Source organism: Kitasatospora sp. NPDC056184 (genome assembly GCF_042268405.1).
GTDB lineage: Bacteria > Actinomycetota > Actinomycetes > Streptomycetales > Streptomycetaceae > Kitasatospora.
Window position 1 is genome coordinate 1 of sequence record NZ_JBHJUI010000020.1, and the last position, 57,671, is coordinate 57,671.

The 57,671-nt window shown below is 72.3% G+C and carries 45 protein-coding genes and 1 pseudogene; 16 read left to right on the forward strand and 30 right to left on the reverse strand.

All coding sequences use genetic code 11. The features are described 5' to 3' along the window. Window positions 1-352 precede the first annotated feature (352 nt). Window positions 353-2,506 (reverse strand): prolyl oligopeptidase family serine peptidase, encoded by a 2,154-nt coding sequence (locus ACFC0B_RS30485; RefSeq protein ID WP_376092952.1) that lies wholly within the window; start codon window positions 2,504-2,506, stop codon window positions 353-355. Between the two features lie 226 nt (window positions 2,507-2,732). On the opposite strand from ACFC0B_RS30485, the gene ACFC0B_RS30490 reads away from it, so the two are divergent. From ACFC0B_RS30490 to ACFC0B_RS30510, 5 genes are all read left to right on the forward strand, one after another. Next, the gene (locus tag ACFC0B_RS30490) at window positions 2,733-2,927 is read left to right on the forward strand and encodes a DUF2304 family protein (RefSeq protein ID WP_344344199.1); all 195 of its coding nucleotides are present in this window, start codon (window positions 2,733-2,735) and stop codon (window positions 2,925-2,927) included. A gap of 50 nt (window positions 2,928-2,977) precedes the next feature. Further along, a complete protein-coding gene (mshB, locus tag ACFC0B_RS30495) occupies window positions 2,978-3,907 on the forward strand; it encodes an N-acetyl-1-D-myo-inositol-2-amino-2-deoxy-alpha-D-glucopyranoside deacetylase (RefSeq protein WP_376092956.1) in 930 nt (309 codons plus the stop codon). Continuing rightward, complete coding sequence (locus tag ACFC0B_RS30500) at window positions 3,904-4,365, forward strand: DUF6113 family protein (RefSeq protein WP_376092959.1); 462 nt, start codon at window positions 3,904-3,906, stop codon at window positions 4,363-4,365. Before mshB ends, ACFC0B_RS30500 begins: the two co-directional genes overlap by 4 nt. Before the next feature lie 237 nt (window positions 4,366-4,602). Next, window positions 4,603-6,765 carry a peptidoglycan binding domain-containing protein gene (locus tag ACFC0B_RS30505; protein WP_376092962.1) on the forward strand — a complete coding sequence of 721 codons (2,163 nt, stop codon included), beginning with the start codon at window positions 4,603-4,605 and terminating at the stop codon, window positions 6,763-6,765. A 114-nt stretch (window positions 6,766-6,879) separates the two neighbouring features. Beyond that, the gene (locus tag ACFC0B_RS30510; protein WP_376092965.1) at window positions 6,880-8,595 is read left to right on the forward strand and encodes an ABC transporter family substrate-binding protein; all 1,716 of its coding nucleotides are present in this window, start codon (window positions 6,880-6,882) and stop codon (window positions 8,593-8,595) included. 53 nt (window positions 8,596-8,648) lie between these two features. Here the strand turns inward: ACFC0B_RS30510 and ACFC0B_RS30515 are convergent, their stop codons facing one another. From ACFC0B_RS30515 to typA, 16 genes are all read right to left on the reverse strand, one after another. Continuing rightward, window positions 8,649-9,668, reverse strand: coding sequence for an ABC transporter ATP-binding protein (locus ACFC0B_RS30515; RefSeq protein ID WP_376092968.1), 1,020 nt, complete (start codon window positions 9,666-9,668; stop codon window positions 8,649-8,651). Continuing rightward, entirely contained in the window at window positions 9,661-10,755 is a 1,095-nt protein-coding gene (locus tag ACFC0B_RS30520; RefSeq protein WP_376092971.1) for an ABC transporter ATP-binding protein, read from the reverse strand. Before ACFC0B_RS30520 ends, ACFC0B_RS30515 begins: the two co-directional genes overlap by 8 nt. A gap of 15 nt (window positions 10,756-10,770) precedes the next feature. Beyond that, window positions 10,771-11,766 carry an ABC transporter permease gene (locus ACFC0B_RS30525; RefSeq protein ID WP_376092974.1) on the reverse strand — a complete coding sequence of 332 codons (996 nt, stop codon included), beginning with the start codon at window positions 11,764-11,766 and terminating at the stop codon, window positions 10,771-10,773. Further along, entirely contained in the window at window positions 11,759-12,703 is a 945-nt protein-coding gene (locus ACFC0B_RS30530; protein ID WP_376092977.1) for an ABC transporter permease, read from the reverse strand. Before ACFC0B_RS30530 ends, ACFC0B_RS30525 begins: the two co-directional genes overlap by 8 nt. 93 nt (window positions 12,704-12,796) lie before the next feature. After that, a complete protein-coding gene (locus ACFC0B_RS30535) occupies window positions 12,797-14,443 on the reverse strand; it encodes an ABC transporter substrate-binding protein (RefSeq protein ID WP_376092980.1) in 1,647 nt (548 codons plus the stop codon). 430 nt (window positions 14,444-14,873) lie between these two features. Continuing rightward, a complete protein-coding gene (locus ACFC0B_RS30540) occupies window positions 14,874-15,986 on the reverse strand; it encodes an ABC transporter ATP-binding protein (protein ID WP_376092983.1) in 1,113 nt (370 codons plus the stop codon). Next, window positions 15,976-17,028, reverse strand: coding sequence for an ABC transporter ATP-binding protein (locus ACFC0B_RS30545; RefSeq protein ID WP_376092986.1), 1,053 nt, complete (start codon window positions 17,026-17,028; stop codon window positions 15,976-15,978). Before ACFC0B_RS30545 ends, ACFC0B_RS30540 begins: the two co-directional genes overlap by 11 nt. Before the next feature lie 15 nt (window positions 17,029-17,043). After that, window positions 17,044-17,958: an ABC transporter permease gene (locus ACFC0B_RS30550; protein WP_376093281.1), complete on the reverse strand. Its 915-nt coding sequence runs from the start codon at window positions 17,956-17,958 to the stop codon at window positions 17,044-17,046. A 76-nt stretch (window positions 17,959-18,034) separates the two neighbouring features. Beyond that, window positions 18,035-18,961, reverse strand: a complete 927-nt coding sequence (locus ACFC0B_RS30555; RefSeq protein WP_376092989.1) for an ABC transporter permease — start codon at window positions 18,959-18,961, stop codon at window positions 18,035-18,037. Between the two features lie 103 nt (window positions 18,962-19,064). After that, entirely contained in the window at window positions 19,065-20,693 is a 1,629-nt protein-coding gene (locus ACFC0B_RS30560) for an ABC transporter substrate-binding protein (protein ID WP_376092992.1), read from the reverse strand. A gap of 198 nt (window positions 20,694-20,891) precedes the next feature. Next, a complete protein-coding gene (locus ACFC0B_RS30565; RefSeq protein WP_376092995.1) occupies window positions 20,892-21,908 on the reverse strand; it encodes an ABC transporter ATP-binding protein in 1,017 nt (338 codons plus the stop codon). Then, window positions 21,901-22,950, reverse strand: coding sequence for an ABC transporter ATP-binding protein (locus ACFC0B_RS30570; RefSeq protein WP_376092998.1), 1,050 nt, complete (start codon window positions 22,948-22,950; stop codon window positions 21,901-21,903). Before ACFC0B_RS30570 ends, ACFC0B_RS30565 begins: the two co-directional genes overlap by 8 nt. Before the next feature lie 19 nt (window positions 22,951-22,969). After that, the gene (locus ACFC0B_RS30575) at window positions 22,970-23,908 is read right to left on the reverse strand and encodes an ABC transporter permease (RefSeq protein WP_376093001.1); all 939 of its coding nucleotides are present in this window, start codon (window positions 23,906-23,908) and stop codon (window positions 22,970-22,972) included. Then, window positions 23,901-24,845 carry an ABC transporter permease gene (locus ACFC0B_RS30580; protein WP_376093004.1) on the reverse strand — a complete coding sequence of 315 codons (945 nt, stop codon included), beginning with the start codon at window positions 24,843-24,845 and terminating at the stop codon, window positions 23,901-23,903. Before ACFC0B_RS30580 ends, ACFC0B_RS30575 begins: the two co-directional genes overlap by 8 nt. A gap of 91 nt (window positions 24,846-24,936) precedes the next feature. Next, entirely contained in the window at window positions 24,937-26,571 is a 1,635-nt protein-coding gene (locus ACFC0B_RS30585) for an ABC transporter substrate-binding protein (RefSeq protein WP_376093007.1), read from the reverse strand. A gap of 440 nt (window positions 26,572-27,011) precedes the next feature. After that, window positions 27,012-28,916, reverse strand: a complete 1,905-nt coding sequence (typA, locus tag ACFC0B_RS30590) for a translational GTPase TypA (RefSeq protein WP_376093010.1) — start codon at window positions 28,914-28,916, stop codon at window positions 27,012-27,014. Between the two features lie 253 nt (window positions 28,917-29,169). Between typA and ACFC0B_RS30595 the strand changes: the two genes are divergently transcribed. Beyond that, entirely contained in the window at window positions 29,170-30,306 is a 1,137-nt protein-coding gene (locus tag ACFC0B_RS30595; RefSeq protein WP_376093013.1) for a tetratricopeptide repeat protein, read from the forward strand. On the opposite strand, the gene ACFC0B_RS30600 is transcribed toward ACFC0B_RS30595, so the two are convergent. The 8 genes from ACFC0B_RS30600 to ACFC0B_RS30635 all read right to left on the reverse strand — a co-directional run bounded on the left by ACFC0B_RS30600 (window position 30,303) and on the right by ACFC0B_RS30635 (window position 42,733). Beyond that, window positions 30,303-32,045 carry an ABC transporter substrate-binding protein gene (locus ACFC0B_RS30600; protein ID WP_376093016.1) on the reverse strand — a complete coding sequence of 581 codons (1,743 nt, stop codon included), beginning with the start codon at window positions 32,043-32,045 and terminating at the stop codon, window positions 30,303-30,305. The two genes, ACFC0B_RS30595 and ACFC0B_RS30600, sit on opposite strands and share 4 nt — an antisense overlap. Window positions 32,046-32,151: 106 nt before the next feature. Continuing rightward, a complete protein-coding gene (locus ACFC0B_RS30605; RefSeq protein ID WP_376093019.1) occupies window positions 32,152-34,677 on the reverse strand; it encodes a SpoIIE family protein phosphatase in 2,526 nt (841 codons plus the stop codon). Between the two features lie 356 nt (window positions 34,678-35,033). Beyond that, on the reverse strand, window positions 35,034-37,811 hold the full coding sequence (locus tag ACFC0B_RS30610) for a SpoIIE family protein phosphatase (protein WP_376093021.1): 2,778 nt from the start codon (window positions 37,809-37,811) through the stop codon (window positions 35,034-35,036). Between the two features lie 242 nt (window positions 37,812-38,053). Then, window positions 38,054-38,491, reverse strand: a complete 438-nt coding sequence (locus tag ACFC0B_RS30615) for a (deoxy)nucleoside triphosphate pyrophosphohydrolase (RefSeq protein WP_376093023.1) — start codon at window positions 38,489-38,491, stop codon at window positions 38,054-38,056. Window positions 38,492-38,516: 25 nt separating this feature from the next. Beyond that, window positions 38,517-38,699, reverse strand: a complete 183-nt coding sequence (locus ACFC0B_RS30620) for an SPOR domain-containing protein (RefSeq protein ID WP_376093025.1) — start codon at window positions 38,697-38,699, stop codon at window positions 38,517-38,519. 72 nt (window positions 38,700-38,771) lie between these two features. Continuing rightward, on the reverse strand, window positions 38,772-40,172 hold the full coding sequence (locus tag ACFC0B_RS30625; RefSeq protein ID WP_376093028.1) for a DUF4190 domain-containing protein: 1,401 nt from the start codon (window positions 40,170-40,172) through the stop codon (window positions 38,772-38,774). Window positions 40,173-40,366: 194 nt separating this feature from the next. Beyond that, a complete protein-coding gene (locus tag ACFC0B_RS30630; protein ID WP_376093031.1) occupies window positions 40,367-41,182 on the reverse strand; it encodes a methyltransferase domain-containing protein in 816 nt (271 codons plus the stop codon). A 171-nt stretch (window positions 41,183-41,353) separates the two neighbouring features. Next, a complete protein-coding gene (locus ACFC0B_RS30635) occupies window positions 41,354-42,733 on the reverse strand; it encodes a hypothetical protein (RefSeq protein WP_376093034.1) in 1,380 nt (459 codons plus the stop codon). 177 nt (window positions 42,734-42,910) lie between these two features. Here ACFC0B_RS30635 and ACFC0B_RS30640 point away from each other — a divergent pair. From ACFC0B_RS30640 to ACFC0B_RS30655, 4 genes and pseudogenes are all read left to right on the forward strand, one after another. Further along, a pseudogene (locus tag ACFC0B_RS30640) lies at window positions 42,911-44,052 on the forward strand (dihydrofolate reductase family protein). Between the two features lie 77 nt (window positions 44,053-44,129). Next, the gene (locus tag ACFC0B_RS30645) at window positions 44,130-44,786 is read left to right on the forward strand and encodes an HAD-IA family hydrolase (RefSeq protein WP_376093037.1); all 657 of its coding nucleotides are present in this window, start codon (window positions 44,130-44,132) and stop codon (window positions 44,784-44,786) included. A gap of 103 nt (window positions 44,787-44,889) precedes the next feature. Further along, the gene (locus ACFC0B_RS30650) at window positions 44,890-45,165 is read left to right on the forward strand and encodes a peptidoglycan-binding protein (RefSeq protein WP_376093040.1); all 276 of its coding nucleotides are present in this window, start codon (window positions 44,890-44,892) and stop codon (window positions 45,163-45,165) included. A gap of 543 nt (window positions 45,166-45,708) precedes the next feature. Continuing rightward, window positions 45,709-47,400 carry an AIPR family protein gene (locus ACFC0B_RS30655; RefSeq protein WP_376093043.1) on the forward strand — a complete coding sequence of 564 codons (1,692 nt, stop codon included), beginning with the start codon at window positions 45,709-45,711 and terminating at the stop codon, window positions 47,398-47,400. A 79-nt stretch (window positions 47,401-47,479) separates the two neighbouring features. On the opposite strand, the gene ychF is transcribed toward ACFC0B_RS30655, so the two are convergent. Then, a complete protein-coding gene (gene ychF / locus ACFC0B_RS30660; RefSeq protein ID WP_376093046.1) occupies window positions 47,480-48,553 on the reverse strand; it encodes a redox-regulated ATPase YchF in 1,074 nt (357 codons plus the stop codon). Between the two features lie 512 nt (window positions 48,554-49,065). On the opposite strand from ychF, the gene ACFC0B_RS30665 reads away from it, so the two are divergent. Continuing rightward, window positions 49,066-49,506 (forward strand): DUF6542 domain-containing protein, encoded by a 441-nt coding sequence (locus tag ACFC0B_RS30665; RefSeq protein ID WP_376093049.1) that lies wholly within the window; start codon window positions 49,066-49,068, stop codon window positions 49,504-49,506. A gap of 32 nt (window positions 49,507-49,538) precedes the next feature. Here ACFC0B_RS30665 and ppgK read toward each other — a convergent pair whose 3' ends face one another. Further along, entirely contained in the window at window positions 49,539-50,285 is a 747-nt protein-coding gene (ppgK, locus tag ACFC0B_RS30670; RefSeq protein WP_376093052.1) for a polyphosphate--glucose phosphotransferase, read from the reverse strand. A gap of 164 nt (window positions 50,286-50,449) precedes the next feature. Next, on the reverse strand, window positions 50,450-51,427 hold the full coding sequence (locus ACFC0B_RS30675; protein WP_376093055.1) for a 4-hydroxy-3-methylbut-2-enyl diphosphate reductase: 978 nt from the start codon (window positions 51,425-51,427) through the stop codon (window positions 50,450-50,452). Between the two features lie 87 nt (window positions 51,428-51,514). Between ACFC0B_RS30675 and ACFC0B_RS30680 the strand changes: the two genes are divergently transcribed. The 4 genes from ACFC0B_RS30680 (at window position 51,515) to ACFC0B_RS30695 (ending at window position 55,184) form a co-directional block, all read left to right on the forward strand. Beyond that, window positions 51,515-52,888: an APC family permease gene (locus ACFC0B_RS30680; protein ID WP_376093058.1), complete on the forward strand. Its 1,374-nt coding sequence runs from the start codon at window positions 51,515-51,517 to the stop codon at window positions 52,886-52,888. A 10-nt stretch (window positions 52,889-52,898) separates the two neighbouring features. Continuing rightward, a complete protein-coding gene (gene xseA / locus ACFC0B_RS30685) occupies window positions 52,899-54,122 on the forward strand; it encodes an exodeoxyribonuclease VII large subunit (protein ID WP_376093061.1) in 1,224 nt (407 codons plus the stop codon). A 52-nt stretch (window positions 54,123-54,174) separates the two neighbouring features. Then, window positions 54,175-54,438, forward strand: a complete 264-nt coding sequence (locus ACFC0B_RS30690) for an exodeoxyribonuclease VII small subunit (protein ID WP_376093064.1) — start codon at window positions 54,175-54,177, stop codon at window positions 54,436-54,438. Between the two features lie 146 nt (window positions 54,439-54,584). Next, on the forward strand, window positions 54,585-55,184 hold the full coding sequence (locus ACFC0B_RS30695; protein WP_376093067.1) for a malonic semialdehyde reductase: 600 nt from the start codon (window positions 54,585-54,587) through the stop codon (window positions 55,182-55,184). Window positions 55,185-55,323: 139 nt separating this feature from the next. Here ACFC0B_RS30695 and ACFC0B_RS30700 read toward each other — a convergent pair whose 3' ends face one another. After that, window positions 55,324-55,860 (reverse strand): DUF4245 domain-containing protein, encoded by a 537-nt coding sequence (locus ACFC0B_RS30700; protein WP_376093070.1) that lies wholly within the window; start codon window positions 55,858-55,860, stop codon window positions 55,324-55,326. A 215-nt stretch (window positions 55,861-56,075) separates the two neighbouring features. On the opposite strand from ACFC0B_RS30700, the gene glpX reads away from it, so the two are divergent. Further along, window positions 56,076-57,116: a class II fructose-bisphosphatase gene (gene glpX / locus ACFC0B_RS30705; protein WP_376093073.1), complete on the forward strand. Its 1,041-nt coding sequence runs from the start codon at window positions 56,076-56,078 to the stop codon at window positions 57,114-57,116. 100 nt (window positions 57,117-57,216) lie between these two features. On the opposite strand, the gene ACFC0B_RS30710 is transcribed toward glpX, so the two are convergent. After that, on the reverse strand, window positions 57,217-57,573 hold the full coding sequence (locus ACFC0B_RS30710) for a WhiB family transcriptional regulator (RefSeq protein ID WP_376093284.1): 357 nt from the start codon (window positions 57,571-57,573) through the stop codon (window positions 57,217-57,219). Between the last annotated feature and the right edge of the window lie 98 nt (window positions 57,574-57,671).

Genomic DNA, 57,671 nt, shown 5'->3' on the forward strand with positions numbered 1-57,671 from the left:
CCCGGGGGGGGTTTTTTCGCCCCCCGGGGGGGGGGGGGGGGGGGGGGGGGGGGGGGGGGGGGGGGCGGGGTTGTGGTGGTGGTTTGCTTTTTTCCCCCCCCCCCCCCACGGACCTGCGTCACGGACCGACGTCACGGACCGGCCTCATGGACCGGCCTCACGGGCCGCCGCGGCCCGGCGACGGCTGTCGGACCCGCCCGCTAGCGTGGAGCCCGCGTCGAGGCCGGACAGATCGACCCCGTGCGGGTACACGCGGCCAAGGGGGAGCGGGATGGGAACGCCCCGGCACCGCTCGTCCGCGGGCCCGGGCACCCTGATCCGGCCCCGCTCCCCCTCCTCCGCGCGCCGCGGCTCAGCCGCCGAGCGACTTCTTCACGAAGTCGACCTGGAGCAGCAGCAGGTTCTCCGCGACCTCCTCCTGCGGCGTCATGTGGGTGACGCCGGAGAGCGGCAGCACGGTGTGCGGGCGCCCGGCGGCGAGCAGCGCCGAGGAGAGCCGCAGGGTGTGCGCGGCCACCACGTTGTCGTCGGCGAGCCCGTGGATGATCATCAGCGGGCGCTCCAGGCCGGCCGCGTAGCCGGTCAGCGAGTTGCCGTCGTACACCTCGGGGTGCTCGGCCGGGTGGCCCAGGTAGCGCTCGGTGTAGTGGGTGTCGTACAGCCGCCAGTCGGTGACCGGCGCGCCCGCGACCGCCGCGTGGAAGACGTCCGGGCGGCGCAGCACGGCGAGCGCGGCGAGGTAGCCGCCGTACGACCAGCCGCGGATGGCGACCCGGTCGAGGTCGAGCGGGAACTCCCCGGCGAGCGCCCGCAGCGCGTCGACCTGGTCGTCCAGGGTGGCCCCGGCGAAGTCGTGGTGGATCGACTTCTCCCAGGCCGGCCCGCGCCCGGGGGTGCCGCGGCCGTCGGCGACGACGACCGCGAAGCCCTGGTCGGCGAACCACTGCGAGTTGAGGTGCGGGTTGTGCGCCTGGACGACGCGCTGGCCGTGCGGGCCGCCGTACGGGTCCATCAGGACGGGCAGCAGGCCGTCCCGCTCGCGGTCGTAGCCGGTGGGCAGGAAGACCGCGGCGGGGATGCGCCGCTCGCCCGCGAAGCGGAACACCGGGCGGGCGGTGATCACCGGGGTCTCGGCGTGCGAGGCGATGACGGCGACGTCGTCCACCACCACGCCCTCCGGCAGGTCCCGGGCGACCTGCACCAGGGTGCCGGGCAGGTCGGGCTCGGCGGTGGCCCGCACGGTGACGCCGGCCGCGTGCACGGCGGTGGTGACGGAGGTGAACGGACGGCCGTTGGCGGACTCCCAGGCGAGCCGCTTGCCGTCGTGGCTGATCCGGCCGACGGCGATCCAGCCGGGCTCGGGGTCGGTCTCCGCGGCGCCGCCGGAGGCCGTGAAGAAGACCTCCTCGGCGGTGACCGCGAGCACCGAGCGCAGGTGCAGGTCGGGCCCGGTGGCGGTGTGGTCGCCGATCACCAGCGAGCGCGCGCCGGACGCGTCGGAGATCCGCACCAGCTTGCCGTCCGGGGTCCAGGCCGGGACGCCCTGGAACAGCTCCAGCCAGACGTCGTCGCGCTCCTCGTGCAGCACCTCGGTGGCGCCGGTGGCGACGTCCAGGCCGAGGGTGCGCTGGGCGCGCTGGTCGCGGGACTGGACGAGCAGCAGCGGCACGCCGCCCTTCGACCAGTGCACCCGGGCCAGGTAGGGGAAGGCCGCGCGGTCCCAGACCACCTCGGTGCGGGTGCCGTCCAGGCCGAGCAGCCAGAGGCCGACCTCGGCGTCGGCGGTGCCGGCGGCCGGGTAGGCGACCTCGGCCGGCTCGCGGTCCGGGTTGGCCGGGTCGGCGATCCACCAGCGGTCGACCGGGGTGTCGTCGGCCCGCTCGACGAGCAGCCGGTCGCTGTCCGGGGACCACCAGTGGCCGCGGTCGCGGTCCATCTCCTCCTGGGCGATGAACTCGGCCTGGCCCCACGTCACGTTCGGCCCGTCGGGCTGCGCGAGGGCGCGGTCGCCGGTGCCGTCGACGCGGGTCAGCCGCAGCTCGCCGGAGGTGGTGGCGTACGCCACGTGGGTGCCGTCCGGGGAGGGGCGCGGGTCGAGCAGCGGGCCCTCGGCGGGCAGTTCGGTGGCGGTGCCGGCGGCCAGGTCGGCGACGAACAGCCGGCCGGACAGGGCGAAGGCGGCGAGCCGGCCGGCGCCGTCCAGGGCGTAGCCGACGACGCCGGCCGAGCCCTCGCGGCTGCGTTCGCGGCGGGCCTTCTCGGCCGGGGAGAGGTCCTCCTCGCCGCCGCCGAGCAGCACGGCCGGGTCGGCGGCGATCCGCTCCTCGCCGGTGGCGGTGTCGAGGGTCCAGAGCAGGTTGGCGCGGTCGCTGCCGGAGCGGGACCGCAGGAAGACGACCCGGGAGCCGTCGGGTGCGACGGAGAACGACCGGGGGGCGCCGACGGTGTAGCGCAGGGTGCGCGCGTACTGCCTCGGGAAGGTGTCCGCTGAGGTGTGGGTGGTCATGGCACCAGACCCTACGACCCGGGGTCGGCCGATGGTGATCACTCGTTCGGAGCATCGACCGCAAGTACGCCCGGAAGGGTCCCGCACCCCCTCCGACCGGCCCATGCGCCCCAGGAGTGCCACCGTGCCCCGGGGCATGCGGACTCACCCAGCGTCATGACACCCTCACTCTTCGGGTATGACTGGTGCACGAGTGCTCGCCAGGCCCCGAGGAGTGTGAGCCGCCATGGCCCTGTCCATCTCCGCCGCCATGCTGATGCTGGTCATCGTGGTGGTGCTGATCCGCCGCTCCGGCCTGAAGCTCGCGCACGCCATCGTCTGCGCGCTGCTCGGCTTCTACCTGGCGTCCAGTTCCATCGCGCCCTCGATCAGCCAGGTCACCAGCAACCTCGCGGGGATGATCAACGGCCTGCGGCTCTGACCCGCCGCGTGCGGTCACCGGGCGGCGCGCCGGTCGTTAGGCTTCCTCCCATGACCGCGACTACCGGCCGCCGCCTCCTCCTGGTGCACGCGCACCCCGACGACGAGTCGATCAACAACGGCGCCACGATGGCCCGGTACGCCGCCGAGGGCGCCCACGTCACCCTGGTGACCTGCACCCTCGGCGAGGGCGGCGAGGTGATCCCGCCGGAGCTGGCCCACCTGACGGCGGATCGGGACGACACCCTCGGCGCGCACCGGATCGGCGAGCTGACCGCGGCGATGACGGCGCTCGGGGTCGGCGACGTCCGCTTCCTCGGGGGCCCGGGCCGCTACCGCGACTCCGGGATGATGGGCGTGCCCGACAACGACGCGCCCGGCTGCTTCTGGCGGGCCGACGTGGACGAGGCGGCCGGCCGGCTGGCGGCGGTGGTCCGCGAGGTGCGCCCGCAGGTGCTGGTCACCTACGACGAGCACGGCGGCTACGGGCACCCCGACCACATCCAGGCGCACCGGGTCGCGATGCGTGCCCACGAGCTGGCCGCCGACCCGGCGTACCGGCCCGAGCTGGGCCCGGCCTGGCGGATCGCCAAGGTGTACTGGAACCGGGTGCCCCGCTCGGTGCTCGACCGGGCCCTCGCCGAGACCGCCGAGAAGGCGCCGTTCCCCGGGGTGGCCGAGCCCGCGGACGTGCCCGGGGTGGTGGACGACGCGCTGGTCACCACCGCGCTGGACGGCACCGCGTACGCCGGCCGCAAGGCCGCCGCGATGGCCGCGCACGCCACCCAGATCACCGTGGACCCCACCGGCGCGTTCTTCGCGCTCTCCAACCACCTGGGCCAGCCGGTGCTGACCACCGAGTACTACCAGCTGGTGCACGGCCAGGCCGGGCCGCGACTGCCGGAGGACGACCTGTTCGCCGGCCTGGACCCCACGGCGGCGCCCGACGGCGCCGCGGCCTCCGAGGAGCGTGCCCGATGACCCCGCCCGCCCCGGCGCGGCCCGCCCGCCGTTCGATCCCGGCGACCGTCCTCGGCACCCGCGACGAGCGGCTGAAGGAGCCCCAGCCCCCGCGCGCCGCACGGATCGCGGCCTATGTCCTGCTCTTCCCGCTGGGCTTCGCGGTGTCGGTGTGCGGAGCGTTCGTGCAGGCCTTGTGGCCGCCCGTGGGAGTCCTGCTGGCGCTCGCCGCCACCGCCGCGACCTTCTACGGCGGCCTGCGGGTGACCGGCACCCGGCTCGGCGCGGCCGTCCCGGCGGCCGGCTGGTTCGTGGCGCTGCTGATGGTGATGGTCCCCCGCCCGGAGGGGGACAACGTGCTCTGGACCAATGCCACGTCGCTCACCTGGCTGTTCGCCGGATCGATCCTGGGCGTGATCTGCGCCACCCTGCCGACCCGCGCCGGCTGGTTCCCCGGGGTGGCGGGCCCGCCGCGCTGACCCGGGCGGCCACCCGCGTACGGTGGCCGGTACGACGGGCAGTCAGCACCGCCCGGTCGTACTCTCATACCGGAAGAACCGGACGTATCGGGATCTCCCCGAACCGGTTCACCGGTCGGTTCTTCCCAGTATGGTGGTGCCGCAGAACGCCGTACCCGACGCCGCCCGCCAGGCCCGGCGCCGACGAACCGCGGTCGCGCCGCACGGCCCGGCCCGCGAACCCGGAGCAGAGCAGCATTGAGCAGCCGCGAATCTGACAACGCCCACCCGACGCCCCGGCGCACGGGCCCGGACGCCTACCCGTCGGGCACTCCGCCCTACGGGACACCGGGCTTCGCCGGCGGCGACCGCACGGGCGGCACCGGTGCCGCCAAGGGCCCGGCTCCGGAGGGTGAGGACGAGGGCCCGAAGACCGAGACCACCGTCACCACCCGGGTCCGGATCAACATCCCCGGCTCGCGCCCGATCCCGCCGGTGGTGGTCCGCAGCGCCGTCAAGAACGAGGACGGCGGCGGCGAGGAGGCCCCGGCACCGGCCGCCGAGCCGGCCGGCCCCCGGCACCGCTCCGCCGCGCCCGCCTCCCCGGTGCTCGGCGTGATGGACGGCGGCGGCCGCGGCACCCCGCCGAACCTGCCGCCGGAGTGGCAGATCCCGCCGGCCACCTCCGAGGCCGAGTCGACCGGCGCGTGGTTCCGCCCGCGCCAGAAGAAGGGCCCGGCCGCCGAGGGCACCGCCCCCGTACCGGCCGCCGCTGCCGCACCCGCCCCGGCCGCCACCGCGCCGGCCGCCGCCCCGCAGCGCGGCGCCGCCCGGGCCGACGGCGCCCGTCCGCAGGCCGAGCGCCCCGCCGCGGCCGCCCCCGGCGCGACCCGTGCCAAGGGCCGCCCGGTGCCGGCCCAGGCCCAGGCCCCCGCGGCGCACCCGAACGGCACGCCCGCCGCCCCGTACGGCGCGGCCCAGGAACTGCCCGCCGACGAGGCCGGCGTCTACGCCGACTCCCCCGCCGAGCTGTTCGCCCCGCCGGCCCCGGCCGACCCGTTCGCGCCCGCCGACCCCTTCGCCCCGGCCCCCGGCGCGCCCGCCGCGCCGAGCCCCGAGGACACCTCGGTCGACGGCTTCGCCCCGATCCGCGACGACGCCCCGGCCGCGCCCATATCCGGCGCGCCCGGCGGCGCCCCGCAGCCCGGCCTCTTCCCCGGCGCCCCGGCCGGTGCCGACCCGTTCGCCACCCAGCGCCCGCCGGCCGCCGCCGCGAACGGCGCCCCGGCCCCCGGCGGCCTCTTCCCCGGCGCCCCCGGCCGCCAGGGCGAGCCCGCCGCCGACCCCTTCCGGACCGCCGGCCCGCAGGCCGGGAGCGCGGCCGCCGCCCCGGCCGCGGACGGCCCGTCCGCCCCGGAGCCGGCCCCCGCCGCCGCCAAGCCCGCGCCGGCCCCCAAGCCCAGGCCGAGCGCCGCCAAGAAGCTGGTCAAGCTCGCCACCTACGCCGTCGTCGGGGTGGGCTTCCTCGGCGCCGCCGCCTACGGCACCGGCCTGATGCTGAACCAGTCGGACGTCCCCAAGGGCACCGTGGTGCTCGGCACGGACATCGGCGGCAGCAGCCGCGACCAGGCCATCCACCAGCTGGACGAGAGCGTCGGCAAGGCCGGCCAGCAGCCGGTCAAGCTGAAGGTCGGCGAGCAGAGCATGGACCTCGACCCGACCGCCGCCGGGCTCGCCTTCGACACCACGGCCACCGTGGACAAGCTCGCCCAGCACTCCTACAACCCGCTGGACGTCCTCAAGTCGCTCAAGGGCGACGAGAAGGCGGTGCCGCCGGAGGTCAAGGTCGACCGGGCCAAGCTCAAGTCCGCGCTGGAGGCGCTCGCCGGCGGCACCGGCCAGGGCCTCCAGGAGGGCTACGTCAAGTTCTCCGAGGGCGGCGAGGCCGTCGTCGTCCCCGGCAAGGCCGGACAGGCGGTGGACTCCGCCGCCGCCGTCGACCTGGTCGACGCGGCCTACCGCGACCGCGCCGCGGGCAAGCCCGAGCAGGCCGTCCCGCTGGCCGTGACCGCCGCCCAGCCGAAGACCTCCGCGCAGGCCCTCCAGGGCGCGGCGGACACCCTCGGCAAGTCCGCGGTGAACGGCCAGATCCACCTCCAGGCCGGCACCAAGAAGTTCGACTTCGGCCCGAAGACCGCGGCCGTCGCCCTCACCCTGGTCCCGGACGCCAACGGCAAGTTCGTGCCCAAGTGGGACCTCGACGCGCTCAACCGCCAGTTGGTCGCCGGCGGCTTCGACAAGGTGAAGACGAAGAAGAACGGCCAGCTCGTCCCGATCACCCCGCAGGACGTCGCGGACCAGATCACCCTGCTGCTCGACAAGACCGGCGACCGGGACCGCACCTTCAAGTTCCCGGTCTGACCGAACCGTTGTCGAGGGGCGGGCCCGATTCCGGGTCCGCCCCTCGACAACCCCGCTCCCGGTCAGCAAGATGTGTCGCCTGTCCTCCGCCACATCCGTCCCGGGAGAACCACCATGGGCCGCCCCCCGTACCGCCGCACGGCCCTGCTCGCCGGCCTCACCGCCGTCTCGCTCTCGCTGACGCTCTGTTCCTGCGGCCCCGGCGGCGGCTCCGCCGGGGCCGGCGCCCTGCCGAGCGCGGTCGAGAGTCCCAAGCTCACCGCCGTGGACATCAACCCGCACGACCGCGCCGAGCTGCGCCAGGGCGGCACCCTGCGGGTGGCGATCCCCCAGTACTCCAGCCAGTGGTCGCCGATCCAGACCGACGGCGGCGAGTCCTCCACTATCGCCGTCAGCAAGCCGCTGCTGCCGACCTTCTTCCGCTCCGACGCGGCCGGCACCCAGACCCCCAACCCGGCCTACCTGCTGGACGCGCACGCCGAGCAGCGGGACGGCCGGCAGGTCGTGGTCTGGACGCTGAACCCGAAGGCCCGCTGGTCCGACGGCACACCGATCACCTGGCGCGACCTGGAGGCCAACTGGCGGGCGCTGAACGGCAAGGACCCGGCGTACCGGGCGGCCAGCAGCACCGGCTTCGAGCAGGTCTCGGCGGTCGAGCGCGGCAAGGACGACCACCAGGCCGTGATGACCTTCGAGCGGCCGTACTCCGAGTGGCAGTCGATGTTCAACGGCGCCGCCAACGCCCCGCTGCTGCCGGCGAGCAAGGTCGCCACCCCCGAGCTGTTCAACACCTCCTACCTGGACGCGATCCCGGTCACCGCGGGCCCGTTCAAGGTGGAGAGGATGGACCGGACCGCGCAGACCGTCACCCTGGTCGCCGACCCGGCCTGGTGGGGCGACAAGCCGCTGCTGGACCGGATCGTCTTCCGCGCCATGGTGCCCAACACCATGGCCGCCGCCTTCAACAAGGGCGAACTCGACCTGTTCAACAACGGCCCGGACGTGGCCGGCTACCAGCTGATCCGCGGCACCCAGGGCGCCGCCGTCCGACGGGCCGGCGGGCCCGACTTCCGGCAGTTCACGCTGAACAGCCGCAGCCCCGCGCTCACCGACCCGGCCGTCCGCCAGGCGCTCTTCCAGGCGATCAACCGGGACGCCATCACCCGCTCCGACCTCGCCGGGCTCGACTGGCCCACCGTCACCCTCAACAACCACCTGCTGGTGGCCAACCAGAACGCCTACCGGGACAACTCCCTGGGCCTCAGCCGCTACGACCCGGCCGAGGCCGTCCGCAAGCTCGACGCGGCCGGCTGGAAGCTCGACGGCGACGTCCGCCGCAAGGACGGCAAGGAGCTCAACCTGCGGATGGTCATCCCGGCCGGCGTCACCCAGGCCCAGAACGAGGCCGCCGTCACCACCGGCATGCTCAAGGAGGTCGGCATCAAGGTCACCACCGTGACCGCCAGTCCCAACGAGTTCTTCGACAAGTACGTCAACAAGCGGGACTTCGACATCGCCGCCTACTCGCTGCTCGGCACGCCGTTCCCGGCCAGCGGCAACCGGACCAACTTCGCCACCAACGGCGGCACCAACCACTCCCAGGCCGGCAGCCCGGCGGTGGACTCCGCGTTCGACCGGGCGGCCGCGTCGACCGACGCGGCCGCCACCTTCGAGGCCATCAACCAGGCCGACGGCGAGCTGTGGAAGGTGGCCGGGATGCTGCCGCTCTACCAGCGCCCGCAGCTGTTCGGCGCCCGCGCCGACCTCGCCAACATCGGCGCCCAGGGCCTGTCCGACATCGTCTGGGAGAACGTCGGCTACCAGAAGTGACGGCAGGGGCCCCGGAGTCCGCGACGACTCCGGGGCCCCTCCCTCCGGTGCGCTCAGCCCGCGCCGATCACGTCCCGCACCTCCGCGAAGTGGCAGGCCGACTCGTGCGCGGCCGGCCCGCTCAGCGCCGACGGCACGGCCAGCAGCGGGACCTCCGACGCGCAGCGCTCCTCCGCCTTCCAGCAGCGGGTGCGGAAGCGGCAGCCGGACGGCGGGTTGGCCGGTGACGGGATGTCGCCGCTGAGCAGGATCCGCTCGCGCTGCTCGCGCCCGGTCGGGTCGGGCACCGGGACGGCCGAGAGCAGCGCCTGGGTGTACGGGTGGGTCGGGTGGGAGTAGATCTCCTCCTCCGTGCCGATCTCGACCACCGTGCCGAGGTACATCACGCCGACCCGGTCGGAGATGTGCCGGACGATGGAGAGGTCGTGCGCGATGAACATGTACGAGAGCTGGAAGTCGTTCTGGAGCTGCTCCAGCAGGTTGATCACCTGCGCCTGGACGGACACGTCCAGGGCCGAGACCGGCTCGTCGCAGATGATGATCTCCGGCTTGAGCGCCAGACCGCGGGCGATGCCGATGCGCTGGCGCTGGCCGCCGGAGAACTGGTGCGGGTACCGGTTGATGTACTCCGGGTTCAGGCCGACGACGTCCAGCAGGTCCTGGACGGCCTTGCGGCGGTCGCCCTTCGGGGCCACCTCGGGGTGGATCTCGAAGGGCTCGCCGATGATGTCGCCGACCGTCATCCGCGGGTTCAGCGAGGTGTACGGGTCCTGGAACACCATCTGGATGTTCCGGCGGACGGCCTTGAGGCCCGCGCCGGACAGCTTGGTGATGTCCTCGCCCTTGAACAGCACCTGACCGGAGGTGGCCGTCTCCAGGTGCATCAGCACCTTGGCCAGCGTCGACTTGCCGCAGCCGGACTCGCCGACGATGCCGAGCGTCTCCCCCTTCGCCAGCTCGAAGGAGACGCCGTCCACCGCCCGCACGGCGCCGACCTGCCGCTTGAAGACGATGCCCTGGGTCAGCGGGTAGTGCTTGACCAGGTCCTTGACCTCCAGGATGGGCTCAGCCATGGAGGGTCTCCTTCCAGAAGTGGCAGGCGCTGCGGCGGCCCGGCAGGTCGGCCCCCTCGGCGTCCAGCACCGGTACCAGGCGTGGGAGTTCGGCGCGGCAGACGTCCTGCGCCCGGTCGCAGCGCGGGTTGAACGCACAGCCGGCCGGAATCCGCAGCAGGCTCGGCGGCAGACCCTGGATCGCGTACAGCTCCTGGCCCTTCTGGTCCAGCCGGGGGATCGAGTTGAGCAGGCCCCGGGTGTACAGGTGGGCCGGGCGCGCGTACAGATCGTGCACCGGGGCCGTCTCCACGATCCGGCCCGCGTACATCACCGCGATCTTGTCCGCGACGTCCGCGACCACGCCCAGGTCGTGCGTGATCAGGATCAGCCCCATGTTGAACTCGGCCTGCAACTCCGCCAGCAGGTCCATCACCTGGGCCTGGACGGTGACGTCCAGCGCCGTGGTCGGCTCGTCCGCGATGATCAGGTCCGGCTCCAGCGCCAGCGCCATCGCGATCATGATGCGCTGGCGCATGCCGCCCGAGAACTGGTGCGGATAGTCGCCCACGCGCTGCCTGGCCGCGGGGATGCGCACCCGCTCCATCAGCTCGACGGCCTTCTCCCGGGCCTCCTTGCGGCCGGCGCCCTGGTGCACCCGGAACATCTCGCCGAGCTGGTAGCCGACGCTGAGCACCGGGTTCAGCGAGGAGAGCGCGTCCTGGAAGATCATCGCGATCTTCCGCCCGCGCACCGACCGCCGGGCCCTGGCGCTCATGGTGAGCAGGTCCTCGCCCCGGAACCGGATCGAGCCGGCGGTGATCCGCCCCGGCGGCATGTCCAGGATGCCCATGATCGCCTGCGCGGTCACCGACTTGCCGGAGCCGGACTCGCCGAGCACCGCCAGCGTCTCCCCCGCCGACACCGAGTAGCTCACCCCGTTGACGGCCTTGGCGACGCCGTCCCGGGTGTGGAACTCGATGTGCAGGTCGTCGACCTCCAGCAGCGGCGTGCCGGGCGCCAGGCTCTCCCGGCGCGCGCCCAGCACCTCGACGGCGTCCCGGCCCGCGCCGGAGCCGTCCTTCGCCGGTTGGGTCATGTCAGTCATGGTCCGCGGCCCTCCTCAGCGCAGCTTCGGGTCGAGGGCGTCGCGCACCGCGTCGCCGAGCATGATGAACGCCAGCACGGTGACGCTCAGCACGGCCGCCGGGAAGAGCAGCACGTGCGGGGCGTTCAGGAACCGGGACTGGGCGTCGCTGATCATCAGGCCCCAGGAGATCGCCGGGGACTGGATGCCGATGCCCAGGTAGGACAGCGCGGCCTCGGCGCCGATGTAGACACCCAGGTTGATGGTGGAGACCACGATCACCGGGGCGACGGCGTTCGGCAGGATGTGCCGGCTGACGATCCGCCCGGTGCCGGCGCCCAGCGCGCGGGCCGCCACCACGTAGTCGTTGTGCTTGTTGGCCAGCACCGCCGAGCGCATCAGCCGGTAGATCTGCGGCCAGCCGAGCACGGCCATCACCGCGGAGACCGTCCAGGCGTTGCCCTTGCCCCAGGTGGACATGATCAGCATGCCGCCGAGCAGCAGCGGGATGGCGAAGAAGATCTCGGTGACGCGGGAGAGGACGCTGTCGCCGAGGCCGCCGATCCAGCCGGCCCACAGGCCCAGGGAGCCGCCGACCAGGACCACCAGGGTGGTGGTCACCAGGCCGACGATGATCGAGTTGCGGGCGCCCCAGACGGTGCGGGTGTAGATGTCGCAGCCCTGCACGTCGAAGCCGAACCAGTGGTCGGCGCTGGGCCGCTTCAGCGAGTCGGCCAGGTTGCAGAAGCCGCCGGCGCGCGGGTCGGCGTCGGTGAACAGCTGCGGGACGACCGCGAGCAGCACCATGAACACCACCAGGAACCCGCCGATCAGGAACAGCGGACTGCGCCGCAGGTCCGCCCAGGCGTCGCTCCAGAGGCTGGCGACCCGCTCGCTGCCCTTGCCGTCCTTGGCCGGGCCGCTCGCGGTGAGCGTTCCGGCCTCGGCGGCCGGCCCGCCCGCGGCCGCGCCGCTGCCGGCCTGCCGGGGAATCGCCCCGCTCGCGTTCTCGTCCTTCGTCGGCTCACTCATAGCGGATCCTCGGGTCCAGGACGGCGTACAGCAGGTCCACCACCAGGTTGGCGAACAGGTAGACCATCACCAGGGCGCTCACGATGCCCACGACGATGGTGCGTTCCCGCAGGTAGACGGACTGGAAGAGCTGGTGTCCGACGCCGGGGATGTTGAAGATGCCCTCGGTGATGACCGCGCCGCCCATGAGGCCGCCGAGGTCCATGCCCAGGAAGGTCACGATCGGGATCAGCGCGTTGCGCAGCCCGTGCCGGACCACCACCCGCAGCGGGCTGAGCCCCTTGGCGACCGCCGTGCGGACGTAGTCCGCCCGCATGACCTCGATCAGGCTGGTCCGGGTGAGCCGGGCCACGTACGCCAGGGAGGTCGACGCGAGGACGTAGCCGGGCAGCAGGTAGGACCGGAAGCCGGCCTCCTCGTTGAAGGAGACCGGGAAGAAGTCGATGCCGTAGTCGGTGTTGAGCTTCACCCCGAGGAGCAGTTGGAGCACGAAGCCGATCACGAAGACCGGGATCGAGATCACCATCAGGGTCGAGATCAGCACCACGTTGTCGATGAACTTGCCGCGCCGCAGGGCGGCGATCACACCGGCGGTGACGCCCACCACCATCTCGATGGCCAGTGCGACGAACGCCAGGTTGATGGTGTACGGGAAGGCCTGCCGCATCACGTCGACGACCTGGTTGCCGCGGTAGTCCTCACCGAAGTCGCCCTTGAACAGACCGGTGAGGTAGTCCCAGTACTGGATGAAGAAGGGGTCGTCCAGGTGGTACCGGTCCCGCAGGACCTGGACGACCGCGGGGTCCTGTCGCTTCTCACCGGCCAGTGCCGTGATGGGGTCGCCGGGCAGCAGGAAGACCAGTGCGTAGATCAGGAATGTCGCGCCGAGGATCACAGGTATGGCCTGGATGATCCGGCGGACCACATAGCGGCCCATGCGGTCTCCTCGTGATCGGGGTACGCCGGAGCCGGGCGGTGCGGGGGTTGCCCGCGCCGCCCGTCAGGGCGTGCCGGTCGGACTGGGGGACGGTCAGGCCAGCTCGACGTTGGCCAGGTCGATGCGGTTCTGAGCGTCCACGACCACGTTCTTGACGGTCTTGGTGTAGGCGGCCGAGGTCATGTAGGTGTAGACCGGGATGTACGGCAGGTCCTTGATGAGGACGTCGTCGGCCTGCTGGTACAGCTTCAGGCCCTCCTCCTGGCTCTTCGCCTGGTCGGCCTGGGACAGCAGCGACTCGAACTCCTCGTTGACGTAGCCGCCGTAGTTCGAGCCGTTCTCGATGGCGACCTTGGAGAAGATCGGCCGCAGGTAGTTCTCCATCGACGGGTAGTCCATCTGCCAGGCCATCCGGAAGGCACCGGAGAACTGCTTGGCGCCCAGCTCGTCGAGGATCTTGCCGAACTTCTCGAACGGCTTGAAGGTGACCTCGACGCCGAGGTTCTTCTTCAGCTGGTTGCCGACGGCCTCGATCCACTCCTTGTGGCCGCCGTCGGCGTTGTAGCCCAGCTCGATGGTGTTGTTCGGGACGCCGCCGGCCGTGGTGAAGAGCTCCTTGGCCTTGGTCGGGTCGTACTTCGCCGCGTCGCCCATGGCGCCCTTGCGGTAGCCCGGAATGATCGGGCTGATGAAGTCGTCGGCCGGGATGCGGGTGCCCGAGAAGATCTGCTTGGTGATCGACTCCCGGTCGATCGCCATCGAGATCGCCTTGCGGATCTCCGGCTTGCCGTAGGCGGCCGGGTTCGTCGCGATCGGGAAGCCGATGAAGCCGACGCCCGACTCCGGCTTGTAGATGTAGCGGTCGCCGAATTCCTGGGCGACGGTCGCCATCGCCGAGATCGGAAGCTTGTTGGTGATCTGGATGTTGTTGGCCCGGAGATCGTTGTAGGCCGTTTCCAGCTTGTCGTAAATCTTGAAGGTGACGGAATCCAGCTTGGCCTTTCCGTCCGACTCCGGGAAGTTCTCGTAGCGCTTGATCTTGATCTGCTGGTTGTGGTCCCACTTGCCGTCCATCTGGAACGGGCCGTTGCCGATCGGGGCCTCCTCGAAGGCCTTCCGGTCCTGGAAGAACGCCTTCGGCAGCGGGTAGAAGGCCGTGTAGCCCAGCATGACCTTGAACTGCGAGAACGGAGCGCTGAGGGTGACCGTGAAGGTCTTGTCGTCGACGACCTTGAGGCCCTTGAGCTTGTCGGTGGCCGGCTTCTTGTCCTTGCCCGGCGAGAGCTCCTCGGAGCCCTCGATCTTGGCGAAGAACGGCAGGCCCTCGGCCGCGTTGTCCTGGTTGGCGCCCCAGTTCCAGGCGTCGACGAAGGACTGGGCGGTGACCTTCTCACCGTTGTGGAAGGTGTAGCCGTCCTTGAGCTTGATCGTCCAGACCTTGCTGTCCGGGGACTCGATCGACTCGGCGACGCGCAGCTTCGGGTCGTTGGTCTTGCGGTCGTACTCGACCAGGCCGGCGAAGACCTGCGCGAGCACCTGGGCGCCCTCGGACTCCGCGGTGTTCTGCGGGACCAGCCCGTGCTGCGGCTCACCCGACTGGATGCTGATCGAGCCGCCCTTCCCGCCCGACCCGTTCGCGCCGTCCGAGGACTTCTTGTCACTGCCGGTGCTGCAGGCGGAGATCGCCAGCGCGGTACACGCCGCCAGCGCGGTCCAACGCATCGTCTTGGTGAGCCTCATTCAACTGCTCCTCGATTTAGGGGCTTACGAACGAACGGCGCCCCGCCACTCGGTGTGCCGGGCACGGCGGGGGTCGACATCTCAGGGCCGATCCGCACAGCTGGCGAGGTGACCACTGATACGCGCAGAGCAACTATCGATCAACCGACCCCTTCGGTGGAATCGTCGTCACATCTCTTTTCAATTACAGGCCGGGATCAACCCGTGACAATACTCGGCAATTCCGCCATTTCGCGCACGGAATCGTCAATTCCGCTTTCCGGATAACGAACCGGTAGTACCGGTATTCGAGCATTTACGAAGCGTAATGATCTATTCGAACGGCCCGGCGGCCCACCCCGTCGGAATTGCCGCTGGTCGACGGGTGGACAACAGCGGAGCGCGCCCTCCAGGAGGAGGACGCGCTCCGCGACGGGGCCGGGCCCCGGTGTCAACCGCTTTCCGGCCCGCCCCCGGACCGGTCACTTCCGGCCTCGTCGCGTTCGGCCGCGAAGTGGCAGGCCGACTCGTGGGCGGCCGCTCCGCTCAGCCAGTCCGGCGCCGCCAGCAGCGGGACCTCCACCGCGCACCTCTCCTGCGCCTTCCAGCACCGGGTGCGGAAGCGGCAGCCGGACGGCGGATTGGCCGGCGAGGGCACGTCACCGGTCAGCACGATCCGGTCCCGGCTCTCGCGCGCCGTCGGGTCGGGCACCGGCACGGCGGAGAGCAGCGCCTGGGTGTACGGGTGGGTGGCGTGGTCGTAGATCTCCCGGTCGCTGCCGATCTCCACCAGCTTGCCGAGGTACATCACGCCGACCCGGTCGGAGATGTGCCGGACGATCGAGAGGTCGTGCGCGATGAACATGTACGAGAGGTTGAACTCGCTCTGGAGCTGCTCCAGCAGGTTGATCACCTGCGCCTGGACGGACACGTCCAGGGCCGAGACCGGCTCGTCGCAGATGATGATCTCCGGCTTGAGCGCCAGACCGCGGGCGATGCCGATGCGCTGGCGCTGGCCGCCGGAGAACTGGTGCGGGTACCGGTTGATGTACTCCGGGTTCAGGCCGACGACGTCCAGCAGGTCCTGCACCGCCTTGCGGCGGTCGCCCTTCGGGGCCACCTCGGGATGGATCTCGAAGGGCTCGCCGATGATGTCGCCGACCGTCATCCGCGGGTTCAGCGAGGTGTACGGGTCCTGGAACACCATCTGGATGTTCCGCCGCACCGCCTTCAGCGCCGACCCGGAGAGCCGCGAGATCTCCTCGCCCTTGTAGCGCACCGAGCCGCCGGTGGCCGGCTCCAGGTTCATCAGCACCTTGGCCAGCGTCGACTTGCCGCAGCCGGACTCGCCGACGATGCCCAGCGTCTCCCCCTGCATGAGTTCGAAGGAGACCCCGTCGACCGCCTTCACCGCGCCGACCTGCTTCTTGAACAGGATGCCCTTGGTCAGCGGGAAGTGCTTGACCAGGTCGCGGACTTCGAGGATCGGCTCGCCGCGCGCCACCTCCTGCTCGAAGGCGGCCTCCGCCGGCGACTCGACCGTGCCGGGCCCGTCAGCGGTCATGGAGGGTCTCCTTCCAGAAGAAGCAGGCACTGCCCCGCCCGGCGAGCTCGGTGCCGTCGTCCTCGGTGACCGGGAACAGCTCCGGCACCTGCCGGCGGCAGATGTCCTGGGCGCGCGGGCAGCGCGGGTTGAACGCGCAGCCCGGCGGGATCCGCAGCAGGTTGGGCGGCAGGCCCTTGATCGCGTACAGCTCCTGGCCCTTCTGGTCCAGGCGCGGGATCGAGTCCAGCAGTCCCCGGGTGTACGGGTGGGCCGGGCGCGCGTACAGCTCGTGCACGGGTGCGGTCTCCACGATCCGGCCCGCGTACATCACCGCGATCTTGTCGGCGACGTCCGCGACCACGCCCAGGTCGTGCGTGATGAGGATCAGCCCCATGTGGTACTCGGCCTGCAGTTCGGCGAGCAGGTCCATCACCTGCGCCTGGACGGTGACGTCCAGGGCGGTGGTCGGCTCGTCCGCGATGATCAGGTCCGGCTCCAGCGCCAGCGCCATCGCGATCATGATGCGCTGGCGCATGCCGCCGGAGAACTGGTGCGGATAGTCGTTGACCCGCTGCTTGGCGGCGGGGATGCGCACCCGCTCCATCAGCTCGACGGCCTTCTCCTTGGCCGCCTTGCGCGAGCTGCCGTGGTGGGCGCGGAACATCTCGCCGAGCTGGAAGCCCACGCTGAGGACGGGGTTGAGCGAGGAGAGCGCGTCCTGGAAGATCATCGCGATCTTCTGGCCGCGGACCTTCCGCCGCTGCTCCTTGTCCATCTTCAGCATGTCCTGGCCGCGGAAGCGGATCTCGCCCTGGGGGATGCGGGCCGGCGGCATGTCCAGGATGCCCATGATCGCCTGCGCGGTCACCGACTTGCCGGAGCCGGACTCGCCGAGCACCGCCAGCGTCTCCCCGGCCCGGACGCTGTAGTCGACCCCGTTGACCGCCCGCGCCACTCCGTCCCGGGTGACGAACTCGACGTGCAGGTCCCGGACGTCGAGCAGCGGCCCCTCGTAGGGCGCCTCCCGCCGGGTCTGGCCGCTATCGACTGCTGTGGTCACGATGCGTCCCCTCGCTCAGCGCAGCTTCGGGTCGAGGGCGTCGCGCACCGCGTCGCCCAGCATGATGAAGGCCAGCACGGTGATGGAGAGCGCGGCGGCCGGGAAGAACAGGACGAACGGGGCGGTCCGGATCACCTTCTGGGCCGAGGAGATGTCGATGCCCCAGGAGATGGTCGGGTCCTGCAGGCCGATGCCGAGGAAGCTCAGCGTCGCCTCGGTGGCGATGTAGCCGCCCAGCGCGATGGTCGCCACCACGATCACCGGGGCGACCGCGTTCGGCAGGATGTGCCGGAACATCAGCCGGCCGGTGCCGGCGCCGAGCGCCTTCCCGGCCACCACGAAGTCGGACTGCTTGACCGTCAGCACCGCGCCGCGCATGACGCGGGCGATCTGGGTCCAGCCCAGCACGCCCAGCGCGACCACCACCGTCCACACCGTGCGGACGGTGAAGGCGTTCAGCAGCACCAGCGCGCCGAGCAGCAGCGGGATGCCGAAGAAGATGTCGATGATCCGGGAGAGCACCGCGTCCACGGTGCCGCCGAAGTAGCCGGCCACCATGCCGGTCAGCCCGCCGAGCAGGGTGACGATGGCGGTCACGAAGATGCCGACGGTGATCGAGGCCCGGGCGCCGTACACCACCCGGGCGTAGATCGAGCGGCCCTGGCCGTCGTAGCCGAACCAGCCCGCCCCGAAGAAGTCCGTCCAGTCCGGCCGCTTCAGGTAGTTGTTGACCAGGTCGGCCTTGCGCGGGTCGGCGTCGGTGAACGCCCCGGGGAAGATCGCCATCACGATCAGCAGCACGATCAGCACCGCCGAGATCAGGAAGATCGGCCGCCGCCGCAGGTCCCGCCAGGCGTCCCCCCAGAGGCTGCGGGCCTCCTCCCGCTTGCCCGGGTCCGGCTCGATCAGGGTCTCCTGCTCGACCGCCATCCCCTGTTCGCCGGCGTAGTCCAAGTGGTCCACCCCCGGCTTGGGATGCGGCTCGTAGGAGTTCTCGTCGTGGATGTCAGGCATAGCGGATCCTCGGGTCCAGGACCGCGTAGAGCAGGTCGACGACGAGGGAGGCCACCAGGTAGACGATCACCAGCACGGTGACGATGCCGACCACGGTCGGCCCCTCCTTCTGGTTGATCGCCCGGTAGAGGACGTTGCCGACCCCCTGCACGTTGAAGATGCCCTCGGTGACGATCGCGCCGCCCATCAGGGCGCCGAGGTCGGTGCCGAGGAAGGTGACCACCGGGATCAGCGAGTTGCGCAGCAGGTGGCGGGAGACGATGGTGCGCCGGGGCAGGCCCTTGGCCACCGCGGTGCGCATGTAGTCGGCCCGCAGGTTCTCGCCGATCGAGGTGCGGGTGAGCCGGGCGACGAACGCCAGCGACAGCGAGCCCAGCACGATCGCCGGGAGGATGAGCTGCGAGAGGTCCTTGGAGTCCTGGACGGTCGGGGTGACCCAGCCCAGGTTGGTCGCGAAGACGGTCTGGGCGATGTACGCCAGGACGAAGACCGGGATCGAGATCACCAGCAGGGTGAGGATCAGCACCAGGGTGTCCTGCACGCTGCCGCGCTTCAGCCCGGAGACCAGGCCCAGCAGCAGTCCGAAGATCAGCTCGAAGGCGAAGGCCAGCAGGGCCAGCCGGATGGTCACCGGGAAGGCGTCCGCCATGATGTCGGAGACCGGTCGGCCGGTGAAGCTGGTACCGAAGTCCCCCTGGAAGAGGTTCCCCATGTAGTGCAGGTACTGCTTCCAGATCGGCTGGTCCAGGTAGTACTTGTGCTTGAGGTTGGCGACCACGGCGGGGTCCGCGGCCTTCTCCCCGAACAGGGCCGCGACCGGGTCGCCCGGCAGCGTGTAGACCATCAGGAAGATCAGCAGCGTGGTGCCGAAGAACACCGGGATCATCTGCAGCACCCGCCGCAGGACGTAACTGCCCATTCGAGCCTCCTTCCTGGAGACGTGTTCGAGTGCCCGGGCCCCGCCCTCCGTGCGGGAAGGACGGGGCCGGCGCGGGGGGACCTGGAGCGCTGACGGCGCCCGATCAGCCCTTGACCTCGACCTGGGTCCAGGCCGGGTTGCCGAAGGAGTCGAACGCGACGTTCTGGACCTTGGTGGAGTAGCCCGAGTTGGTGCGGTAGTACCAGAGCGGGATGGCCGGCATGCCCTGGGCCAGCACGGCCTCGGCCTGCTGGTAGCCGGTCACCGTGTCGTTCACGCTGGGGGCCGCGTCGGCCTGGTTGGCGAGCTGGTCGAACTGCGGGTCGCTGTAGCCGAAGTCGTTGGACGCGGCGCCGGTGCGGTAGACGTCGGCGAGGAAGTTGGCGTTCAGCGGGTAGTCCTGGACCCAGCCGGTGCGGAAGGCGCCGTTGATCTGGTGGCCGGTGATCGCCGCGCGGGCGGTCTTGAAGTCCGGCTTCGGGTCGCCGACGCAGTCCACGCCGGTGTTCTGCCGGATCGAGTTGCAGACCGCGTCGACCCACTCCTTGTGGCCGCCGTCCGCGTTGTAGGTGATGGTCACCTTGTTGTTGGGGACGCCGCCGCCCTCGGCGATCAGCTGCTTGGCCTTGGCCGGGTCGAAGGTGCAGTTGTCACCGCACTGGCCGCTCTTGTAGCCCTCGACGCCCTCGGCGACCCAGGCGGTGGCCGGCTTGCGGGAGCCCTGGAGCACCGTCTTGGTGATGGTGTCGCGGTCGATCGCCATCGACAGGCCCTGGCGGACCTTCGCCTTCTCCGGCGGGGCCCAGTCGGCCTGGTAGAGCGTGAAGCCGATGTTCTGGATGGCGCCCTGCGGGGCGTCGATCGCCCGGTCGCCGAGGTCGCTCTTGTAGGTGGCCAGTGCCGAGGGCGGCACCTGGTCCATCACGTCCAGGTTGTTGGACTGGAGGTCGGCGTAGGCGGCCTCGGACGTGCTGTACATCTTGAAGACGACGCCGCCGTTCTTCGGCTTGTCCACGCCCTGGTAGTCCGGGAAGGCCTTGGTGACCACCTGCTGGTTGTGGTCCCAGCTGACGAACTGGTAGGCGCCGTTGCCGACCGGCTTCTGCCCGTACCCGGTCGGGTCGCTGTAGAAGGCGTCCGGCAGCGGGGAGAAGGCGATGTAGCCGAGCTTGTACTCGAAGTACGAGACCTTGTGGCTCAGCTTGACGGTGAAGTGCAGGTCGTCCGTGACGGTCAGCCCGGACATCTTGGTCGCGGTCGGCTGGCCGCTCTCCGGGTGGACGTCCTGGTAGCCCTCGATGTCGGAGAACCAGGAGCTGTTGATCTGGTTGTTGGTGGCGGTGGCGCCCCAGTTCCAGGCGTCCACGAAGTTCTTGGCGTGCACCGGGGTGCCGTCGTGGAACTTCCAGCCGTCCTTCAGGGTGATCGTGAAGGTCTGCGAGTCGCTGGTGTCGATCGTGTCCGCGACCTGCATCCGGATCTTCGCGTTCGACGGGTCGTAGTCGACCAGGCCCTTGAACAGGTTCTGCAGGATGCGCCCGCCGCCGGTCTCGTTGGCGTTGGCCGGTTGCAGCGCGTTCTGCGGCTCGCTGCTCTGGTAACTGAAGGTCTTGCTGCTGTCCGACGAGCCGCTGCTGCCGCCCCCGTCGCTGCTGCTGCTGCATCCACTGGCCACCAGGGCCACGGACGTCGCTGCGGCGAGGACCCATCGAGCACGGGTGGCCACGGGCATGGAGGTCCCTCCTCAAGGTGTGTGACGCATCACATCCCATGAGAAGCTCGGCCGCCCGGCGGCGCGCGTGCGGTACCCCCGGACGGGTGCACCGTCCGCGGCGGCCGTTGACGCCCCGACAGACCCGCGCGCGCCGACGCCGGAGGGGCCCGCGCCGCGAACGGCAGCGGGCCCCTCCGGGCGGGAACGGGCGGGCGGTCAGGCCGCGGCCGTCTCCCGGACGGCGGCGAAGTGGCACGCCGACTGGTGCTTGGCCGGGCCGCTCAGCACCTCGGGCACCGCGAGCAGCGGGACCTCGGTCGAGCAGCGCTCCTCCGCCTTCCAGCAGCGGGTGCGGAAGCGGCAGCCGGACGGCGGGTTGGCCGGCGAGGGGATGTCGCCGGTCAGGATGATCCGGTCGCGGTTCGCGCGCGCCTCCGGGTCCGGCACCGGCACCGCGGAGAGCAGCGCCTGGGTGTACGGGTGGGTGGCGTTCTCGTAGATCTCCTCGTCCGTGCCGATCTCGACCATCTTGCCGAGGTACATCACGCCGACGCGGTCGGAGATGTGCCGGACGATGGAGAGGTCGTGGGCGATGAACATGTACGAGAGCTCGAAGTCGTTCTGGAGCTGCTCCAGCAGGTTGATCACCTGCGCCTGGACGGACACGTCCAGGGCCGAGACCGGCTCGTCGCAGATGATGATCTCCGGCTTGAGCGCCAGACCGCGGGCGATGCCGATGCGCTGGCGCTGGCCGCCGGAGAACTGGTGCGGGTACCGGTTGATGTACTCCGGGTTCAGGCCGACGACGTCCAGCAGGTCCTGGACGGCCTTGCGGCGGTCGCCCTTGGGAGCCACCTCGGGGTGGATCTCGAAGGGCTCGCCGATGATGTCGCCGACCGTCATGCGGGGGTTCAGCGAGGTGTACGGGTCCTGGAACACCATCTGGATGTTCCGCCGCACCGCCTTGAGGCCCGCGCCGGACAGCTTGGTGATGTCCTCGCCCTTGAACAGCACCTGGCCCGAGGTGGCCGTCTCCAGGTGCATCAGCACCTTGGCCAGCGTCGACTTGCCGCAGCCGGACTCGCCGACGATGCCGAGCGTCTCGCCCTTCGCCAGCTCGAAGGAGACGCCGTCGACGGCCTTGACGGCGCCGACCTGCTTCTTGAACAGGATGCCCTGGGTCAGCGGGTAGTGCTTGACCAGGTCCTTGACCTCCAGGATGGGCTCAGCCATGGAGGGTCTCCTTCCAGAGGTGGCACGCGCTGCGGCGGCCGGTGAGCTCCTTGCCGTCCTTGTCGGTCACCTGGTGCAGCTTCGGGATCTCCGTGCGGCACAGGTCGGTGGCGACGTCACAGCGGGGGTTGAACGCGCAGCCGGCCGGAACCTTCAGCAGGTTCGGGGGCAGGCCCTTGATCGCGTACAGCTCCTGGCCCTTCTGGTCCAGGCGCGGGATGGAGCGGAGCAGGCCCTTGGTGTACGGGTGGGCCGGGCGCGCGTACAGCTCGCGCACCGGGGCGGTCTCCACGATCCGGCCCGCGTACATCACGGCGATCTTGTCCGCGACGTCGGCGACCACGCCGAGGTCGTGGGTGATCAGGATCAGGCCCATGTTGTACTCGTCCTGCAGCTCCGCGAGCAGGTCCATCACCTGGGCCTGGACGGTGACGTCCAGGGCGGTGGTGGGCTCGTCGGCGATGATCAGGTCGGGCTCCATGGAGAGCGCCATCGCGATCATGATGCGCTGGCGCATACCGCCGGAGAACTGGTGCGGGTAGTCGCCCACGCGCTGCTTGGCGGCGGGGATGCGCACCCGCTCCATCAGCTCGATGGCCTTCTCCCGGGCCTCCTTCTTGGAGGCGCCGCGGTGCACCCGGAACATCTCGCCGAGCTGCGCGCCGACGGTCATCACCGGGTTCAGCGAGGAGAGCGCGTCCTGGAAGATCATCGCGATCTTCTGGCCGCGGATCTGCCGGCGCTCCTCCTCCTTCATCGCGAGCATGTCCTGCCCGCGGAAGAGGATCTGGCCCTGGCTGATCTTGCCGGGCGGCATGTCGAGGATGCCCATGATGGTCTGGGCGGTCACCGACTTGCCGGAGCCGGACTCGCCGAGCACCGCCAGGGTCTCACCGGCGGCCACGGAGTAGTTGACGCCGTTCACGGCCTTCGCCACGCCGTCCCGGGTGTGGAACTCCACGTGGAGGTCCTTGACCTCCAGCAGCGGGGTGCCAACCTCCAGGCGGCCGTTCTTCTGGTTCTTCTCGATCACGGTGGTCATCGGGTCGTCACCTCTTCTCTCAGCGGAGCTTCGGGTCGAGGGCGTCGCGCACCGCGTCGCCGAGCATGATGAAGGCCAGCACGGTGACGCTCAGCACGGCGGCCGGGAAGAGCAGGACGTGCGGGGCGTTCAGGAACCGGGGCTGGGCGTCGCTGATCATCAGACCCCAGGAGATCTGCGGCGGCTGGACGCCGATGCCCAGGTAGGACAGCGCGGCCTCGGCGCCGATGTAGACGCCCAGGGAGATCGCGGCGACGACGATGACCGGCGCGATGGCGTTCGGCAGGATGTGCCGGAAGGTGATCCGGCCGGAGCCGGCGCCCAGCGCGCGGGCCGCCATCACGTAGTCGTTGTTCTTGTTGGCCAGCACCGAGGCGCGCATGATGCGGAAGATCTGCGGCCAGCCGAGCACGGCCATGACCAGCGAGACGGTGTAGGCGTTGCCGGTGCCGAGCATCGACATGATCAGCATGCCGCCGAGCAGCAGCGGGATCGAGAAGAAGATCTCGGTGAAGCGGGACAGGATCGAGTCGACGATCCCGCCCTTCCAGCCGGCCAGCAGGCCGAGCAGGGAGCCCACCACGGTGACCGTCAGGGTGGTCAGCACACCGACGGTGACCGAGTTGCGGGCGCCCCAGACGGTGCGGGTGTAGATGTCGCAGCCCTGCACGTCGAAGCCGAACCAGTGGTCGGCGCTGGGCCGCTTCAGCGAGTTCGCGAGGTCGCAGGCACCGCCCTCGAAGGGGCTGCCGTCGGTGAACAGCTGGGGCACCGCGGAGATGACCAGCAGGCAGAACACCAGCACGGCACCGATGATGAAGACCGGGTTGCGGCGCAGGTCGCTCAGCGCGTCCGACCAGAGGCTCGCGACGCGCTCGGGCTTCTGGGCCTTCGCCGCGCCCTTCGCGCCGTTGTCGCCGGAAGGGGCCTCGGGGCCCTTGGTGATGGTGTCACTCATAGCGGATCCTCGGGTCGAGCACGGCGTACAGCAGGTCCACGAGCAGGGTGGTGATCAGGTAGATCAGGACCAGCAGCGTGACCACGCCGACGATGATCGTTCCCTGCTTCTGGTACACGGACTGGGCGAGCAGGCCGCCGATGCCGTGGATGTTGAAGATCCGCTCGGTGATGACCGCACCGCCCATGAGACCGCCGAGGTCGGCGCCCAGGAAGGTGACGATCGGGATCAGCGCGTTGCGCAGCGCGTGGCGGCCGATCACCCGGCGCCGCTTCAGGCCCTTGGCGACCGCGGTGCGGACGTAGTCCGCGCGCATGGTCTCCATCAGGCTGGTGCGGGTCAGGCGGGCGACGTACGCGAGCGACATCGACGCGAGGACGAAGGCCGGCAGCAGGTACGCGCGGAGCCCGTCCTCCTCGTTGAAGGACACCGAGAAGATCTCGATGCCGTAGTCGTTCTTCAGCTTGACGCCGAGCACGAGCTGCAGCACGAAGCCGGTGACGAAGACCGGGATCGAGATGACCAGCAGTGTGCTGATGAGGACCAGCTGGTCCAGGAACTTCCCCTTGCGCAGGGCCGCCATGACACCGGCCGCGACACCGACGACCGCCTCGATGACGAACGCCACCAGGGCCAGGTTGACGGTGTACGGGAAGGCGTCCCCGATCATCTCGCTCACCGAGCGACCGGTCAGGCTCTCACCCAGGTCGCCCTGGAAGACGCCCGTGATGTAGTTCCAGTACTGAACGAGGAACGGGTCGTTCAGGTGGTACTTCTGGCGGATCATGTCCGCCACGACCGGGTCGGCTCGCTTCTCGCCGGCCAGTGCCTGCACCGGGTCACCGGGCAGGTAGTGGACCAACGCGTAGATCAGCAGCGTCGCGCCGATAAGGACAGGGATCGCCTGTATCAGTCGGCGGATCACATAGCGGCCCATTAGACCTCCACACTTTCGGACAAGGAAGGGAGGCGGGGGGAGCCGGACTGTGGTCCGGTCTCCACCCGCCCCCTAACGTCTGCGTCTCAGATCAGCCGGCGAGCTCGACCTCGTCCAGGTTCATACGACCCTGGGCGTCGGTGTCGAAGTTCTTGATCTTCTTCGAGTACGCGGCGGAGGACATGTAGGTGTAAACCGGGATGTACGGCAGGTCCTGGATCAGGACGTCGTCGGCCTGCTGGTACAGCTTCAGGCCCTCCTCCGGGCTCTTCGCCTGGTCGGCCTGGTCCAGCAGCGACTCGAACTGCTCGTTGACGTAACCGCCGTAGTTCGAGCCGTTCTCGATGGCGACCTTGGAGAAGATCGGACGCTCGTAGTTCTCGATCGACGGGTAGTCCATCGACCAGGCCATGCGGAAGGCACCGGAGTACTGCTTGGCGCCCAGCGCGTCCAGGATCTTGCCGAACTTCTCGAACGGCTTGGTGGTGACCTCGACGCCGAGGTTCTTCTTCAGCTGGTTGGCGACGGCCTCGATCCACTCCTTGTGGCCGCCGTCGGCGTTGTAGCCCAGCTCGATGGTGTTGCCCGGGACGCCGCCGGCGGTGTCGAACAGCTGCTTGGCCTTGGCCGGGTCGTACTTCGCCGCGTCGCCCATGGCGCCCTTGCGGTAGCCCGGGATCAGCGGGTTGATGAAGTCGTCGGCCGGGACGCGGGTGCCCGAGAAGATGGTCTTGGTGATCGACTCCCGGTCGATCGCCATCGAGATCGCCTTGCGGATCTCCGGCTTGCCGTAGGTGGCCGGGTTGGTCGAGATCGGGAAGCCGATGTAGCCGACGCCCGACTCCGGCTTGTAGATGTAGCGGTCGCCGAACTCGCCCTTGACGGTGCCCATGGCCGAGATCGGGAGCTTGTCGGTGGCCTGGATGTTGTCGGCGCGCAGGTCGTTGTACGCGGTGTCCAGGTTGTCGTAGATCTTGAAGGTGACGCCCTGCAGCTTCGCCTTGCCGTCAGCGGCCGGGAAGTTGTCGAAGCGCTTGACCTTGATCTGCTTGTTGTGCTCCCACTTGCCGTCCATCTGGAACGGGCCGTTGCCGATGGGGGCGTCCTCGAAGGACTTCGGGTCCTGGAAGAAGGCCTTCGGCAGCGGGTAGAACGCGTTGTAGCCCAGCATGGTCTTGAACTGGGAGAACGGGTTCGTCAGGGTGACGGTGAAGGTCTTGTCGTCGACGACCGTCAGGCCCTTGAGCTTGTCGGTGGTCGGCTTCTTGTCCTTGCCCGGGGACAGCTCGGCGGAGCCGTCGATCTTGGCGAAGAACGGCAGGCCCTCGGCCGCGTTGTCCTGGTTGGCGCCCCAGTTCCAGGCGTCGACGAAGGACTGGGCGGTGACCTTCTCGCCGTTGTGGAAGGTGTAGCCGTCCTTGAGCTTGATCGTCCAGACCTTGCTGTCCGGGGACTCGATCGACTCGGCGACGCGCAGCTTCGGCTCGTTGGTCTTGCCGTCGTACTCGACCAGGCCGGCGAACAGCGCGTTCAGGACCTCGGCACCCTCGGACTCCGCGGTGTTCTGCGGGACCAGGCCGTGCTGCGGCTCACCGAGCTGAACGGCGATCGAGCCGCCGCCGGAGGCGGCCTTGTCGTCGCTCTTCGAGCTGGTGCTGCAGGCGGTCGCCGCGAGGGCGATCGCGGTCGCCGCGACGATCCACTTGGTCTGGGTTGCACCACGCATGGGGGGATGCCTCCTGAATTCGACTTTCCAACGAGGAGAGCACCGCGGGCGGTTGGTCCGGTCCGCCGTGCCGTCCGCGCTCGTGGTTTCGGCGCGCACCCCTGCGCGTTAACCCTTGACCCGAGCCTGACTGCACCCACTATGTGTCACGCACGGACACGAAAGTGACCACTCGCGATCTCAATTAGGTCACATGAACGGTCGGTAAGTTTCGAAAATCGGACATAAGAGACATACTCAGACAGGCATCAACCGGACAGTCGTCATGAATGACGGACTGTCACGTTCGCTCAGCGGACACCTCGGCGTGGTAAGCGCTATTCCGTTTATACGCGCGTCGACAGCGTGGAGTAGTGGAAATAGTTCGCCCCCCTCTCCATCGGAAAGGGGGGCGAACGTTTCCGGCCAAAGATCCGCCGGAGGGGCTCAGAAGGCCGGGATCACGCCTTCTTCGCGCGCGAGGCGGTACGCCCGCGGTCCTTCTGGTCCAGGACGACCTTCCGGATGCGAACCGTCTCCGGGGTCACCTCGATGCACTCGTCCTCGCGGCAGAACTCCAGCGACTGCTCCAGCGAGAGCTTGCGCGGCGGGACGATCGACTCGGCGACGTCGGCGTTCGACGACCGCATGTTGGTGAGCTTCTTCTCCTTGGTGATGTTGACGTCCATGTCGTCGGCACGCGAGTTCTCGCCGACGATCATGCCCTCGTACACCTCGGTGCCCGGGTCGCAGAAGAGCACGCCGCGCTCCTGCAGGTTGGTCATCGCGAAGGCGGTGACCACACCGGCCCGGTCGGCGACCAGCGAACCGTTGTTGCGGGTCGTCAGGGTGCCGAACCACGGCTCGTGGCCCTCGTGGATCGAGTGGGCGATGCCGGTGCCGCGGGTGTTGGTGAGGAACTCGGTCCGGAAACCGATCAGACCGCGGGACGGGACGACGAACTCCATCCGGACCCAGCCCGAGCCGTGGTTGGACATGTTGTCCATCCGGCCCTTGCGGATGCCCATGAGCTGGGTGACGGCACCCATGTGCTCCTCGGGCACGTCGACGGTGAGGCGCTCGACCGGCTCGTGGGTCTTGCCGTTGACCTCCTTGGTGACCACCTGCGGCTTGCCGACGGTCAGCTCGAAGCCCTCGCGGCGCATGGTCTCGATCAGGATGGCCAGCGCCAGCTCACCGCGGCCCTGCACCTCCCAGGCGTCCGGGCGCTCGGTGTCCAGCACGCGCAGCGAGACGTTGCCGATCAGCTCGCGGTCCAGGCGGTCCTTCACCTGGCGGGCGGTGACCTTGCGGTCGACCCGGCCGGAGGACTTGGCGTCCGCGCCCTTGCCGCTGCCGCCCCGGCCGACGAGCGGCGAGGTGTTGGTGCCGATGGTCATCGAGATGGCCGGCTCGTCCACCGTGATCAGCGGCAGCGCGATCGGGTTCTCCGGGTCGGCCAGGGTCTCGCCGATCATGATGTCGGAGATGCCAGCGACGGCGCAGATGTCACCGGGGCCCGCCACCTCGGCCGGCTTGCGGGTGAGCGCCTCGGTCATCAGCAGCTCGGAGATGCGGACGTTCGAGATGCTGCCGTCGCGCTTGATCCAGGCCACCGTCTGGCCCTTGCGCAGCTCGCCCTGCTCGACGCGGAGCAGCGCGATGCGGCCGAGGAAGTTGTCGGCGTCCAGGTTGGTGACGTGGGCCTGCAGCGGGGCTTCCGCGTCGAAGGTCGGGGCCGGGACGTGCTCCAGGATGGTGGAGAAGAACGGCTCCAGGCTGTCGCTGTCGGCGGGAACGGTGCCGTTCTCCGGCTTGGTCAGCGAGGCGACGCCGTCACGGGCGCAGGCGTAGACGATCGGGAACTCGATCTGGTCCTCGTCCGCGTCCAGGTCCAGGAAGAGGTCGTAGGTCTCGTTGATGACCTCGTCGATCCGGGCGTCCGGACGGTCGGTCTTGTTGATGCAGAGGATGACGGGCAGCCGCGCGGTGAGCGCCTTGCGGAGCACGAAGCGGGTCTGCGGCAGCGGGCCCTCGGAGGCGTCGACCAGCAGGACGACCGCGTCCACCATCGACAGACCGCGCTCGACCTCGCCACCGAAGTCGGCGTGGCCCGGGGTGTCGATGATGTTGATGGTGATCGGCGCGCCACCGTCCTTCGGGTGGTACTTGACCGCGGTGTTCTTCGCGAGAATGGTGATGCCCTTCTCGCGCTCCAGGTCGTTGGAGTCCATCATCCGGTCGTCCAGCTGCTGGTGCGCGGCGAAGGCGCCGGCCTGCTTGAGCATGGCGTCGACCAGGGTGGTCTTGCCGTGGTCGACGTGGGCGACGATGGCGACGTTACGGATGTCGTTACGCGTGGGCATGCCTAGCGGATTCTCCTGGAATCGTGGGTTACGGCGCCCGGCTGCGTGACGCGCACTTGCGACCCTTGTCGGCCGCCACCACCCGCTCCGCCTGCTACTACCGGTCCACCCGCCGGGCAGGACATGCCACGGCTTCCTCCTATGGTACGGGGAACCGCCGAGCTCGGCCGAAACGGGCATCGCGGGCGGGACCAAGATCACAGCTCGGTCACTTCCCCTTCACCCGGTCTTCGGACTCCGCCAGGCTTCGGCCGTGATCCACCGCCTCCGCTTCGTCCTGCCCTGGGCCTTCCTCGTCTCCGGCACCACGGCCCTGTTCGCCGTGGTCGACCGCGGCTTCCCGCCGTGGACCGCCCTCGGCTTCGTGCTCGGGACCTTCCTGGGCCAGGAGCCGCTCTCCGACCTCTGGCTCCTCCTGACCCACCGGCTGACCGGGGCGCGGCACGTCATCGCCTCCTACGGGCACGGGCGGCTGCTGTGGCACGGCACCGTCGCCGGGGTCCCGGTCAGCGTGGGGATGCGGCCCACCACCGGCCTGCGGCTCTCCTGGGGCCTGCTGCCCGTCCGGGCCGCGAGGCTGCGGTTCTGGGCCTGCTCGGTCGGCTGGCTCGCCGTGCACGCCGGGCTCGGGGTCTGGCTGGCGGCCTCCTGCACGGGGCTCGCCCGGGGCGTCGGGCTCGGCCTGCTCTCCACCCTCGCCCTCATCCTGCTCCTCCAGGGGCCGACACCCGTCAACTCGGCGTGGGCCGTCCTGGTCATGCCCTTCCGCCCCCGCGCCCTGGACCCCCACCTCTGGTCGACCCGCGACCTCGCGGCCGAACGGCTGCTGTGCCGCGGTCTGATCCCCGAGGCCCGCGCCGCGCTGGACGGACCCGCCCCGGCCTGGTCGGGCCGCACCCGCCTCTCGGCCGCCGGGGTGGCACTCGCCGAGGGCCGGTACGACGAGGCGGACCGGATCGTCGCGCTGGCCCTGGAGCAGGGCTGCGACCCCGGCCAGGCGTACGGTGTCGCCGCCATGGTGATCGTGTGCCGCGGCGACAGCGGGGAGCTCGCCCCGGCCCGGGCCGGCGCGCTGCTGGGCCCGGCGCTGGAGGTCTTCGGCCACAACGACCACGCGAAGCTCCGCTCCGTACTGGCGGCGGCCGACCTCGCCCGCTTCAACGGCGATCCCGAGGTGGCCGTCCGCGCCGCCCGGCGCCACACGGTCGAGGCCCAGCTCTCCCCCTACTGGCGGGCCCACGCCGGCTGCTCGCTGGCCGCCGCCCTGATCGCGGCCGGCAAGCCGGAGCAGGCCCGGAAGGCGCTCGACCGGGCCCGCCGGGCGTGCCCCGGCCTCTCCCGGATCGCCGACGTGGAGCGGCTGCTGGAGCGGCCCGTCGAGGTGGCCTAACCGACCGACCAGCCGAGGTCCTGGAGACGCGGGCGGGCCAGGCCCCGGACCCCGGCGCCGACGACGCCGTCCCGGGCCGCCACCGCCTCCGGGCGCTGGAAGAGCGGCACCGAGTGGCCCAGCTGCCAGATCCGCACGTCGGCCTCCCGGAGCAGGGAGCCGCGGGCCGCCGGGTCGGGTTCGGCGGCGGCGCGGTCGAGGAGGCGGTCGATCTCCTCCGTCCCGGCCCGCGCGTAGTTGCGTCCGGCCACCGGGGTGCCGTCCGGGCCCGGGCGGGGCTTGGCGTAGACGGGCCGCTGTTCGTCGGCCGGGCCGGGGCCGGCGGGCCAGGAGAACAGGGCGAGGTCGAAGTCGCCGGTGGCCAGGTGGTCGGCGACGAAGGTGTCCGCCGGTGCCTCCACCACCCGGACGGCCGCCCCGGCCGCCGCGAGGTCCGCCGCCACCGCGTCGGCCGCCCGCCGGAGGGTCGCGGAGGCGGCCGGGACCAGCAGGGTGAGCGCCAGCTCGTGTCCGCCCCGGGCCCGGGTGCCGCCGGCGGCGGGGCGCTTCCAGCCGGCCGTGTCCAGCATCCGCCCGGGATCGGCGCCGCCCAGCGCGTCGGCGTCGTCCCGGTAGCCGGGCTGGTCGCCGGCCAGCAGGTGGTGGCCGAGCACGGCGGCGGGCAGCCCGAACGGGGTCAGCGCGGCGTCGGCGGCGTGCCGCCGGTCGACGGCGCGGGCCAGCGCGCGGCGCAGCACCGGGTCGGTGAGCGGTTCGCGGGCGGTGTTCAGGGTGAGCTGGGCGAGGCCGGCCCCGGCGGCCCGGTGCAGGGTGACGCCGGGCAGCGCGGCGGCCCCCCGCAGCGCCTCGGCGGTGTCGGCCCCGGCACGCTCGACCGCCGCGGTCAGCGGGGCGAGGTCCAGCCGGCCCCCGGCCAGCTCCTCGGTCCGCCGCTCGGCCGGGACGGCGAGGAACTCGATCCGGTCCGCCTTGGCCGGCTCGCCCCACCAGAACGGGTTGCGGACCAGGACGGCCTTCCCGCCCACCGGGTCGTACCCGTCGACCAGGAACGGGCCGGCCGTCGGGTGGGCGGTGCCGCCGGGCAGCGGGCGGCCGAACGCGGCGGCGGTGGCGGTCTCGGCGGCGGGGTAGAGCGGGTCGAACAGGGCCTGCCACTCGGCGCAGGGGTGGCGGAAGGTGACCTTGACCTCGTGCGGGTCGGCGCCCTGGGCGATGGAGTCGACGGCCGCGTAACCGGCGGGCCCGGCGGCGGGGCGGGCGGGGTCGGGGCCGGAGAGCGCGGCCCGCTGGGCGATGAGGTCGGCGGCGGAGAGCGGGGTGCCGTCGCTCCAGACGGCGCGCGGGTTGAGGCGGTAGGTGACCACCTGGGGCAGCTGTCCGGGCGGGGTGGACTCGGCGGCGGCCAGGTAGTCCGGGTCCGGGACCCGCTCGCCGTGCGCGTCGGGCCGGAACAGCGCGGGGTAGAGGGCGTGCGCGAGCAGCGCGGAGACGGCGGTGGCGGCGGGCTGGTAGACGTTCACGGTGGCCGGAACCGCGTCGACGGCCCAGCGCAGGGTGCCGCCGTCGCGGACGGCGCTCCGGTCGACGGGGCGGACGTCCCCGGTGACGACGGCCGGGCCGGGCGGCGCGGGGTCGGGTGTCCGGCCGGTGCGGCCCGGGTCGGGGGCGCCGAAGCAGCCGGCCGTGGCACCGAGGGCGAGCAGCAGCGCGGCGGCTGCGGCGGGGAGGCGGGCGCGCATGGCGGCCATCGAACGCCGCCCCCGCGCGCCCGGTGGCGCCGACACGGCGGCCCGCCGGGCGACAGCACCCGGTCGGCCGTATCGCCGCCCGGCCCCGCGGGCGCCCCTACAGCCCCAGCTCGAACCAGACGATCTTGCCCTTGGGCGTGCGCCGGCTGCCCCAGCGCTCGGCGAGCAGGCTGACCAGCTGGAGCCCGCGGCCGCCCTCGTCGGTCTCGTGGGCGCGCCGCTGCCTCGGCTGGGCGTAGCCGTCGTCCCAGACCTCGCAGACCATGGTCCGGTCGCGCAGCAGCCGCAGCCGGATCTCGCCCCGGCCGTGCCGCAGCGCGTTGGTGACCAGCTCGCTGACCAGCAGCTCGGTGGTGTCGACCAGCTCGTCCAGGCCCCGGGCGAGCAGCCAGCTGCACGCGGCCTCGCGGGCCTTGGCGACCGAGGTGGGCTCGGGCGGCAGGAACCACTGGCCGACGGCGTCGTCCGGGAAGGCGTGCACCTTGGCCATCAGCAGGGCGATGTCGTCCTCGCCGTGGTGCGGGTTGAGCTCGCCGAGGACGTGGTCGCAGAGGTCCTCCAGGCCCTTGCCGCCGTCGGAGAGCGCGTGCCGGAAGGCCCGCAGGCCCTCGTCCAGCTGGTGCTTGCGGCTCTCCACCAGGCCGTCGGTGTAGAGGCCGAGCACGGCGCCGTCCGGGAGGGTCAGCTCGACCTCCTCGAAGGGCTCGCCGCCGACACCGAGCGGCAGGCCGGGCGGGACGTCCAGCATCCGGGCGGGCTCGCCGGGGCCGAGCAGGACGGGCGGCAGGTGGCCGGCGTTGGCGAAGGTGCAGCGCCGGGTGACCGCGTCGTACACCGCGTAGACGCAGGTGGCGAGGTAGACCTCGCGGGCCTCCTCGTCGGCGGTGGAGGTGAGCCGCCCGTACGGGTTGGACCGGCCGGTCGGCGCGGTGTCGTCGCCGAGGCCGCGGGCGATCTCGTCGAGCGCGGCGAGCACCTCGCCGGGTTCGAGGTCGAGCATGGCCAGGGTGCGCACGGCGGTGCGCAGCTGGCCCATCGCGACGGCGGCGCGCAGGCCGCGGCCCATGACGTCGCCGATGACCAGGGCGGTGCGGTTGCCGGGCAGCGGGATGACGTCGAACCAGTCGCCGCCGACCTCGGTGTTGTTGTTGCTGGGCAGGTAGCGGCAGGCGATCTCCAGGCCGCTGGCGACCGGGTTGCCCGGGGGCAGCAGGCTGCGCTGCAGGATCAGCGCGCGCTCGTGCTCGCGCCGGTAGAGCCGGGCGTTGTCGATGCAGACGGCGGCGCGGGCGACGAGTTCCTCGGCGATGGCGACGTCGCGGGCGTCGAAGGGCTCGCTGCCGATCGCCCGGGAGAGCTGGACCAGGCCGAGCACCTGGTCGCGGGCGACCAGCGGGACGATCAGGGTGGAGCGCAGCAGCGGGTCGGGGCCGGGCTCGGGGACGACGCTGCGGCCGGTGCGCAGCGCCCGGGCGTGCGGGGAGCGGCGCGGGAAGCAGAGGGTGCCGCCGGCCTCGGCGATGGGCAGGCCGGTGACCGAGCCGAGCACCGACGAGGCGCCGCCGACCACGCTGGAGACGGCGACCCGGCGCAGTTCGCCGCTGCCGTCGGTGAGCACGGTGTCGCCGAGCCGGCCGGCGCTGGGCACGGTCTCGCCGGAGAGCAGCGCGGTGTAGAGGTCGACGGTGGCGAGGTCGCAGAACGGCGGGACGACGACGTCCAGCAGCTCCTTGGCGGTGGTCTCCAGGTCGAGGGTGGAGCCGATGTGGGCGCTGGCCTCGTTGAGCAGCGCGAGGTTGCGGCGCACGCCGTCGGCCTCGCGTTCGGCGACGTGCCGGCTGGTGACGTCGGAGACCTGGCCGGCGACGCCCATCGGCTGGCCGGCCGGGCCGTTGAGGCGGTAGAGCGAGACGGCCCAGAGCCGGTTGCCCTCGCGGGTCGGGACGGCGGCGTGGAAGCGCAGGTCGTAGACGGGCTCGCCGCTGGCGAGCACCTTGCGCAGGGCGGCGGTGAGCCGGTCGGCCTCGGAGCCGGGGAAGATGTCGTGCGGGGTGAGGCCCTCCAGGTCGGTGGGGGCCAGGCCCATCCCGGAGGCGAAGGCGTCGTTGACGCGCTGCAGCCGGAGCCGGTCGTCGAAGAGGACGAAGCCGGTCGGGGTCTGTCCGAAAACCGCCTCCGAAGCGGCCAGATCGGTCTCGATCCGGCGGAGCCGGCCGAGGTCGACCGCGAGACAGGTGGCACCGGCGGCGGGCAGCCCGCTGCCCGGCATGAGGTAGAGCTCGGCGAGGCCCTCGCCGCCGTCGGCGTGCCGGTACGGGGTGGTGCCGACCCACTCCTCGCCCGCCAGGGTGCGCTCCAGCCGGGCGCGGCCGCGCCGCCAGAGCTCGCGCGGGACGAAGGTGGTCACCGGGTCGGCGCCGACCGCCTCGGCGGCGGGCACGCCGAAGAACTCGGCCGCGCGGTCGCTCCACTGGCTGATCCGGCCGTCCGGGCCGATCGCGAAGGTGGCGACCCGGATGTAGTCGTAGATCGAGCCCGGATCCCCCGCACCCCACCGCTGCTCCTCGGCCGCCGGCCGCGGGGCGCGGGCGGGTGCGGGCAGGCGGTGGGCAGGACCGGGCACGTGTTGAGCGCCGGCCTGCCCGGGTACAGCGGCATGACCGCTGCTGCTCGGCGCATTGCGCGCCGGGGTGCTGTTCACGGACCGACCCCTCCAAACCCGCGACCGTCCGGATGTCGAGAAGACCGAGTATTCATCATCGAGGGGTACGTTCACACGCCCTCAACATCACAACATCAGATCGGGCGAAGGTTTTTGTCCTACCGCCCGCGCAACCACAATGCCACGCTCGCGCCCCCTGCCGGAGCGCGCGCTCCCCCGGGGCCTCCCGAGGGCCCGGGCAGCGGCGTTCTCCCGGACGGCCGGCACGGCCCTCCGGTCACCGCCCGGTCACCGCCCCGCCGCCCTCCGGCCACCGCTCAGCCGCCGGCCGCCTCCGCCTCGGGGGTGCCCGGCAGCGCCTGCTCGAACCAGACCACCTTGCCCATCCCCTCCGCCCTGGCCCCCCAGTGCAGGGCCAGCAGGGCCACCAGCTCCAGTCCGCGGCCGCCCTCGTCCGCCTCGGCCGCGTGCCGCTCGCGCGGCGGGTCCGGCAGCGGGTCGGAGATCTCCACCAGCAGCGTCTCGCCCAGCGTCAGCCGCACCCCGATCGGCGCGCTCGCGTACCGGACGGCGTTCGTGACCAGCTCGCTGACCAGCAGCTCCGCGGTGTCGGTCAGCTCCTCGACGCCCCACTCGGCCAGCGTCGCGCGGACCAGCCGACGGGCCCGGGAGACGGCGGTCGGCTCGGCGGGCAGCGTCCAGCCCGCCGTCGGGGTGCCGGCCTGCCCGTGGCCCAGCCGGGCCAGCAGCAGCGCCACGTCGTCCGGCTCGCGGCCCTGCTCCATGGTGTCCAGCACCGCCTCGCAGGCCGCCTGGATCGAGGCGTAGGGCCGCTGGAGCACCGTGATCAGCCGGTCCAGGCCGACGTCCAGGTCCTTGTCCCGGGACTCCACCAGGCCGTCCGTGCACAGCGCCAGCAGGCTGCCCTCGGGGATCTTCAGCTCGACGGCCTCGAACGGGACGCCGCCGACCCCGAGCGGGGCGCCCGAGGGCAGCTCCAGGATCCGGCCGGCGCCGCCGGGCAGCGGGCCGCCGTTGCGGGTCGGACCGTCCGCCTCGTCCCCCGGCACCACCAGCACCGGCGGGATGTGGCCGGCCTTGGCGGCGGTGAGGGTCGCGGTGGCCGGGTCGAACACCGCGTACACGCAGGTGGCGAGCAGCGCCTCGTCCGGGCCCTGGGCGAGGTCGTCGGCCAGTTCGTGGACGTGCCGCAGCAGCACGTCCGGCGGCAGGTCGAGGGCGGCCAGCACCCGGACGGCGGTGCGCAGCCGGCCCATCGTCGCGGCGGCCCGCAGACCGTGGCCCATCACGTCGCCGACCACCAGCGCGGTCCGGTCGCCGGGCAGCGGGATGACGTCGAACCAGTCGCCGCCGACCTCGGTGCCGCTGCTGCCCGGCACGTACCGGTAGGCGACCTCGACGCCGGTGGGCTGCGGCACCTGCTGCGGCAGCAGGGTGCGCTGGAGGGTGAGCGCGGCGGTGCGCTCGCGGGCGTACAGCCGGGCGTTGTCCAGCGAGGAGCCGGCCCGGTCCGCCAGCTCGACGGTGAACGCCAGGTCGTCCCGGTCGAAGCCCTCGCGGTAGCCCGCCCGGCTGACCAGCAGCAGGCCGATCACGATGCCCCGGGCCCGCAGCGGCACCACCAGCATCGAGTGCACGCCCAGGTCGTGCGCCGCCCGCATCTTCGGGTCGCCGGCGTAGGTGACGTCGCTCAGCTGGTCGGCGCCGGAGAGCAGCTCGGGCACGCCGGTGCGCAGCACCCGGCCGCAGGCGGAGTCCTCGGCGAAGGTGATCCGGGCGCCGCGCCGCAGCATCACCTCCACCTCCGGGCCGTCCTGGACGGAGGCGGTGCCGAGCTGCAGCAGCGAGGTGCGGCGGTCGTGGCCGTGCCGGGGCAGATCGTCACCGTGCGCGACGGCCTGCAGCAGGATGACGGCGGCGTGGTCGGTCAGCCGGGGCACCACGGCGCTGGCCAGCTCCTGCGCGATCCGCGAGGCGTCCAGCAGGTCACCGACCCGGGAGCCGAACTCGTTGAGCAGTGAGAGGCGGCGGCGGGCGTGCTCGACCTTGGCCACCGCCCGGTAGCGCTCGGTGACGTCCATGACGGTGCCGGAGATGCCGAGCACCCGGCCGGAGCGGTCGGTCATCCGGCTGTAGGAGACCGAGCGGTAGCCGGAACGGGCGGTGATCGGCGAGGCGAGGGTGACGTCGATGACCGGCTCGCCGGTGGCCAGCACCTGGCGCTGGATCGCGGTGATCTCGTCCGCCGCCCGCTCGGGCAGGGTCTCGCCGGTGGTGCGGCCGACGTGGTCCTCCGGCGCGACGCCGTTCATCTCGGCGAGGGTCCGGTTGACGGCGGTGTAGCGCAGCTCGGTGTCCATGATCGCGATGCCCAGCGGGGACTGCTCGAACAGCGCGTCCCGCACCGCGAGGTCCCGATCGACCGCCCGGACGGCCGCCGCCTCGGCCAGGTTGACCTGCAGGAACGGGGTGCCGTCGCCGTCCACCAGGAGCGAGATCCGGGCGTCCACCAGCACCGGGGCGCCCTCGCGGTCGCGCAGCTCGGCCGGCCCGGACCAGTGGCCGTGCCGCAGGGTGTCCTGGATCGCGGTCCGGATCCGGGCCACCTGGTCCTCGTCGGGGACGAGCGTGTCGATCCGGCGGCCGACCAGCAGCTCGTTCGGCCAGCCGAGCAGTTCCTCGGCGGCCGGGCTCCAGAGCACCACGCGGCCGGCCGTGTCCAGGATCGCGATGGCCACCCTGACCACGTCGAAGAGGCTGCCGCCGACGCGTGCGCCGACACCCCCGCCGAGGGGCCCCGGAACGGCGCGCGGGCCGCCGGGGAACGGTCGTCCCGGGCGGCTGCGCACGCCGGTCGGCGCCGCCGCGTCGGGCACCGTGAGCGACGGGGCGGGCTGCGCCGGCTGGGCGGACGACGCCCCCTCGGGGGCGCCCTCGCCCCGTCGGCGGAGCGTCGGCCGCTCCCGGCCGCCGACCGCCCGGTCCGCGCCGCGGCGCAGCCGGGCGCGGGCGGCGGCGCCTCCCCCGGCGCCCGACCGTCTCGCTCCCCCGCCGCCGTACCCGCTACTCGACACCGACGGGGCCTCCGGCTCTGCTCGGATCGGCGGCGCCGGCTGGGGCGGCTCACCGATGGTGACGAATAGTGCCGAAAAGTGACATACCCAGCAGGACCAAGGCTATCCCGCCGGTCGCACCGGCTTTTCCGATTTGCCCGATCCGTCGCCCCCACGCGTCGTTCCCGGGCGCGGCACGGCGGTTCGCCGGTGCGGGCCGGTACCATCCGGCCCGCACCGGGGCCCGGGGTTCCGCCCGCGGCTCAGCGGGCGGTCAGCAGGCGGGCGACCTCGGGGAGGACCTCCCGGTCGTGCTCCAGCCACTCGACGCCGGCCAGCTCGGCCGGGCCGAGCCAGCGCAGCTCGTCGTGGTCCTGCAGGGGGCGCGGCTCCCCGGAGAGCAGTTCGGCCGCCCAGAGCCGCAGCTCCAGGCCCGGGCGCACCAGCCACGCGCCGGGCAGCCGGGCGAGCGCCCGGGCCCGGACGCCCAGCTCCTCCATGAGCTCGCGCTCCAGCGCCTCGGTCTCGGTCTCCCCCGGCTCGGCCTTGCCGCCCGGGAACTCCCAGCGCCCCGCCACCTCGGCGGGCGCGCTGCGCCGGGCGGCGAGCACCCGCCCCCGGTGGATCAGCGCGCCGCCGACGACGATCCGGTTCTCCCCTGCGCCGCCGGCGGGCTCCGGCCGGTCCGTGGTCCTGTCCATGGACGCCGACCCTACGGCCTGCCCGTCAGTCGCGCGGGCCGCGCGCCTCCGAGGCCCCGGCGGGCTCGGCCTCGACCCAGTACAGCTGCTTGTGGCCGCGCGCCTCGAACTCGGCCGCGAGCCGCTCGGCCGCCTCCCGCCCGATCCCCCCGACGACCCGGAACCGGTTGCCGTTGTCGTCCTGCCGCATCACCCGGTAGGTGTCCATGCCGCCCAGGTTAGGGCGTGCGCCGGCGTCGCACGCCCGGCGGGAACGGTCGGCCACGCCCCGGCGGGACCCTCAGGCCCGGACCTCGGAGGCCTGCTCGCCCGTCGACAGCCCCAGCTCGCTCCGGATGTCCACCGCGAGCTTGTTGCTCTTGACGGACAGCGCCTGCGCCTTCCGGACCTCGCGGACGAGCGTCTCGTCGTCCGTGGACTTGGCGGCGGCGTCCCAGGCGTTGGCCGCGTCCAGCTCGACGGCGCCCAGCTCGATCAGCTTGGCCCGGGCCCCGGCCGGCCAGTCGATCCCGTTGGCCGACAGGTCCGCGACCTCCTTGCGGCAGGCCCCGGCCATCGTCTTCGCCCAGGTCCGGTACTCGGCCGGCTCCTCGTCGGCCTCGCCCTCCGGCTGGACGGCGAACGCGCCGTTGTAGGCCTGGACGGCGTCCAGGTAGGTGCGCTGGGCCTGGCTGAGCTTGGTCCGGTCGGTGCGGACGCTGCCCGTGTGCGTCCTGGTCTCGTCCTGGAAGGTGCAGGTCACCCGGCGGTCGCCGGAGGCCCAGCCGGTGCGGCTCGGGTAGTAGTAGGACTCCTCCATGCCGTCGGGGACGAGCCAGGAGTCCAGGGCGTAGTCGTCGCGCACCGGGTTGCAGAGCCGCGCGGCGGCCTTCTCGATCTCGGTCAGGGTGGGGTACTCGGCGGGGCCGCGGCCCGCGAGGTTGGAGAACCCGGCGACCTCGCCGTGGTGCGGCGAGGAGCAGGGCACCCGGCGCACCCAGTAGACGCTCGCGGTCTCGGCGGTCTGGCCGGAGCTGAGCGGCGGCTGGTCGAAGCAGTCGCCGGTCGCCAGGTCGTTGATGGCCACCGAGCCCTTCGGGCCGTACCGGGTGTCCCCGTACCGCTCCTCCTCCTCGAAGCCGGCCGCGGCGAGGCCGATGAACCCGACCAGGGTGACGATCGCCCCGAGGACACCGGTGACCAGGCCGGTGACCGCCATGCCGCGGCCCTTCTCGTTCCGCTTGGGGATCTGGATCAGCGCGACGATCGCGAAGGCGAGCGCCAGCGGCCACATGCAGAGCAGGCCGGTGACCAGGGCGGCGACCGCGAAGCCGTTGGTGACCGTCGGGGCCGCCGGGTAGGGGAAGCCGGCCTGGAAGCCGGCCTGGGCGGCGGGGACGACGGCCGCCCAACCGGTGGGGCGCGGGCCGTCGGGGTCGAAGGGCGGCGGCGGCGCGCCGACGGGAGCGGCCCAGGGGTCGGGCGCGGGCGGCGCGACGGGGCCCGGGCCGGGGGCGGGCGCCGCCCACGGGTCGGGCGCGGGCGCCGGGTGCTCGGGGGCCGCGGGCGCTGCGGGCCCGGGCGCTGCGGGCGCAGGCGTCGGCTCCGCGGCGGGCGCGGGCACGGGCGCGGCCGTCGGCTTGGTCAGCTCGACCCGCTCGACCGGCTCTGGGGCGGCGGCGTCGGACTCGGGCGTGGACACGTGCGATCTCCCCCGGCCCGCGGATGGCGGGCGACAGCTCGGCAGGACGACGACCCGGGGAGCCCACGGGCGGATCGCCCCGTCGGGCCGCCGGGTACGGGAACAGGCGCGCGACTTTACCCGATCTTGTGAAACACCCGCGCACCTTTTCCCCGCCCCACGAACCATCCCGTCACCGCACGGCCACCCCCGGCTCAGCGCCGGGCCAGCACCTCCCCGTGCAGCATCGCGAACCACCCGTCACCGGCGGCCGCCCACGCCCGCCACCCGGCCGCGATCCGGTCCAGCTCGGCCTCGTCCGCGTACCCCTCGGCCACCGCCGTCCGCGCGATCGCGGAGTCCGTGATCCGGTCCGCCCACAGCCCGCCCCACCACGCGCGCTGCTCGGGCGTCGCGTACGTCCAGGTGCTCGACGTGGCGGTGACGTCGGTGAAGCCGGCCGCCCGGGCCCAGGACAGCAGCCGCCGCCCGGCGTCCGGCTCGCCGCCGTTGTGCCGGGCGATCCGCCGGTACAGCTCCAGCCAGCGGTCCAGCGCGGGCACCTCCGGGTACCAGGCCGTGGTCGCGAAGTCGACGTCCCGGACGGCGACCACGCCGCCCTCGGCGGTGACCCGGCGCAGCTCGCGCAGCGCGCCGACCGGGTCGGTCACGTGCTGCAGCACCTGGTGGGCGTGCACCACGTCGAACTCCCCGTCCGCGTACGGCAGCCGGTGCACGTCGGCGGCCTCGAACACGACGTTGGACAGGCCCCGCCCGGCGACGTACCCGGCGGCCGCCTCCAGCACCTCGGCGGAGGTGTCCGCGGCCACCACCCGGCCGTCCGGCCCGACCAGTTCGGCCAGGTCGGCGGTGATCGTGCCAGGGCCGCAGCCGATGTCCAGCACGGACTGCCCGGGCCGTATCCGGTCGCGCAGGTAGGCCGCGGAGTTCTCGACCGTCCGGGAGCGGTGCGAGCGCAGCACGGACTCCTGGTGGCCATGGGTGTAGACGGCGGGCTTCGGTGCGGTCATGGTGACGTCCCCCTCGGGATCGGCCGGCTCCTCGACGGCTCCGACGCTACTCCCCGTCCCGCATTTCAAGAAGATTCGTCTCACATTCCGACCGTTCGACGCCGGGAACGGAACGGCCCCCGCCCGGGCGGCGAACCGTCCGAACGGGGGCCGACAGCCCTGCCGTACCACCTAGTTGAGGGTGAACCAGGTGGTCCGCGACTTCTTGAACTCCGGCTGGGCGAGGTCCTTCGCCTCGACGCCGTCGTTGTACAGCACGGCCGAGCCGTCGTCGGTGATCAGCTGCACCCGGGCACCGGGAGCGGTGAGGTCGGGGATGTCCGCCACGGCCTCCCAGCCGCCCGCGTCGGCGGTCGGCAGGTCGAGCACCTTGACCGGCTGCGAGCCGGGCTGCCCGTCCCAGCGGTAGAGCGCGTACGGGTCGGAGTTGTCGTCGGCCGCCCAGGAGCCGGCCACGATCAGGTACTGGCCGAGCGCGTTGCGCCGCAGGTCGCGCACCGAGAGCCCGCCGAGGTCCAACTCGATCGGCTCGCCGAAGGAGGCGTGCGAACCACTGAACAGCGACGGAAAGTTGGTGACCGGCACGATCAGCGCCCGGCCGCCGGTGACCGCCGGGGTGAGCGGCGCCCGGAAGCCCACGTACGCGGTGGTGGTGCTGCCCGGCGCGAACTCCAGGCCCTCGACGTTGAAGCCGTCGATCTGCTTGGGCACCTGCCCGGCCGCCGCGCCGGCCGCGAAGCCGTAGCGGTTGCCGTGCGCGCGGTCCCAGGCGATCAGGTCGTCGCGCAGGACGGTGGAGGAGCCGGCGAGCGACAGCTGGGTGGCGGCGCCCGAGCCGGTGACGGTGGTGGCGAACACGGTGTGCCGGGACGTCTTGATCTCGCCGCTCTTGTTGTTGCCCAGCGAGCCGGTCCAGTAGACGGTGTTGCCGACCCGGGTGGCGCCCTCGATGTCGATCTCCTTGCTGACGCCGAGCGCGGAGGAGAAGTCCCAGGTGCGGACGGGCGCCCCGGAGGCGTTGCGGTCGTACAGCCGCAGCACGTTGGACTCGTCGTCGGCCACCAGGATGTAGCCGCCGCCCGCGTCCACCGCCGCCGAGGCGTCGCTGGAGCCGGTCAGGTAGCGGCTGTCCGCCGAGAACCCCACCGCCGGCGAGGCCGCGTAGTGCAGCGTCTTCGACGCGGTCTTGCCGCCGAGCCCGGTGACCTTGACGGTCAGGTCGGTGTAGCCGACGCCCTGCGCGGCGACCGCGAGGGTGCGCGCGGAGCCGGTGCCGGTCACGGTGACGTCGCCGGTCCGGGCCACGGCCGTGCGGGTGCTGGCGGTGGCGGCCACGGTGAGCGAGGAGACCGGGGCGCCGCTCTGGGCGACCGTGACGGTGACCGTCGGGTCGCCGGTGGCGCCGACCGCGCCGGACAGGTAGGCGGCGGAGAACGTGATCGTCGGGGTGCCGTAGGTCACGGCGGCGGCGGGCCCGGCCGGGAGGGCGAGCAGCGGCAGGGCGGCGGTGGCGACGGCCAGCGGCAGCAGGCGGCGGGAGGGACGGGACACGGTGACTGCCCTTCGACGTGGGGGGCGGTGCGAGGTCCGCACCAGGGTGGGGCCTGCCGGCGAACGCCGCCCCGACGGCAGCGGGCCGTTCGGCGAACACCGGCCCTCGCCCGGCCCCCTCGCCCGCGGGCGCCGTACCGTGGACGGGCAGCCGCCTCACAGAACGGTCCCCCCACCATGCCCGCGCCGCGCCCCTTCGTCCTGCTGAGCGCCGCGATGTCGCTCGACGGGCACCTCGACGACGCCTCACCCGAGCGGCTGCTGCTCTCCGGGCCGGCCGACTTCGACCGGGTGGACGCCGAACGGGCCGCGAGCGACGCGGTCCTGGTCGGCGGCAACACCCTGCGCACGGACAACCCCCGGCTGCTGGTCAACGACCCCGGGCGGCGGGCCGCCCGGCGCGCGGCGGGCCGCCCGGAGTACCCGCTGAAGGTGACGCTCAGCGCGAGCGGCCGGCTGGACCGCTCACTGCGGTTCTGGCACACCGGCGGCGAGCGGCTCGCCTACACCACGGACGACGGGGCCGCCGTCCTGCGCCCGGCGCTGGACGGGCTGGCCGAGGTGGTGGCGCTCGGCGCGGCGGTGGAGCTGGGCGCGGTGCTGGACGACCTCGGCGCGCGCGGGGTGCGGCGGCTGATGGTCGAGGGCGGCAGCGGGGTGCACACCCAGTTCCTGGCCCAGGGGCTCGCGGACGAGCTCCAGCTCGTGGTGGCGCCACTGCTGGTCGGCCAGGCGGGGGCGCCGCGGTTCGTCGGCCCGGCGGACTTCCCCGGCGGCCCCGCCCGGCGGATGCGGCTGCTGGAGGCCCGTACGGTGGGTGACGTCGTCCTGCTCAGGTACGCCCCGAAGGAGCCCGCCCCGTGACCGACCCGCACCCCGCCGACCCGGCCTTCCTCCGCCGGGCCGTCGAACTCTCCCGCCGCTGCCCGCCCTCGGAGACCGCGTTCTCGGTCGGCGCGGTGGTCGTCGCCGCCGACGGCACCGTGCTGGCCGAGGGGTTCAGCCGCGAGGCGGACGGCCACGACCACGCCGAGGAGGCGGCGCTCGGCAAGCTCCCGGCCGGCGACCCCCGGCTGCGCGGCGCGACCGTCTACAGCTCACTGGAGCCCTGCGGACAGCGCGCCTCCCGCCCGGTGCCGTGCGCCGAGCTGCTGATCGCGGCCGGCGTCCCCCGGGTGGTGGTGGCCTGGCGCGAGCCGTCCACCTTCGTCGCCGAGACCCGGGGCGCCGCCCGGCTGGAGGCGGCCGGCGTCGAGCTGGTGGAGCTGCCCGAACTGGCCGAGGAGGCCCGCGCGGTCAACGCGCACCTGCTGGGCTGAGGCGCTCGAAGCACGGGGCGATCTTTTGTATCATGAATAAACAATCTCCTTCGCCCCCACGCCCCTGGAGCCGCCCGATGCCCGCGACGACCTTCACCCCCCGCGCCCTCCTGCTCGACATGGACGGCACCCTGGTCAACTCCGACGCCGTGGTGGAGCGCTGCTGGCGCCGCTGGGCCGAGCGGCACGGCCTCGACCCGGCCGAGGTGCTGCGCGTCGCCCACGGCCGCCAGGGCCACGCCACCATGGCCGTCCTGCTGCCGGACCGCCCGGTGGAGGTCAACCTCGCCGAGAACGAGCGGATGCTGGACGAGGAGAAGGCCGACACCGAGGGCGTCGTCCCGGTCCCCGGCGCCCCCGCCTTCCTCGCCGCCCTGGCCGACCTCCCGCACGCCCTGGTCACCTCCGCCGACGCCCCGCTCGCCCGCGTCCGGATGGCCGCCGCCGGCCTCCCGCTGCCGCCGGTCCTGGTCACCGCCGAGTCCGTCGGCGCCAGCAAGCCCGATCCGGAGGGCTTCCTCAAGGGCGCCGCCGCCCTCGGCTTCGCCCCCGCCGACTGCCTCGCCTTCGAGGACTCCGAGGCCGGCATAGCCGCCGCCCGCGCCGCCGGCGTCCCGGTCATCGGCATCGGCCCCCGCGCCGCCGCCCACCGCCCCACCGCCCACGCCCTCACCCTCGAAGCCCTCACCGTCACCCCGGGCCCCGCCGGCACCCTCACCGTCACCGTCGGCTGACTCCGCCGCCACGAGCTGCGACCACGGGAGCCCTGTGCTTCGCTGGAAGGGCGCGGACCAGCCGTTCGCCCCCGATCGGGTGTGATCGCAAAGGAGTCCCGAGGTGACCACCCCACCCACCCAGAACTGCAACTTCACCACCGCCCGCCCGACGCTCAAGCAGGGCTCCTCGGGCGACGCCGTGAAGCAGGCCCAGTGCTACCTCAATTCCTCCCTGACCGGCGAACCGCTCCTCGTCGACGGCGTGTTCGGCCCCGTCACGGACGCCGCGACGAGACGCTTCCAGGCGTGCGCCAAGATCACCGTGGACGGCATCATCGGCGCCCAGACCTGGTCCTTCCTCACCTTCTTCGCCAACTCCCCGGGCTTCGCCTGCTGACCACCGCACACCAGGTGGCCGCCTGCCCCGCCGCCGCGCGGGTCGGGCGGCCACCTGGTCGGACGCGCCGGGCCGCTGGCACTCCAGCGGCCCGGATGTGCCCATCCCTGCCGCGCGACCCACGTCGACCGGCCACGCACTCCGTCCGTCGCCCCCGACAGCCTGGCCACCGTCGCGAGGTGCCGGCGCGATGCCCCCGGGGCAGGGTGGCACGGATCTCCCGGCAGGCGAAGGAGATCCGGTGGCCCGGATCGGAAAGCCGGGCCTCGCGACCCGTCAGGACAACATCGGTCGCCCGATCATGAGTCCATCCGTCGGCCTCGAACCCTGTGATGCCGGTGATCACAAGGAAGAACTCGAAAGAGTCGTGCCCCCTGATGTCGACACCTCAGCAGAGTCAAGGGGCGGTGTCGAAGCTCGAAGTCCGCGTCGCCCCACTCCGCAGCAGCCCGCCGCCCCTTCGCCGAAAGGCCCAGGGCCGGACCATTCGCGGGGACTAGGCTGGGCCACCTGATCCACGGAACAACGAGGGGCGGGACCTCCGTGCGCGCGCTGCACGTTCACCATGTCAAGGATTCACTCCGGCAGGACTACACCGGCCTGATCGATTTGAGCGATCTGCCCCGCAATCAGCCGGCCCAATCGGAGGCACCCTTCCTCAGTAGGGCCCTGGCGGCTCGCGCCGTCCAGCGCTTCACAGGCTGCACCCCCGAGGACGCCGCCGCCGCCGTGACCGACGGATTCCACGACAACGGCATCGACGCCCTGGCCATTGACGACGAGAACCGCCGGATCGTCATCGTCCAGTCGAAGCTGGACGGGTCGGGAAACGCCGGCCTCTCCCAGGCCGACGCGCTCAAGATCAAGAACGGCTGCGGCGACCTCTTCAACATGAGGTTCGACCGCTTCTCGCCCAAACTGCAAGCACGCCGCGAGGAGATCACCGCGGCCCTGAGCGACGCCTCCGTCACCTTCATCGTGGTCGTCGCCACCACAGGCCAAAGCACCCTGCCCCCAGAAGCCCAGCACGTGTTCGACGACTTCCTGGACGAAGCCAACGAGAACGACCCGGTGGTCACTCTGGAGATACTCGGCCTGCGAGAGTTTCACTCCATGGTCGTCGAAGGAACAGCAGGGCCTCGAATCGAACTGACCGTTCCGATCGAGCAATGGGGCAAGGTCGACCTCCCATACCAGGCGTACTACGGCCTTGTCCAGGCGACGGAAATCGCCTCCTGGTTCGAACAGCACGGCGACCGGCTCTTCTCGCAGAACCTTCGCAAGTCGCTCGGCAGCACGGAGGTGAACGAGGGGCTGACCCACACGCTGCTCACCCAGGGCGAGAATTTCTGGTACTTCAACAACGGCATCACCGCACTCTGCGAATCGATCAAGAAAACGCCTCGCGGCGGCTCCACCCACACGTACGGCGACTTCGAGATCGAGGGCGTGAGCGTGGTCAACGGCGCACAGACGGTGGCGAGCATCCACCGGGCCGCGAAAAAGGACGAGAAGTCCCTTGAAGAGGCCCGGGTATGGGTCCGATTCATCTCCCTCGAAGGATGCCCGTCCGACTTCGCCACAGATGTGACGCGAGCAACCAACACCCAGAACAGCGTCGAGAGCCGCGACTTCGTCGCGCTCGACAAACAGCAGGAACGCATTCGCCGGGACATGCTTCTCTCGCTGCACAAGCAGTACTCCGTCAAGCGTGGAGAGAACGCCCCCGCCGAGAGCGACGGCTGCACCGTCGAGGACGCGATCGTGGCCCTCGCCTGCGCCCACGCGAACTCCTACTACACAGTTCTCGCAAAAAGCGCGGTCGGGCGCCTTTCAGAAAACACCGAACGGGCGCCCTATACCAATCTCTTCAACGGAGGGACCAGCGCCCACCAGGTGTGGCGCTGTGTTCAGGTGATGCGCGCGGTCGAAGCCGACCTGGCACATCGCCGACGGTACCTCGTCGACCGGGAGTTCGCCGTGGCCGCGCATGGGAACCGGCTCGTGCTGCACTTGGTCTTCAGCCAGCTTGAGCTGGACAAGATCAACGATGCGAACTACGACTGGGACAAGGAGATCAAGCGGGTTCCCAAGGTCACCGGCACCATCCTGAGGCAGCTGACCGACGCCATCGAGAGCACCTACTCCAACAACTACCTCGCGCCCCTCTTCAAGAACACCACGAAGTGCCGCGATCTGGTGGCCCAGGTCAAGGCCAACCTGAGCTCCGGCTGACCACCAGCACCCCGCGCGGAAACGAAGGCGGGCCGGGCTCCCAAGGAGCCCGGCCCGCTCGACGCGAGGCAGCCGACCGTCAAACGTTGAAGCGGAACTCCACGACGTCGCCGTCCTGCATGGTGTAGTCCTTGCCCTCGATGCGGGCCTTGCCCTTGGCGCGGGCCTCGGGGAGGGATCCGGTCTCGACGAGGTCGGCGAAGGAGATGACCTCGGCCTTGATGAAGCCCTTCTGGAAGTCGGTGTGGATCACACCGGCGGCCTCGGGGGCGGTGGCGCCCTTCTTGATGGTCCAGGCGCGGGCTTCCTTGGGACCGGCGGTGAGGTAGGTCTGCAGGCCGAGGGTGTCGAAGCCGACGCGGGCGAGGGTGGCGAGGCCGGGCTCGTCCTGGCCCATCGACTGGAGGAGCTCCAGGGCCTCGGCGTCGTCCAGCTCGATCAGCTCGGACTCGATCTTGGCGTTGAGGAAGATCGCCTCGGCGGGGGCGACCAGCTCGCGCTGGGCCTGCTTGAAGGCCTCGTCGGACAGCTCGTCCTCGTCGACGTTGAAGACGTAGAGGAAGGGCTTGGCGGTCAGCAGGTGCAGCTCGCGGATCGGGGCGGTGTCGAAGCCGGCCTCGAAGAGGGTCTTGCCGGTCTCCAGGATCGCCTGGGCGGCCTCGGCGGCGGCCAGCACGGGGGCGGTGTCCTTCTTGAGGCGCGCCTCCTTCTGGAGCCGGGGCAGGACCTTCTCGATGGTCTGCAGGTCGGCCAGGATCAGCTCGGTGTGGATGGTCTCGATGTCGTCCTTGGGGGACACCTTGCCGTCCACGTGGACCACGTCGGGGTCGGTGAAGGCGCGCACGACCTGGCAGATGGCGTCCGACTCGCGGATGTTGGCGAGGAACTTGTTGCCCAGGCCCTCGCCCTCGCTGGCGCCGCGGACGATGCCCGCGATGTCGACGAAGTCGACGGTGGCCGGGAGGATGCGCTGCGAGCCGAAGATCTCGGCGAGCTTGTTCAGCCGCTCGTCCGGGACGCCGACGACGCCGACGTTGGGCTCGATGGTGGCGAACGGGTAGTTGGCCGCCAGCACGTCGTTCTTGGTCAGGGCGTTGAACAGGGTCGACTTGCCGACGTTCGGCAGGCCGACGATTCCGATCGTGAGCGACATGAAGCGCAGTCCTGTGGGCTTGGAGGAGTTGGGCCGGCCCGTCCACCGGACCGATCCCCCAGTCTACGGGCAGCGGGTCAGGCCTCCGCCGCCCCCGGCGGCGGGATCAGGAACTCCGGGCGGTGCCCGGGCAGGTCGTCCGCCGGGAGGCCGGGGCGGCCCGTTCGAACGGGAAAGCACTGGTCATCCGCATCCCCCGGGCAGTTGAGCGACGGTCACACCAATACTCCGTCCGGAGACACGGACCAAGCCCCGACGGCCCATTACACAGTGTGGCGATGATCGGACCGTACGTTGGGTGGGTGGAGCAGAGCATCCGTACCCAGCCGCCAGGGCCCAGACGCCGATCGCCGAACGGCGCGGCCGGGGCCGCCGTCCCCGGGCCTGGCCGCGCCCGCGAGAGCGCCGGGGAGTCGGCCGTTCCGCCCGGGAGGGCCCGGGGCAGGACCGCCGGGAAGGCTCCGGGCAGGGCCGGGGCGCGGGCCGGCGGCCCGGGCTCCCGGCTACGCCCCGTGTCCGGTCCCCCGGAACGGCCCCGGATCGCCGGGCGGCTGTACGGGCGCCGGCGCACCGGCCGGCCGGCCCGGCTGACCGCGGTCGGCACCGGGGTGGTCGCCCTGGTGGCGACGGTGGCGGTGGCCGGCCTGGACCGGCTGGCCTTCGGCGGGCTCGGGGTGCTGTTCGGCATCGGCTACCTGCTGGTCTGCTTCCAGCTGGCGGTCCGGGTCCGGTACGCCGACCTGCTGGCCGCGCCGATCAGCGGGCCGATCGCCTTCGCCGTGGCGCTGCTGCTGTTCGGGCCGGTCACCTCCACCGGGGTGACCGCGCAGGTGGTGGCGCTGGCGACGAACCTGGCCACCCGTTCCGGCTGGCTGTTCACCGGTACCGGGCTGGCCGCCGTGATCGCGCTGGCCCGGTTCGTCGCCCAGCGCCGCATCCACCGCGCGCGCTGAGCGGCCGGGGGCGGACCGGTCGGACCGGGGGGTCAGGCGGTGGCGCGGGCCGCCGCCATGGCCGCGCCGACGATGCCGGCGTCGTTGCGCAGCTCCGCCGGGACGATCCGCGCGCCGCGTTCGCGCAGCAGCGGCATGAACTTCTCGTGCTTGCGGCTCACCCCGCCGCCGATCACGATCAGCTGCGGCGAGAACAGCATCTCCACCAGGTCCAGGTACTCGTCCACCCGGCCGGCCCACTGCGCCCAGTTCAGCCCGTGCCGCTCCTTCGCCGCCGAGGAGGCCCGCCGTTCGGCGTCCTTGCCGCGCAGCTCCAGGTGGCCGAGCTCGGTGTTGGGCACCAGGACGCCGTCCACGAACAGGGCGCTGCCGATGCCGGTGCCGAAGGTGAGGACGAGGACCACGCCCGCCTGCCCGCGGCCGGCGCCGTGGGCGGTCTCGGCGAGGCCGGCCGCGTCGGCGTCGTTGAGCACCACGGCCGGCAGGTCGAGCGCCTCGCGGAACAGGCCGGCGGCGTCCAGGCCGATCCAGCCCTTGTCCACGTTGGCGGCGGTCACGGTGCGGCCGTCGACGACCACGCCGGGGAAGGTCAGGCCCACCGGGCCCTGGTGGCCGAAGTGGCGGACCACCTCGCGGACGGCGGCGACCACGGCCTCCGGGGTGGAGGGCTGCGGGGTGAGGACCTTGTGCCGCTCCTGGGCGAGCACGCCCCGGGCGAGGTCGACGGGGGCGCCCTTGATGCCCGACCCGCCGATGTCCACACCGAATACCGCCGTCATGACGACCGCCCTCCGCCGAAGTTGTCCACAGGCCTGTGCACAGGACCTGCCCGTGCACAAAACCTACGAGAACCCGCCTGGCCCCGCACAGCGGAGGACCCGGCACCCGAACGGGCCACCGGGTCCTGCGCCGGAACGTCCGCCGGAGCGCCCGGCGGGACGTCCTACAGCTTGCCCGCGGCCTCGGCGCGCAGGTCGCGGCGGAGCTCCTTGGGCAGCGAGAAGACGAGGTGCTCCTCGGCGGTCTTGACGGTGGAGACCTCGTCGTAGCCGCGCGCGGCCAGCCACTCCAGCACGCCCTCGACCAGGATCTCCGGCACCGAGGCGCCGCTGGTCAGGCCGACCGTGTTGACGCCCTCCAGCCACTCCTCGCGGATCTCCTCGGCGAAGTCCACCAGGTGGGCGGCCTTGGCGCCGTACTCCAGGCCGACCTCGACCAGGCGCACCGAGTTGGAGGAGTTCTTCGAGCCGACCACGATCAGCAGGTCGGTCTCCGGGGCCATCTGCTTGACCGCGACCTGGCGGTTCTGGGTGGCGTAGCAGATGTCGTCGCTGGGCGGGCTGACCAGCAGCGGGAAGCGCTTCTTCAGCTCGCCGACGGTGGCCATGGTCTCGTCCACCGAGAGCGTGGTCTGGGAGAGCCAGACGACCTTGGACTCGTCGCGGACCCGCACGTTGGCGACGTCCTCGGCGCCGTCCACCAGGTGGATCCGGTCCGGGGCCTCGCCCATCGTGCCGATGACCTCCTCGTGGCCCTCGTGGCCGACCAGCAGGATGTCGTAGTCCTCGTCGGCGAAGCGCACGGCCTCCTTGTGGACCTTGGTCACCAGCGGGCAGGTGGCGTCGACGGTGGCGAGCTTGCCGGCCCGGGCCTCGTCGTGCACCGAGGGCGCCACGCCGTGGGCCGAGAAGACCACGATCGAGCCCTCGGGCACCTCCTCCGTCTCGTCGACGAAGATCGCGCCCTTCTTCTCCAGGGTCTGCACCACGTACTTGTTGTGGACGATCTGCTTGCGGACGTAGATGGGGGCCCCGTACTGCTCCAGGGCCTTCTCCACGGCGATCACGGCGCGGTCGACGCCCGCGCAGTAGCCCCGGGGGGCGGCGAGCAGGACACGGCGCTGCGCGGTGTTGGAGGACATGGCTCCATCGTACGGGCGGGACGCGGCCGCGCCGACGGGAGCCGCGTTCCCGTCGGAAGCGGTCGCGGGTGCTCAAATGTGGAAGCTATGAGCGAGCGAGTCGGGCCGGACGGCCCCGCGGTGCCGGACGGGTCGCACGGTGGGCTGCGGCGCACCCTGGGTGTGCGCGACCTGGTGGTGTACGGGCTGCTGTTCATCGCCCCGATGGCCCCGGTGGGGGTGTTCGGGGTGCTCGACGCCAAGAGCCACGGGGCGGTCGCCGCGGTCTACCTGGTGGCCACCGTGGCGATGGGGTTCACCGCCGTCTCGTACGCCCGGATGGTGCGGGCGGTGCCGCAGACCGGTTCGGTGTACGCCTACGCGCGGGCCGGGCTGGGCGACGGGGCCGGCTTCGTCGCCGGCTGGATGGCGATGCTCGACTACCTGCTGATCCCGGCGGTCGCGTACCTGTTCAGCGGCATCGCGCTCAACTCGCTGGTGCCGGACGTCTCGCGCTGGGTGTGGACGGCGCTCGCGGTGGTGCTGACCACCGGGCTGAACCTGGCCGGGGTGCGGACGGCGGCCGTGGTCGGCTTCGCGGTGCTGGCGATGGAGCTCGCGGTGCTGGCGGTGTTCGTGGTCGCGGCGGTGGTGGTGCTGGCCCGGGACGGCGCGCAGCGCGACTGGGCGAGCCCGTTCACGGCGGTCGGCGGCTTCTCGACGACGGCGGTGCTCTCGGCGGTCTCCGTGGCGGTGCTGTCCTACCTGGGCTTCGACGCGATCGCGACCTTCGTGGAGGAGGCGGTCGGCGCCTCGGCGGCGGTGGCCCGGGCGGTGCTGTGGTGCCTGGTGCTGTCCGGCGCGCTGTTCGTGGCGCAGACCTACCTGGCGGCGCTGCTGGAGCCGCTCGCCCCGCAGCAGCTGGCGGCGGACCCGGCGGCGCAGGGGTCGGCGTTCTACGACACGGTGGAGGGCTCGGTCGGGCACTGGCTGCACGTGCTGGTCGCGTCCAGCAAGGCGATCGGCGCGGCGTTCGCGGCGCTGGCCGGGCAGGCGGCGGCCGGGCGGCTGCTGTTCGCGATGGGCCGGGACGGGCGGCTGCCGCGCTTCCTGGGCGCCGTCGACCCGGGCTCGGCGGTGCCCCGCCGGGCGCTGCTGGTGTCGGCGGCGATCACCCTGGCCGCGGCCGTCTGGGCGGCGGACCGGGACGACGGCCTGGACCGGCTGACCTCGGTGGTGAACATCGGCGCGCTCACCGCGTTCACCCTGCTGCACGCCTCGGTGGTGGGCTGGTACGCGGTGCGGCACCGCTCCCGGAACCGCTGGGCGGACGTGGTGGTGCCGGTGCTGGGCGTGGCGGTGATCGGCGCGGTGGTGGCCGAGGCCTCGGGCGCCGCGCAGGTGGTGGGGCTGGTCTGGCTGGCCGTCGGGCTGCTGGTGCTGCTCGGCCGGCGGGCTTCCGCTGTCGGCGGACGCCGCTAGCCTCGTACCCATGGCCAACCCCAGCTCCCCCGAAGCGCCGCTCCCGGTCGGCAAGGTCTCCGCGCTGATCGGGGGCTGGGTCGACCGGCTCGGCGCGGTCTGGGTGGAGGGGCAGATCACCCAGCTCAGCCGGCGGCCGGGCGCGGGGGTGGTGTTCCTGACGCTGCGCGACCCGCAGGCCGACGTCTCGCTGACCGTGACGTGCTTCCGCTCCGTCTTCGACCAGGTCGCGGACGCGGTGCAGGAGGGCTCGCGGGTGATCGTGCACGCCAAGCCCGAGTGGTACGCGGCGCGCGGCCAGCTCTCGCTGCGGGCCTCCGAGATCCGGCTGGTCGGGCTGGGCGAGCTGCTGGCCCGGCTGGAGCAGCTGAAGCGGCGGCTGGCCGGCGAGGGCCTGTTCGCCGCGGAGCGCAAGAAGCCGCTGCCGTTCCTGCCGCAGTGCGTCGGGCTGGTCACCGGCCGGGGTTCGGCGGCCGAGCGGGACGTCCTGGAGAACGCCCGGCGGCGCTGGCCGGCCGTCCGCTTCGAGGTCCGCAACGTGCCGGTGCAGGGCGTCAGCGCGGTGGAGCGGGTGAGCGAGGCCGTCCGGGAGCTGGACGAGCACCCCGAGGTGGACGTGATCGTCGTGGCCCGGGGCGGCGGCAGCGTCGAGGACCTGCTGCCGTTCTCCGACGAGGGCCTGGTGCGGCTGGTCGCGGCCGCCCGGACGCCGGTGGTGAGCGCGATCGGGCACGAGCCGGACCAGCCGCTGCTGGACTTCGTCGCCGACCTGCGCGCCTCCACGCCGACCGACGCCGCCAAACGGGTGGTTCCGGACGTCGGCGAGGAGCTGGCCAAGATCCGCCAGCTGCGCGACCGGGCCCGGCGGCACGTACTGGCCCAGGTGGAGCGCGAGCAGCACGGGCTGGACGGCGTGCGCAGCCGCCCGGTGCTGGCCGCGCCGCAGCGGATGCTGGACGGGCGCGGGCAGGAGGTGGACGGGCTGCTGGAGCGGGCCCGGCGCACGCTGCGCCACCGGCTGGACCACGCGCAGAGCGACCTCGGGCACACCCTGGCCCGGGTGGTGGCGCTCTCCCCGGCGGCCACCCTGGAGCGCGGCTACGCGGTGCTGCAGCGGGGCGACGGCACGGTGGTGACCGATCCGGCGCAGGCCGCGGCGGGCGAGGAACTGCACGCCCGGGTGGCGGGCGGCGGCTTCGACGTCACGGTGGCGGGCGGTCGGCAGGCCGGCTGAGCGGCGGGCGGGGCGGTCCGTGCTGTCGGTGCGGGCCCCTACGCTGGCTGGCATGGCAGATCAGGAGCAGGACCCGGCGGCGACCACCGCGCAGACCCCGACCGCGGACGACGCGCTGGGCTACGAGCACGCGCGGGACGCGCTGCTGGAGGTGGTCCGGCAGCTGGAGAACGGCGGCACCTCGCTGGAGGAGTCGCTGGCGCTGTGGGAGCGCGGCGAGCAGCTGGCGAAGGTCTGCCAGCGCTGGCTGGACGGCGCGCGGGCCCGGCTGGACGCCGCGCTGGCGGCCGAGGAGGGGGCCCCTCCGCAGGGGTGATCCGGGGCGCCGGGCCGAGGTGACGCAGGTCACACTCGGGAGCGGAACAGTTGAATCTTCATTTATGTTGGGACTCAATGATCGGCCACCACCGGTCACCAGCAACAGCTGTTCTCCACCGTTTCTTCCTCCCCGAGGTGCACACAATGACCACCGACGCCCTGGTTCTCGACACCGCCGCCCAGGACCTGCTGTTCCGCGAGGCCCGCACCGCCAACACCTTCACCGACGAGCCGGTCTCCGACGAGCAGGTCCAGGCCATCTACGAGCTGGTCAAGTTCGGCCCGACGGCGATGAACCAGCAGCCGCTGCGCGTCGTCCTGGTCCGCTCGGCCGAGGCCCGCGAGCGCCTCGTCCAGCACCTCGGCGAGGGCAACAAGGCCAAGACCACCACCGCCCCGCTGACCGCCATCCTGGCCGTGGACAACGAGTTCCACGAGGAGCTGCCGACCGTCTTCCCGCACTTCCCCGGTGCCAAGGACTACTTCACCGAGCGCCCGGTCCGCGAGACCTCGGCCGCGATGAACGGCGCCCTGCAGGCCGGCTACTTCATCATCGGCGTCCGCGCCGCCGGCCTGGCCGCCGGCCCGATGACCGGCTACGACGCCGAGGGCATCAACAAGGAGTTCTTCGCCGACGGCGAGCACTCGGTGCTGGCCGTGGTGAACATCGGCAAGCCGGGCGAGAACGCCTGGTACCCGCGCTCCCCGCGCCTCGCCTACGACGAGGTCGTCACCACCGTCTGAGCCTGACGGCCGACGGACACCGCGAGGGCCCCGCACACACCGTGTGCGGGGCCCTTCGCGTTCGTCCTCCGCCGGCGGGCGCCGCCCGGCCGGCCCGGCCCCGGGAGCGGAGAGCTCCGCTCCCGGGGCGGAAACCGGACTACTTCAGCGCCCGCGCCAGCTCGGCCAGCTCCTCGTAGGAGGCGGTGCCGGTCAGCAGGGTCGTCGCGCCGCCGGACTGCACGGTGAGCGCCCGCGCCTTGGGGCCCTGCACCTTCTCCCAGGTCTGCCCGGCGACCTCGACGGTGCCGTCCGGCTTGCCGTCCGCCACCGCGGCCCTGACCAGGTCCTCGGGCTTGGCGTCGCTCTGCTCCAGGGCCGCGTACTGCCCGGCGGGGGTGACGAAGCCGAGGTGCCAGGCGTTGCCCCTGCCACCGCCCAGCGACGCCGGGTTGTACGTCACCGAGGTGGCCCGCCACTGCGCGGGCAGGCCCTCGGGGGAGAGCAGCGGATACGGCGCGGCGCGCTTCGCCGAGGCCGCGGCCACCGAGTACTCGACCGTGCGGACCCCGTCACCGTCCGCGTCGTGCGGCAGGAACAGGTACCCGACCCACACCACGACGCCGACGGCCAGCATCGACAGGATCATGTCCCGTACGGTCTGCCGGCCCCTCATGCCCTTGCTCTCTCCAGCCACCCCCACATGGTGACCCATGCCGACGCCCGCCCCCGCACCCGGGGTCTCCACGTCCGGGTGAAGGGGGGCGGATCCCGCCCGTCCCACCCTCGGCGGGGGACCGCGCCACAGACACCCGTCCCGGGGGCAGATACGATCGCAACACCCTCACCACGGCGTTCGACCTGGCAGTAGTCGGGCGCTCACTGGCCGTCGCGTACAGAGAGGTAACGACGATGACCACGCAGTACCCGCACCACTTGCCCAGCGCCCTGGAGGTCGCGCCGGAGGCTCCCGACCGGAACCTCGCGCTCGAACTCGTCCGGGTCACCGAGGCCGCGGCGCTCGCCGCCGGCCGCTGGGTCGGCCGTGGCGACAAGAACGGCGCCGACGGCGCGGCCGTCCGGGCCATGCGCACCCTCGTCTCCACCGTCTCGATGAACGGCATCGTCGTCATCGGCGAGGGCGAGAAGGACGAGGCACCGATGCTCTACAACGGCGAGCGGGTCGGCGACGGCACCGGCGCCGAGTGCGACGTCGCGGTGGACCCGGTCGACGGCACCACCCTCACCGCCAAGGGCATGAACAACGCGGTCGCCGTCCTGGCCGTCGCCGACCGCGGCACCATGTTCGACCCGAGCGCGGTCTTCTACATGGACAAGCTGGTCACCGGCCCGGAGGCCGCCGACTTCGTCGACATCACCGCGCCGCCGGCCGTCAACATCCGCCGGGTCGCCAAGGCCAAGGGCATCGCCGTCGAGGACGTCACCGTCGTCGTCCTCGACCGCCCCCGCCACGAGGGCCTGGTCCGGGAGATCCGCGAGGCCGGCGCCCGGATCAAGTACATCTCCGACGGCGATGTCGCCGGCGCCATCATGGCCGCCCGCGAGGGCACCGGCGTCGACCTGCTGATGGGCATCGGCGGCACCCCCGAGGGCATCATCGCCGCCTGCGCGATGAAGTGCATGGGCGGCGTGATCCAGGGCCGGCTCTGGCCCAAGGACGAGGCCGAGCGCCAGAAGGCCCTGGACGCCGGGCACGACCTCGACCGGGTGCTCTCCACCGACGACCTGGTCAGCGGCGAGAACGTGTTCTTCGTCGCCACCGGCATCACCGACGGCGAGCTGCTGCGCGGCGTGCACTACCGCCAGGAGACCGCCACCACCAGCTCGCTGGTGATGCGCTCCAAGAGCGGCACCATCCGGGAGATCGACTCCACCCACAAGCTGTCCAAGCTGCGGGCCTACAGCGCGATCGACTTCGACCGCGCCAACTGACCCCGGCAGCACGAAGCGGCCCGCGTCCCGGCGAAATCCCCCTTCGCCGGGACGCGGGCTGCCGTCCGGCGCCACCCGGCGCCCGCGCCCGCCCCGGGGATCAGCCCGCGATCCGGCCGCGCGCCCCCGGGACCCGGGCCGCCTCGCGCAGCTCGGCGTCCCGGCGCCGACGCCGCGCCAGCACCACCCGGCGCTCGGCCGCCGTCAACCCGCCCCAGACCCCGTACGGCTCCGGCTGCGCCAGCGCGTGCTCCCGGCAGTCCAGCAGCACCGGGCACCTGGCACACACCTGCTTCGCCTGCTCCTCACGCGACAGCCGGGCCGCGGTCGGTTCCTTGGACGGCGCGAAGAACAGGCCCACCTCGTCCCGCCGACAGGCCGCGGCGGTGTGCCACGGGTTGTCCTCGCCCGCCGGCTGGGGAGCCGGGGGCCGGTCCAGCAACTGGGCCGCGACCACCGGCGAGGCGGCGGCCGACGGCCGCGCGACCGGCGACGGGGCGGCCGGCGCAGGGTCGGCGGACGAGGTGGTGCGGGACTCGATCGGATGCAGCACGG

Excerpts from the sequence above, each read along its gene's own strand:
- ACFC0B_RS30695 (WP_376093067.1), top strand. The coding sequence starts at position 54,585 with ATGACCACCGACGCCCTGGTTCTCGACACCGCCGCCCAGGACCTGCTG.
- glpX (WP_376093073.1), top strand. The coding sequence starts at position 56,076 with ATGACCACGCAGTACCCGCACCACTTGCCCAGCGCCCTGGAGGTCGCG.
- ACFC0B_RS30585 (WP_376093007.1), bottom strand. The coding sequence starts at position 26,571 with ATGCGTGGTGCAACCCAGACCAAGTGGATCGTCGCGGCGACCGCGATC.
- ACFC0B_RS30500 (WP_376092959.1), top strand. The coding sequence starts at position 3,904 with ATGACCCCGCCCGCCCCGGCGCGGCCCGCCCGCCGTTCGATCCCGGCG.
- ACFC0B_RS30630 (WP_376093031.1), bottom strand. The coding sequence starts at position 41,182 with ATGACCGCACCGAAGCCCGCCGTCTACACCCATGGCCACCAGGAGTCC.
- ACFC0B_RS30540 (WP_376092983.1), bottom strand. The coding sequence starts at position 15,986 with ATGACCGCTGACGGGCCCGGCACGGTCGAGTCGCCGGCGGAGGCCGCC.
- xseA (WP_376093061.1), top strand. The coding sequence starts at position 52,899 with ATGGCCAACCCCAGCTCCCCCGAAGCGCCGCTCCCGGTCGGCAAGGTC.
- ACFC0B_RS30525 (WP_376092974.1), bottom strand. The coding sequence starts at position 11,766 with ATGAGTGAGCCGACGAAGGACGAGAACGCGAGCGGGGCGATTCCCCGG.
- mshB (WP_376092956.1), top strand. The coding sequence starts at position 2,978 with ATGACCGCGACTACCGGCCGCCGCCTCCTCCTGGTGCACGCGCACCCC.
- ACFC0B_RS30520 (WP_376092971.1), bottom strand. The coding sequence starts at position 10,755 with ATGACTGACATGACCCAACCGGCGAAGGACGGCTCCGGCGCGGGCCGG.
- ACFC0B_RS30535 (WP_376092980.1), bottom strand. The coding sequence starts at position 14,443 with ATGAGGCTCACCAAGACGATGCGTTGGACCGCGCTGGCGGCGTGTACC.
- ACFC0B_RS30615 (WP_376093023.1), bottom strand. The coding sequence starts at position 38,491 with ATGGACAGGACCACGGACCGGCCGGAGCCCGCCGGCGGCGCAGGGGAG.
- ACFC0B_RS30600 (WP_376093016.1), bottom strand. The coding sequence starts at position 32,045 with ATGCGCGCCCGCCTCCCCGCCGCAGCCGCCGCGCTGCTGCTCGCCCTC.
- ppgK (WP_376093052.1), bottom strand. The coding sequence starts at position 50,285 with ATGACGGCGGTATTCGGTGTGGACATCGGCGGGTCGGGCATCAAGGGC.
- ACFC0B_RS30530 (WP_376092977.1), bottom strand. The coding sequence starts at position 12,703 with ATGGGCCGCTATGTGGTCCGCCGGATCATCCAGGCCATACCTGTGATC.
- ACFC0B_RS30690 (WP_376093064.1), top strand. The coding sequence starts at position 54,175 with ATGGCAGATCAGGAGCAGGACCCGGCGGCGACCACCGCGCAGACCCCG.
- ACFC0B_RS30515 (WP_376092968.1), bottom strand. The coding sequence starts at position 9,668 with ATGGCTGAGCCCATCCTGGAGGTCAAGGACCTGGTCAAGCACTACCCG.
- ACFC0B_RS30645 (WP_376093037.1), top strand. The coding sequence starts at position 44,130 with ATGCCCGCGACGACCTTCACCCCCCGCGCCCTCCTGCTCGACATGGAC.
- ychF (WP_376093046.1), bottom strand. The coding sequence starts at position 48,553 with ATGTCGCTCACGATCGGAATCGTCGGCCTGCCGAACGTCGGCAAGTCG.
- ACFC0B_RS30560 (WP_376092992.1), bottom strand. The coding sequence starts at position 20,693 with ATGCCCGTGGCCACCCGTGCTCGATGGGTCCTCGCCGCAGCGACGTCC.
- ACFC0B_RS30620 (WP_376093025.1), bottom strand. The coding sequence starts at position 38,699 with ATGGACACCTACCGGGTGATGCGGCAGGACGACAACGGCAACCGGTTC.
- ACFC0B_RS30575 (WP_376093001.1), bottom strand. The coding sequence starts at position 23,908 with ATGAGTGACACCATCACCAAGGGCCCCGAGGCCCCTTCCGGCGACAAC.
- ACFC0B_RS30510 (WP_376092965.1), top strand. The coding sequence starts at position 6,880 with ATGGGCCGCCCCCCGTACCGCCGCACGGCCCTGCTCGCCGGCCTCACC.
- ACFC0B_RS30675 (WP_376093055.1), bottom strand. The coding sequence starts at position 51,427 with ATGTCCTCCAACACCGCGCAGCGCCGTGTCCTGCTCGCCGCCCCCCGG.
- ACFC0B_RS30555 (WP_376092989.1), bottom strand. The coding sequence starts at position 18,961 with ATGGGCAGTTACGTCCTGCGGCGGGTGCTGCAGATGATCCCGGTGTTC.
- ACFC0B_RS30485 (WP_376092952.1), bottom strand. The coding sequence starts at position 2,506 with ATGACCACCCACACCTCAGCGGACACCTTCCCGAGGCAGTACGCGCGC.
- ACFC0B_RS30680 (WP_376093058.1), top strand. The coding sequence starts at position 51,515 with ATGAGCGAGCGAGTCGGGCCGGACGGCCCCGCGGTGCCGGACGGGTCG.
- typA (WP_376093010.1), bottom strand. The coding sequence starts at position 28,916 with ATGCCCACGCGTAACGACATCCGTAACGTCGCCATCGTCGCCCACGTC.
- ACFC0B_RS30550 (WP_376093281.1), bottom strand. The coding sequence starts at position 17,958 with ATGGCGGTCGAGCAGGAGACCCTGATCGAGCCGGACCCGGGCAAGCGG.
- ACFC0B_RS30570 (WP_376092998.1), bottom strand. The coding sequence starts at position 22,950 with ATGACCACCGTGATCGAGAAGAACCAGAAGAACGGCCGCCTGGAGGTT.
- ACFC0B_RS30490 (WP_344344199.1), top strand. The coding sequence starts at position 2,733 with ATGGCCCTGTCCATCTCCGCCGCCATGCTGATGCTGGTCATCGTGGTG.
- ACFC0B_RS30565 (WP_376092995.1), bottom strand. The coding sequence starts at position 21,908 with ATGGCTGAGCCCATCCTGGAGGTCAAGGACCTGGTCAAGCACTACCCG.
- ACFC0B_RS30580 (WP_376093004.1), bottom strand. The coding sequence starts at position 24,845 with ATGGGCCGCTATGTGATCCGCCGACTGATACAGGCGATCCCTGTCCTT.